We start from the raw sequence: 54,986 nt of genomic DNA, 5'->3' as shown, positions 1-54,986 counted from the left end.
ACCGGATTGCACTCGGTTCGGCGCCGGGATCTGCCGGTGGTACGTGGACTGAGCAAAATCACCGGCACCCTCGACGAGTTGCTGACCGACGCGGACTACACCACGGCTGAGCAGCACTACGTCTCGGCGGTGCTCACCGACATCGCCCGTCCCGTCGACGCCATGCGCAAGCTGAGGGAACGGTTCCCGTTCGCGGTACACGTGGAATGGATGCGGCCCGATGGTAACCCGGAATTGCGCTACCGTGAGCGGGTGCACGGCCGCCGCGACACCGAAGTCGCTCACAGCTTCCTCACAGACGTCCGTGGCGCGCCGAGCGGTGGCGAAATGGCATGGCTGGAACGCGCGCTCTCCGCCGCCGTCGCGGAACGGGAGCCGGAAGCGGCGGTCGCCGCCACGAGCGGGGAATTGTCCGCATGACCGTGCCGTATCCGGGTGTCGGCATGGGCGCGGCGGCATGAGGCTGCACAAGCTGGAGATGACCGCTTTCGGCCCGTTCGCCGAGGCCACGGTCGTCGACTTCGACGTGCTCGGCGCCGACGGGCTGTTTTTGCTCCACGGCCAGACCGGCGCGGGCAAAACGACCGTGCTGGACGCGATCGCGTTCGCGCTCTACGGCCGAGTTCCGGGTGCGCGCGGCGAGAGCAAACGGCTGCACTCCGATCACGCGCCGGAGCAGACGCCGCCGCAGGTCGTGCTCGAGGCGACCCTTGGCGGGCGGCGGCTGCGCGTGACCCGCACTCCTGAATTCGAGCGGCCCAAACGGCGCGGCACCGGCATGCGCACCGAACCCCCCAAGGCGACACTGACCTGGTTGGACGGCCGCGGCGAAAACCTCTCCCGGATCGGCGATATCGGTGACGAAATTCTTCGCCTGCTCGGCATGAGCGCCGACCAGTTCTTCCAGGTGGTGTTGCTGCCACAGGGCGATTTCGCCCGATTTCTGCGGGCGGAGAACGAAGACCGGGAGAAGCTGCTCGAAAAGCTCTTCGACACCAGGCGTTTCGGTACCGCCGAGCAGTGGCTGGCGGATAAACGCCGTGCCGCGGAAGTCGAATTGGACGCGCGTAAGCAGGGCATCGATCGGCTGATCACCCAGATCGGTATGGCGGCCGGGGCCGCAGTGGCGGAGTCGGTCGACACGCTGGAAGCCGTCGGGTGGTCGCAGGATCTGCTGTCCACCGCGCGCGCCGATCTGACCACGTCCGCCAGGGAAACCGAACACTGCCACCAGGATTCGGCACGGGCGCGCGCGAGAGCCGAGGAACAGCGCCGGCTGCACGAGCTGCACCGCCGCATGGCCGCGGCCCGTCGGCAGCTCGACGACTACGCTGCGAGAGCCGACCAGCGCGCCGCCTTGCGGACAGAACTCGAGCTCGCGCGCCGCGCCGAACCGGTCGCTGCCGCGATCGGCGAGGCGCGCTCGTCGGTGCTGGCTTTGCGCCGCAAGTCTAGCGAAAATCGCAGCGCGGCACAGCAATTGGCGGCGCGACTGCTCGAGCCGGCGGGCGGCGATCTCAGTGGCATCGAGCTGGTCCGATCCGCAGGTGCCGCGAGCGAGGGTGTGCCGGAGGTACGGGAGGACGCCGACCTCGACGTGGCCATCCGGCGTTGGAGTGGGCAGATCGGCGCGTTGGACGAAGTGCGCACCGATGCCGCGACCGCCACCCGTCTCAGCGGCGAGCTGAACGCGCTGCGCGACGAGGACGCGGCGCTGGCCACGAGGATCGCAAAGCTCACCGAACTGCGCGACGCGCTTCCGGCCGCGCTCGCCACCGCCGAGGACAGGCTGCGCGAGGCGGCCGAAGCGGTCGCGGCACTGCCGGGGTTCACCGCGGAAACCGAACGACTGCGGACCGCCGCGACGGCAGCCGTCGAACTGGCCACTCGCCGAACGGCACTCGACCACGCCAGGGTCGAGTTGGAGACCGCCCGCACGGCCCACCTCGATGCCAAGGAGCTTGTGCTCGACCTGCGCGAGCGCAGGCTGACCGGCATGGCCGCCGAACTTGCCGGCGAGTTGGTCGACGGCCGACCGTGCGCGGTCTGCGGGTCAGCCGACCATCCCGTGCCGGCCCAGCCCACCGGCACCGCGGTGTCCAAGCTCGAAGAGGACGCCGCCGTGGCGGCCGAGCGCTCGGCGGAAGACACCCGCGACCGGGTGCTTACCCACATCACCGGGCTCGAACGGGAAATCGAAGCGCTTATCGCGCGCGGCGGCGACACCGACCGTGTCGAGCTCGCCGCCGCGCTGCGCGCCGCCACCGACCGCTACGAGGACACCGCCGAGCTTGCGGCGCGCACCGACGACCGCACTGCCGAACTGACGAGGCTGCGCGGCGAAGAAGCTCGCCTGCACAACGAGCTGCGCGAGTCCACCGCCCGCCGCAGTGCCGTCGCCGCCACCATCGCCTCCGCCGACATGCGCCTCGCCGAACTCATCGACCGCCTGCGCACAGCGGCGGGCTCCGACGAGACCATCGACCGCCGTCGTGCCAGGCTCATTGCCCTCGTCGCGGACGCCACCGCTCTGCGCGATGCCCGGGTAGCGGCGGCGGCGGCCCGTGACCAGGTGTCGATTATCGCCAACCGGGTCGAGAATCTTGCCTGCGCAGCAGGATTCGTACCAGAAGTGCCGATCGGTGGTCTGAGGCCCGGTAGCGGCGCCTGCGCGGCAGCGGCACATCGTTCGGCCGCCGCGGACGCGACGGCGGGCAGTGTGCTCCGGTCCGGCGAAGCCATTGCCTTGCCCGCGGAATCGTCCGCCGCTGACAGCGATGCCGCGGCTGCCGACGTCGGCACTGCTTCCGCCGCCGACGGCGCTGCCGCGCCCGACGACGACGCTGCTGACGCCGAAGTCGACTCGGTACGCGATCCCCGCGAGGTTTCGGTCCGCGCCGCGACCAGTGCTCCGCGCGATGACGTCGCGGTGCTGACCGCCTATGCGAAGGTCGTCACCGCTGCCTCCCGTACCCCAGAGCGGCAGGCCGAGCTCGAGGCGGAACTCGTGGCAGCCGACCGTGCCCGTGCCCATGCGGAAGCGGTTCTGGCGGAGCCGGAGATCCAGGCGGCGGCGGCGCTGGAGCCGGGCGACCTTGCCGAACTCGACGCGCAGGTCGCTGCCGCGCAGGACAGGTTGAACGCCGCGGTCGCTACCCACGCCGAAGCGAGCAAGCGGGTGAGCCTGCTCGAGGATCTCGGCGGCCAGCTCTGGGCCGCCGTCGACCGAATCGCCCCTGCACAGCAGGCCTATGCGGAACTGGCCGGTCTCGCGGAGGTCGTCGCAGGGCGGGGCGAGAACAATCGGCGCATGTCGCTGCGCTCCTATGTCCTTGCCGCCCGCCTGGAAGAGGTGGCGCAGGCCGGGTCGCTGCGGCTGCGCAGAATGTCCGGTGGCCGCTATGAATTCGTCCACTCCGACAAAGCGGGGCCGCGCGGTCGTCGAGGCGGGCTCGGGCTCGACATCCGCGACGACTACACCGGCGTCGTCCGACCGACCAAGACACTCTCCGGCGGTGAAACATTCATGGCCTCGCTGTCGTTGGCGCTCGGCCTGGCCGACACCGTCGCGGCCGAATCCGGCGGCCTCGTACTGGACACCCTCTTCATCGACGAGGGGTTCGGCGGTCTCGACGCGGACACCCTCGATGCCGTGATGGGTGTGCTCGACGAACTCCGTGCCGGTGGGCGGGTAGTCGGTGTGGTCAGCCACGTGGACGAGATGCGCCAGCGCATCCCCAGCCGCCTACACGTCCTGCGCGGCCGCACCGGCTCCCACCTGGAAGCCACCGTTACCTGACGAGCGAGCGGCTTGTCGGCGATCGTCCGGATGGGTCACTGCGGATATGGTGACGAGATTCTCCAGGCCCGCGAAACCCTTCGGGTTGACAGTGAAAAGAGGCAGACGATTGGTCGATGCGATCGCCGCGATCAGCAGATCAATGCGGCGAGGCTTGGGACTACGCACGGCGGCCAGCACGGCAGCGACAATGTGCCCGTAGCGGCGTGCGGCCCAGGTATCAAACGGGAGCGGCTCGAACAGCGCCTCGGCGTTCTGCAGCCGTTCGATGCGTCGGGCACGTTCCCCGGAATCATCGGTGTAGTGCGGTCCTGCCGCGAGTTCGGCCATCGTCACCGAGCTGATCAGTATCTCGGGAGGCAGTTCGCCCGAGTCGAGATCATCGAGAAGAATCACGACGTTGGTGTCGACCAAGCCGCGCTCCAGGGAGAGCGTCACTTGCCGTTCTCCACCGCGAATTCGCCTCGGCGGTGTGCGCGATCGTATGGATCGTAGAGCGCGTCATCGACGTACCGGTCGGCATCGTCGCGGCAAGTCTTCCCAACGGACGACAATCCGGCGAAGGCGGCGAATACTTCGTCGCGTGGCACTGCTGTCCGCCGCCTCGCATTACGGTGCGGAATCAGATCCGCGATCGGCGTTCCGTCGACGGTAATGGTGTACGAGCGCCCGGCCCCGACCTCGCGCAGCACGCGGCTCGCGTGATTGCGAAGTTCGCGTTGCGGAATCTCGGGGAGTTCGGCAGGAGCGGTCATGTTTCCAGGCTAGCCGCAGGGCGAGGGCTGGGCTACGCAATTACTACGGGCTGGCTACAGGCGTCGTAACATGCTTGGCTGTCCGGCGGCCGAACGTTCGATCTTCTTGCGGATCGGTGGCGCCCGACAGCGGATGCGCACTGGCGGATCGTGCATCCTCACGCCTCGTGGCCGAGCAGCCAGCGCTTCACGTCGAGGCCCCAGCGGAACCCGCCGAGTGCTCCGCCGATGCGGAGGACCCGGTGGCACGGCACGAACAGCGCGGCGGCATTGCGGGCACACGCATTGGCCGCTGCGCGGGTGGCCTCGGGGCGGCCGGCGCGGGCGGCGAATTCGGTGTAGGTGAGCGGGCTACCCGGCTGGGCTGTGCGCAGCACGGCCCAGGCGTGCACCAGGAACTGTCCGGATTGCTGGCGAACGGGAATCGGATCGATCGCGGTGAGGTCGCCTTCGTGGTATGCGGTGACCGCGCTGGTCACCTCGCCCAGTGACTCCCGTTGCCGCAGCGCGGCCGGGCGCAGCGTGGGATGGACCAGGCCGCGTAGGTTCTCCGCGTCGGCGGTCCATCCGGAGGCGAGAACGGCTCCGTCCGTATCGACGAGTGTGGTGAACGGTCCGATCGGGGTGGCGACGACGGCGAAGTCGGCGGTGCGGTTGCGTGTTTCGCCAATGCCGGAGCGAATTGTGGTGGGGGCGTTCATGTTTTGACACTGCCTTTCGTCGTGGCGCGCGGGGAATTTCTCGGTTGCGTGGCACGTTCCGCCAACGCTGCTTTCCATAGGTGCATTGATAGATACGACCTCCACGGCGCCCAGCGTGCGGTGTCCTTCAGGTCGATGCCGAGCAAATTCGCGCCCTGGCGGACAACCAGATCGGTGCCGAGGAGGACGTCCGGCTCGGCGAGCAGGCGCATGGTCACATAGTCGGCCGTCCACGGCCCCACGCCATCCAGCGCGAGCAGTTCGCGGCGCAGATCGACGGCGGTGCGACCTTGGTGCAGCACCAGTTCACCCGAGGCGAGCGCCTCGGCCGCGGCGACGATCGACCGGACCCGCCGCGCAGGGCCGGTCAACACCTCAGCGCCGCGTTCGGCGATCACATCCGGGGCTGGGAAAAGCAGGGGGAGCGGCCCGTCCACTCGCTCGCCGAGCGTTTCGACCAGCCGGGTGGTGTGCGTGGCGGCAGCGGACACCGAGATCTGCTGTCCGATCATGGTGCGGAGCAACAGCTCGGCTGCGTCGAGGCAGCCGGGCACCCGAATGCCCGGCGTGAACGAGGGCCGCCGCGCGCCGGAACGGCTGACCTCAGGCATCGCCTCGGCATCCGCTGGCGAACCCGCACCCGCGTCCGGCAGCTGCTCGGTGTGGTTGTCCGACAGCCGTTGGGCGGACGGCCCAGGCTGAGCGGGCCCGACGCCGAGCGCCTCGTCGATGCCGATCGGATCGGCGTCCAGATCCAGCAGATGCCGCAACCGCGCCACCGTCGGTGCCAGGTCGCGCATGTCGTGCAGGGACAACTCTGCCCGCACGTGGTCGCGCTGGAAGCTCAGCCGTGTTGTGGCGTGCCCGTGCGGGGTGCGCAGGTTTCTGGTGTAGGCCCGGTTCTCCCACAGCTCCACGCCGGGGGCGGCGTGCGCCGAGAAAAACCACTCCAGCCAGGCGCGGTCCAGCGGCTCCCGGTAGGGCAGCCGCAGGGTGAGCGATCCGTTGGTGGCGGGCGCCGGGCGTGCCGCGGACCCGTTTCTCGCGCGTTGAGCCTCGGTCCGCATAGTGGTCGGGCTGACCGCGAACACCTCGCGCACCGTGTCGTTGAACTGGCGGATGGAGGCGAACCCGGCAGCGAACGCGATGTCCGACATAGGCATCGCCGTGGTCTGGATCAGCAGCCGCGCGGTGTGCGCACGGTGCGCACGGGCCAGCGCCAACGGTCCGGCGCCCAACTCGGTGGTCAGCACGCGGGTGAGCTGCCGCTGCGAATAGCCCAGCGTGGCGGCCAGCGCGGGCACCCCGCCGCGTTCGATGACGCCGTCGCCGATCAACCGCATCGCCCGCGCGGCCAGATCCGCCCTGGTGTTCCACAACGGCGAGCCGGGCGCCGCGTCCGGCAGGCAGCGGCGGCAAGCGCGGTAGCCCGCCTGCTGCGCTGCGGCGGCGGTCGGCAGGAACGACACGTTGGCGCGCTTCGGCGTAATAGCCGGACACGAAGGACGGCAATAGATTCCGGTGGTGCGCACCGCGGTGAAGAATTGCCCGTCGAAGCGGGAGTCTCGGGTCGACACCGCCCGATAGCAGTGCTCGAAATCCAATGCCGTGATCGTCACGCCAACCACAATGTCAGCCACGGCCGACCTGTGCTAGCGGAAATCAGCCACCATCCCGCGCTGAGGTCCGTGCTTCGCACGACCGCCGTGACACCGCACAACGATCAAGCGGCCAAGTGCTGTGTGAACTACCGACTCGACATGCGGCGACGCGCACTGAAAAATCAGTGCCGTCGGCCGGACTCAGCAGCAGCGATTGGTGGGATTGTTGTCCGCGTCGGCATGGCGCTGCCGCCAGTACTCCCGTTCGGTCGGGATCTCGCAACCTGGATGATTGCGTCGCAGATGATCGACATACCGCTGGTAATCCTGCCCGCCCAGGATCGAGTTGAACCACCAGACGCCGGTGCGAGCGCCGCCGACGCAGGCATGTGCCGCGGCGCGCAGCCGCGTGCCGACCGGTCGCATGGGCCGGCCGGCACGCGGCGCCGTGGCGTCGCTCATCGCGCGTGCGCGTGCGCCGCGCCGGGCGCGCGAACCTTTCCGGCCGCGATCAGCTCGTCCCACTGCTTCTGGACTTCCTTCTCGGCCGAGGTGGCGACGAAACCGCTGGGCGCGAAGATCTTCGACGGCTCCTCTGGAGTTTCGGTGGTCGTGGTCCGGCCGGAGCGCCAGGCACGGAACGCCACCACCGCCCCGACGACCGCGACGATCAGCACCAGCGCCGCGAACAGAACCGACAGCGTGCCTTGGATGAAGGTGTTGCGCACGATCGCGTTCATATCGTCCTGGGTCTTCGCCGTCAGGCACAACTTCCCGGCGTCCTGCGCCGTCTGGCAGATGCTGTGCTGCTTCCAGTATCCGAGTTTCGGATCGTCGGAGAAAATCTTCTGCCAGGACGCGCTCATGGTCACCGCGAGGTCCCAGACCAGCGGAATGGCCGGGATCCATGCCCACTTGGCCAGTCCCTTCTTTACCACGATCACCAGAACCACGGTCAGCGCCATCGCCGCGAGCAGCTGGTTGGCGATGCCGAACAGCGGGAACAGCGTGTTGATGCCGCCCAGCGGGTCGGTGACGCCCATCAGCAGGATCGAACCCCACGCCGCGACCACGACGGCCGAGCACAGCCACGCGCCGACCCGCCAGGACGGGTCACGGAACTTCTTCGCCGCACCGCCGAAGTTGCCCAGCGCGTCCGACAGCATGAAGCGTGCGACACGGGTTCCCGCGTCGATCGTGGTGAGGATGAACAGCGCCTCGAACATGATCGCGAAGTGGTACCAGAACGACTTCATGCTCGCGCCACCGAGGAACTGGTGAAACACCTCGGAGATGCCGATGGCCAGCGTCGGCGCGCCGCCCGTGCGGGAGATGATGCTGGTCTCGCCGACATCGCTCGCGGCTTGGCTCAGTTCGGCCGGCGTCGCGGGTGGACCGCTCAGCCCGAGGCTGTTGGTGTAGGCCGCGGCCTTCTCCGCCGTGCCGCCGGTGAGTCCGAGCGGTGCGTTCATCGCGAAATACAGGTGCTGGTCGATGATCGAGGCGGTGATGATGGCCATGACCGCGACGAACGACTCCATCAGCATGCCGCCGTAGCCGATCATCTTCGCGTGCGATTCCTTCTCCAGCAGCTTCGGCGTGGTGCCGGAGGAGACCAGCGCGTGGAAACCGCTCAGCGCGCCGCAGGCGATGGTGATGAACAGGAACGGGAACAGTGAGCCCGCGAAGGCGGGGCCGGTGCCGGATGCCGCGAAATCCGAGACGGCGGGCGCCTTCAGCACCGGAAGCGTGACCAGGATGCCGACCGCGAGCAGGATGATGGTGCCGACCTTCATAAAGGTGGACAGATAATCACGCGGCGCGAGCAGCAGCCACACCGGAAGCACCGAGGCGACGAAGCCGTAGGCGATCAGCAGCCAGGAGATGGTGACCGGCGAGAGCGTGAACCAGTCGGTGCCCCAGTCCGTTTCCGACACCCAGCCACCGCCGAGGATGGCCAGGATCAGCAGCGCGAACCCGATGGCAGAAACTTCGCCGACCTTGCCCGGTCGCAGGAATCGTAGGTACACACCCATGAACAGCGCGATCGGAATGGTCATGCCGATCGAAAAGACGCCCCACGGGCTATGGGCGAGCGCGTTGACCACCACCAGCGCGAGCACCGCGAGCAGGATCATCATGATCACGAGTACGCCGACGATGGCCGACCAGCCGCCGATCACGCCGAGTTCGTCGCGGGCCATCTGCCCGAGGCTGCGCCCGCGCCGCTTCATCGAGACCCACAGCACCAAGTAGTCCTGCACCGCACCGGCCAGCACAACGCCGACCACGATCCAGATCGTGCCTGGCAGGTAGCCCATCTGCGCGGCGAGTACCGGGCCGACCAGCGGGCCTGCGCCCGCGATGGCGGCGAAATGGTGCCCGTAGAGCACCCGCCGGTCCATCGGCATGTAATCCTTGCCGTTCTCCAGGATCTCGGCGGGCGTGGCCAGGTCGTCACGCGGTTTGGTGATCTTGCGTTCGATGAACCTGGCGTAGAACCGGTACGCGATGATGTAGGTGCTGACCGCGGCGATCACGATCCACACGGCGTTGACCGATTCGCCACGCGAGATGGCGAGCACCGCCCATGCGATGGCGCCGAGTACGGCGATCCCGGCGAAGATCGCTTTCTTGGCCGGAGTGATCGGTGACTTGTCGACCACGCCGACAGGCGGCAGATCGGGATCGGTCCGCAGATATTCGATTGTCGCCATCTATTTACTCTCCTGTAAAACGCGCAGGACCCTGCCGAAACATGTGACAACGTATCCGATCGGTGTGCCCCGTGTGCCGATTCCGCATTCAGGCCGACCGTCGTGAAATATTGTTCATGTGTCGGCCGTCACGCTGATGTAGCCGAAAGTATGCTGCCATGCGGTTCGAGAAGCTCCACATCCGCCCCCGAGGAGGGTTGTGCCGCGTCCTACCCCCGCTGCCCCGGTCCGTCGTCGGACGCTGCTCGGGTCGGCGCTGGCCGCGCCGCTGCTCGCCGGCGCCGGGTGCGGATCTCCCGACGACGCGCTGACTTTCTTCTTCCAGGCCAGGCCGGAGGAGGCGCGGGTGCGGCTGAAGATCATCGACGAGTTCCGGAAACGGCACCCGGACATCAGGATTCGCACCATCATGTCCGGCCCGGGCCCGCTGCAGCAGATGCTCACCTACTGCGCGGGCGGTAAGTGCCCGGACGTGATGATGGCGTGGGAGCTGCTGTATTCCGGCTTGGCCGAGCGTGGCGTACTGCTGGATCTGAACACGCTGCTCGATCGCGATCCCGCCTACGCCGCCGCGCTGCGGGCCGACAGCTATCCGGCGCTGTACGACACCTTCACCTACGCGGGTGGTCAGTACGCCTTGCCCGAACAATGGTCCGGGGTGTTCCTCTATTACAACCGCGAGCTGTTCGCCGACGCGGGGCTCACCCCGCCCGCCCGCTGGCGCGATGCCTGGCCGTTCGACGAATTCCTCGCCGCCGCCCGTGCGTTGACCAGTCACGAGTCCTCCGGGCGGACCAGGTGGGGCTTCGCCGACGCCTGGGTGCCGTACTTCTCGGCGGCCTGCTTCGGCAGGAACAACGGTGCCGAGTGGTTCACGCCGCCGGTGCGTCCGACCAGGACGAACCTCGGTGATCCGAAGTTCGCCGAAGGGTTCCAGTTCTACGCCGATCTCGCGGTGCGCCACCGCGTAGCGCCGAAAGTAGCAGATACGCAGTCGGTTTCGGCGCCGGACCTGTTTCGGCGTGGTCGGGCGGCCATGGTTATGGGTGGGCACTGGCTGTACTCCGAATTCGCCGGGCACGACGATCTCGCCATCGACGTCACGGTGCTGCCGGTCGGCCCGCACGGCGGCCCCGGCGCGATCACCGATGTCGGCAGCACGGGCTTGTCCATCGCGGCGGACAGCCCGCATATCGAACAGGCGTGGGAGTTCGTCAAATTCGCGACCGGACCGGTGGGGCAGGCGATTATCGCTGCGTCCGGCCTGTTCGTGCCGGTACTGAGATCCGCAATGGGCGCGCCGGGTTTCGCCGCCGCACATCGCGAGATCCGCAACCTCGAGGTGTTCACCGATGGCCCGGCCAACTCCCGCCCGCTGCCGGTGACTCCTGCGTGGGGCAAGGTCTCCGCGCTGCTGGAGCGCGGCTCCAACCGGGTCCTGCGCGGCGCCGCCACCGCCGCCTCCTTGAACGGCAGCTTCGCCTCCGACGTCGACGCGCTCCTGGCTGTGCCATGAAGAGAGCACAGTGGTCGCAAACCGTCGGCAAAGTCCTCCGTCAGGCCCCGGCCGGCGCGCCCTCCCATTTGGCCAGGCGGCGGGAACGGGCAGGTTGGGCATTTATCGCGCCCAATATCGGGGCCGTCGCCGTTTTCTTGTTGTTACCGTTGGTTTTCTCGCTCTATCTGAGTTTTCATTCGTGGGACTTGTTCAGCCCCATGCGGTTTGTCGGTGTGGACAACTATCACCGGTTGTTCGGTTCGGACCCGTTGTTTCTCATCGCGTTGCGCAACACGGCCGTTTTCACCGTGCTGACGTTGGTGCCCACCGTGGCGATCGGCCTCGGGGTCGCCACGGTGCTGAATCGAAAGTTGCGCGGTATCGGAATATTTCGGACGATCGCGTTCCTGCCGTTGGTCGCTTCCACCGTGGCGATGGCGGTGGTGTGGCGGTTCATCTTCACCGAGGACGGGCTGCTGAACCTCGCGCTCGGCCGGGTCGGGATCGACGCGGTGCCGTGGCTGATCGATCCGGACTGGGCGCTGGTCTCGCTCAGCCTGGTCACGGTGTGGAAGAGTGTCCCGTTCGCGACGGTTATCCTGCTCGCTGCCATGCAGGGCGTGCCCGAGACGCTCTACGAGGCGGCGCAGATCGACGGCGCCGGAACACTGCGCCGGCTCACCTCGATCACCCTGCCCCTGATCCGAGGGCCACTATCGTTCGTCTTCATCATCACGATCATCAACTCGGTGCAGGCATTCGACCAGGCCTACGCACTGACCGGCGGTAACGGCGGGCCGGAGACGGGCACCTACCTACTCGGGATCATGTTGTTCCAGAACGCGTTCGGCTTCTATGAGGTCGGCTACGCGTCCGCGCTGGCCTGGGTGATTTTCGCGATCCTGTTCCTGCTGACGCTGCTGCAGCTGCGGATGGCCCGGCGGGCGGAGGTCGAACAATGAACGCCTGCGAGGCGGTGCGGCGCGCGCTGCCGGTCCGGCGCGATAGCGCGCTTCTCGCCCGTAGCCGGATAGAGCGGGCGATCATTCGGCGGATGGTGCGTGGCGCCGCGGTGTACGCCGCGCTCGTCGGCGTCGCATGGTGTGCGCTCGCACCGATCCTGTGGGCGGTGTCCGGGTCACTGAAGCAGGACGGCGAGATCGCCGACGCCACGCTGCTTCCGGAGCGTCCGCGGTGGTCGAACTACGGCAAAGTATTCGACCTGTTGCCGCTGGGCCGGATGCTGCTCAACACCACGGTCTATGCACTGTGCGTCACGGCGGGACAGGTCTTCTTCTGCTCTTTGGCTGGATATGCCTTTGCCCGCTTGCGTTTCCGGGGGCGCGACATGCTGTTCCTCGCTTACCTCGCGACGCTGATGGTGCCACTGACCGTGACGGTGATTCCGCAGTTCCTGCTGATGCGCGTATTCGGCTGGGTGGATACTCCGTGGGCGATGATCGTGCCCGGCCTGTTCGGCAGCGCTTTCGGCACCTACCTGATGCGCCAGTTCTTCCGTACGCTACCGGCGGAACTGGAGGAGGCGGCCATCCTGGACGGCTGCTCCACCTGGCAGGTCTACTGGCGGGTCCTGCTGCCGCACACCCGGCCCGCTCTCATGGTGCTCGCCGTGCTCACGTGGATCACCGTGTGGAACGACTTCCTCTGGCCGCTGGTCATGATCCAGCGCAACGATATCGCCACCGCCACACTGGGTCTGGTCCGGCTGCAAGGCCAGTACCACACCCAGTGGCCCATCCTCATGGCCGCCGCGGTCGTCATCCTGCTTCCGCTGCTTGTGATCTATGCGATCGGCCAGCGCGCGTTCATCCGCGGCATCGCCATGTCGGGACTCGGCGGTCGCTAGCAACCCCAGTAGGTGCCGAAGCTCCAGAGGTTGCCCTCCGGGTCACGAACGGTGAAGCCGCGCGAGCCGTAGTCCTCGTCGCGCAGGCCGCGGACCAGCTCGGCGCCCGCGGCCGTGGCCCGGGAGAACAGGGCGTCGGGGTCCTCGCAGACGATGTAGACCGAGTCGTGGCCGGGCGGGCGGGTGCCGAACGCGCTGTCGTCCTTGCCCGCCGAGCCGAACATGATGCCGCCGCCGAGGGGCCAGCGCAGTTCACCGTGTTCGACGATCGACGGGTCGTCCGCACGGGCGTAGAGCGCGGTCTGCTGGAAGCCGAACGCCTCGACGAGGAAGGTGGCCATGGCGCGGGCGTCGCGGAAGATCAGGGTTGGCCAGACGGCGGTTCGGGTGCTGGTTTCAGTAGTCATGTCGCTCATCGTCATCCTGCGGACCCCTCGGAGTCTTGGACGGATGGAATCTCCTCGGCCAGCCATTTCGTCGGGCTGGTCCCGGCCAATTCGGCGAAGTCGCGATCGAGATGAGCCTGGTCGTAGTAGCCGCAGGCAGCGGCAACCTGTGCGATGGTGACGAACGAGGGCGTGTGCTCGAGCATCCGCCGCGTCCGCTCGAACCGGGTGATCCTGGCCGCCAGCTTCGGGCTCAGGCCGAATTCCCGGTTGAAGCGGCGGGTGAGATGCTGCCTGCTCCACCCGATCTCCTCGGCCAGCGGGCCGACCGAGATGCCGCCGCCGGAACGGATCATGGTGCGCCATGCCCAGGTCAGCTCGGGGCCGACGGTGCGGTCCGGGTCGGCGAGTGCCGAGAGGACCCGGTCGCACGCCGCGAAGCGTTCCGGCCACGACGGCGCATGCTGCACACGCTCCCAAAGTTCCAGACCCGCGGGCCCGGCCAGGTCGGCGAATTCGATCGACGTGTCCCACAACGCCGCGGCGGGCATGCCGAACAGGATGCGGCAGCCCAGCGGTGTCAGCTCAACGGCCACGCCTTCCTGGTGTCCGTTGTGCGCGATGAGCGCAGTGCTCGCCTGTAGACCGCTCACCACGCAGCGGTAGTCCTGCGGGGACTGACGCGGATCGGTCTGCTCGACGACATCGATGGTGGGACCGACGGCGACGATGAAAGTCATGTGCCGCGAGGGCAACCCGCGATGCACCGACGCGGCGAACCCGAACATGCGGTAGCCGACGTAGCGGTCGATGAACGCCGCCAGCATAGGTGCCGGACGCGCCGTCACCACTTCTGTGGTCGGCTCCATACCGGTCACGCTACGCCGCACCTCGGCTACCGCAAGATGAACGCGACGAGGAGGTCTGACACGACGGCGATCAGTTCGCGACGTTGACGCGCTTACGAATCGCCGCCTCGTCGGTGGCCAGGTCGAGCAGGTAGGTGGCGAAGTCGTCGCGGGTGTCGTCGATGACGCACACCACGCGGGCAGGTTCTGCGCCGGTGCCGCCCAACGGTGAGATCGAGCACTCCGGCACGTAATGGGGTGTGGCTGCGCGCCGTGATCCGGTTACCGTTGCGCCTTCTAACGATTTCTGGAGGTGCGATGCGGCGGGTGCAATACGAGCGCAGCGGTGGTCCCGAAGTGCTCGAACTCGTCTCGGTTGAGCTGCCGACGCCCGGGCCGGGGGAACTCCTGGTCCGCGTCGACGCGGTCGGGGTGACCCTGCCGGTGGTGCGGAAGGTGCGCGAGCAGCGCGAACCGATCGCGTTGGGTGGCGAGATCGCCGGTGAGGTGGTCGCGGTCGGCGAGGGCGTCGACGGGTACGCCCCTGGATATCGGGTCACCGGCTTGGTGTTCGGGCACGGCTACGCCGACTATGCGCTGCTTTCGGCAGCCATGGCCTCGCCGATTCCGGACGGAGCTTCGGCGGTCGACGCTGTCGCGCTGGTACGTAGCGGCCTGGTCGCGCTCGGTGCGCTCGACGCCGCGTCCCCGAAGGAGGGGGAGTCGGCACTCATCACCGCCGCCGCGAGCGGAGTCGGACACCTCGCGGTCCAGTTGGCGCGGGTGCGCGGCGCCGCGCGGGTAGTCGGTGCGGTGTCGAATCTCGCCAAGGCGGAGTTCGTGCAGAACCTCGGCGCCGACGAGGTGGTCGAGTACAGCCAGGAGTCCTGGGGCGCTCCGACCGACTACGTGTTGGACGCCGTCGGCGGTGACCTGCTCACATCGGCTATCGCGGCCATGGCCCCCGGTGGACGTCTGGTCGCCTACAGCTCCGGCGGCGGAACCATCCGGGCATACGACCTGCTCGTCGGCGCCAAATCGGTGATCGGCTTCCAGATGGCTCGCATCGCTCGGGGGCGGCCCGATGTGTATGAGCAGTGGCGTCAGGAGCTGTGGCAGTACTACGCGTCGAGCCAGTTGCGCCCCGCCGTGCACGCAGAGTTCGCGTTGGAAGACGCGGCCGAGGCGCACGCCGTTATCGAGGGGCGGCGCAACCTCGGCAAGGTTGTTCTGATCCCCGGATAGCGTCGTTTCGTCGGCGGCTCGCGGGCCGGAGCTCTCATGGGCGTGGTCCGTCGGGTTGGTCCGGCGAATGTTGGTCGGCGGGTTCGCGTCGGGTTGGTACGGAGTGGTGGGGGTGTCGCAGCCTGTCGAGTTCGTGTGCCTGTCGTGTCGGGTTGACGCCGCAGATGGTCAGTTGGTGCTGTGGTCGCTTCGCATCGGCAGGTGATCGCTTCGGGTGGGCGCAGGGTGGAGCGGTCCGTGTGCCGCGTAGACTCTGTTCCTCGTGAGTCTCACCCTCGGAATCGTCGGCCTGCCCAACGTCGGAAAGTCGACGCTGTTCAACGCGTTGACCAAGAACGACGTCCTCGCCGCGAACTACCCGTTCGCGACCATCGAGCCGAACGTCGGTGTGGTCCCGCTGCCCGATCCGCGGCTGAACCGGCTGGCCGAGATCTTCGGCTCCGAGCGCATCGTGCCCGCCACCGTGTCGTTCGTCGATATCGCGGGCATTGTGAAGGGTGCTTCCGAGGGCGCGGGCCTCGGTAACAAGTTCCTTGCCAACATCCGTGAGGCCGACGCCATCTGTCAGGTGGTGCGAGTCTTCGCCGACGATGACGTGGTGCACGTCGACGGCCGAGTCGACCCGGCCGCCGACATCGAAGTGATCGAGACCGAGCTCATCCTCGCCGACCTGCAGACCCTGGAGAAGGCGGTCGTGCGGTTGGAGAAGGAAGCGAAGGTCAAGAAGGAACGCAAGCCGGTCGCCGAGGCTGCCAAGGTGGCGCAGGAGATCCTCAACAACGGCACCACCTTGTTCGCCGCGAGTGACAAGGTGGACACCGAACTGCTGAAAGAACTTTCGCTGCTCACCACCAAGCCGTTCCTTTACGTCTTCAACGCCGATGAGTCTGTGCTCACCGACGAGGCGAAGGTCACCGCGCTGACAGCTTCTGTCGCTCCGGCTGATTCGGTGTTTCTCGATGCGAAGGTGGAAGCCGAACTGCTCGAGTTGGACGAGGAGTCGGCTATCGAACTGCTGGAGTCCATCGGCCAAGCCGAGCCTGGTCTGCATGCTCTGGCTCGTGCGGGTTTCCACACCCTCGGCCTGCAGACCTACCTCACGGCGGGCCCGAAAGAGTCGCGCGCCTGGACCATTCACCAGGGTGACACCGCACCCAAGGCGGCCGGCGTCATTCACACCGATTTCGAACGTGGGTTCATCAAGGCCGAAGTCGTGGCCTTCGACGATTTGGTCGCGGCCGGGTCCATGGCTGCCGCCAAGGCTGCGGGCAAGGTGCGGATGGAAGGCAAGGACTACGTCATGGCTGATGGCGACGTCGTCGAATTCCGCTTCAACGTGTAGTCGCGTTTCGGTTCGACCTCAGGGCCTTCTTACGAAGGCGTCGGGACGCCCGAACGTTCAGACGTCGGCGTTCGAGGTTGCTGGTTCGGGCACGTCGCTGCCACTGGACCATGCCCCCGCTCTCTCTGTGGCGGCCTCGAACGCGTGCTGCAGTCGTTCGAACGCAAGGGGGCGTTCGGGGGCGGGTCGCGGAATGCCGAGGTGAATCTCGCGGAGCTCGTCGATGAGGTCGTCGACGAGGTCGGGGGACTCGGCCAGGATGCGAGCGCGCAGGCTCAATGCGTGTGACGTGGCTCGATGATGCATGCCCCAGGTCCCGAGGGCCACCATCACCGGAACCGTCTGAATCCCTGCCTCGGTGAGTGAATACGCCGCCCGCTGCCCCCGCGTCGCATCGTCACGAGACAGCAGGCCCTCCTCGACCAGATTTCGGAGGCGGTTGGCGAGGATGTTCGACGCGATGCCTTCGTCGTTGCGCGTCAGGAGTTCGCGGAAGTGTCGGCGACCGCCGAAAACGATGTCGCGAAGCACGATGAGGCTCCAGGCGTCGCCCAGCACCTCGACCGCCGCATTGATCGCGCACCCTGATCGGGGCTGTTCTCTCGCCATCCGACCTCCAAAGTGATTGCAGATAGAAATCACTCTACGCTAGGGTGTGAGTGATTTCATTTTGCAATCACCTGTCTTGGAGTCATTATGTCCCGTACGCGAGTCCACAACCTCTTCGTCTCCGCGGACGGATATGCCGCCGGTGATCACGTGACGCTCGAAGCGCCGATCGGCGGAGCGGGGGCGCTCTTCGGCAAGTTCGACGGACGTGTCATCCACGGCATTCACGGCATTGATGAACCGGTAACCGTGGACCGCGCCATGTTCAGTATGTGGGGCCAGGGTGTCGGGGCGGAGATCATGGGTCGTCGCAAGTTCGGCCCGCAGGCGGGCGAATGGCCGGACGACGGCTGGACGGGATGGTGGGGAGATGCGCCGCCCTTCCGCACTCCGGTCTTCGTTCTGACTCATTACCCGCACGAAGCACTCGAGTTCGACAACGGCACCAGTTTCCACTTCGTGGATGCCTCGCCGCAGGAGGCGCTTCGCTTGGCGCAAGAGGCAGCCGCCGGGTTGGACGTCCGGATCGGCGGCGGGCCGTCCACCGTGAGTGAGTTCCTCCAGGCCGATCTCATTGATTTTCTGCACGTGTCGATCATTCCGATCGTGCTCGGTACTGGTGTTCGGATCGGGGATCACCTCACTGGCTTGGAAGAGCGATTCAGTGTTGAGTCCATCAGCACGTCCAGCGGTCTGACGCATCAGCTGTGGAACAGAAACCGCAGCGAGTGAGAGCGCGGTGGCTCGGGTCGGTGGCTTTGGTCCCCATGCTCGCGCCGGAGTCCCGGTACGGCTGGGGTGGCCCCGTGACGCCGCCCGATATATAATCAGATATATAACAACGGGAGGGGTGATCATGGCAGTCACCAGCGTCGACCTGGATCCGCAGCTCATCGAGCGTGCCCGAGCGCTCACGGGCGAGCGATCGAACCGAGCCGTCCTCGACCTCGCGTTGCGCCGGCTTATCGCCTCGAAGCAGAAGGGCGCGATGATCGACGGTATCGCAGGACTGACCGACCTCGACAACGAGCTAGGCGCGCCAGTGGTCTCTCCGGGCGAGTCCCAGTCCTCGTGACCGACTACCTGGTCGACAACTCGGTCTGGGCGAGGCTGACCACTGGGGATCCAGGTATCACTGCGCGCCTGCGGCGTATCGAGCGAGCACCGGCCGACCTGTTCGTCACCTGCCCGCCGCAGGTGCTCGAGTTCTGCCACAGCGCCCGGACGCCCGTAGAGCACGCGAACTACCGAGAGCAGATCTCCCTCGGATTCCCGCTCGAGCACGCACCCGAAGAATCGCTTGTGCTCGATATCCAGGCAGCACTGTGGAACGAGGGGCTCGTCCGGGCGGCCGCCTCGCACGGCATCCTCATCGCCGGGTATGCCATCGTGAACGATGCGACCGTGCTTGCCGCGGACCACGACTTCGAGCACATCGCGAGGGTGTCCGACTTGCAGTGCGAATACATCGCGCCTTCGCCGTGACGTTGGTTCGTCGCGGAACGCGGTCGAGTTCCGCTTCAACGTGTGACCTAGCGTAGAAATATGACCGCCGAACGCGAGCTTGCTTCAGGCCAGCACCGAGGCATTCCCGATCAGAAAAATGGTGCCGGTCGATATCCCGGGCTATGTGTGCATGTCGGGCGCGGACGCTCGTAACAGTCCCTTCCATGAGTCTGTGACTGGACGGTACTTCGACCAGGGAATCGGACCGGCTGCTGCGATCCGGAATCTGAGTGGGAGGTCAGACCGTGCGGATGACGGGGGCAGGCTTGATGTCATGGGCGTCGATGAGGGCCCGGATGTCGTCCGGGTCGGAGGTCCAGATGATGCCGCCGAGACGGGCCGCCATGGTGACGACGGTGGCGTCGACGATATCTGCGGTGCCTGCCTTGCCGCAAAGAATGCCTGCCGCTTTGGCGGTTTCGAGATCGACGGGCACGACGTGGCACCCGGCAAGAAACTTGCCGAGCCTGACCTGGCGACGAGAGTCCCGCCATGCCTGGCCGACGACGACGGAGGGGACGTGGATGTCGCGCCCGTCCTCGAGAGCCAGACTGTGGCGCGCCCACATGCGCCGGTCGTCGTTGTCGATGGCGATCAATGTGCCGGCGTCGTACAGGTAGGGGATGTTCACGCGGCCGAAGTCCCGGAGCTGCTGAGATACTCGGCGTCGGCGTCGGCCAGGTCGACGCGGGCGGCGGCGAGTTCCTCCGGCGTGAACGCGCCATGCTCTGCCTGCCACTCCTGGACCACGGCCCGGCCGGCCCGCCACCGCAGCTCCCGTTCGGCTGCCCCGGCGACAAGTCGGGAGAGCGGGATGCCTTCCTCCTCAGCAGCTCCGGCCAGCGCTTCGACCAGCGATTCATCTAGGGTGATAGTAACCTTCTTGGCGGCCATACAATCACCATAGCGCAGTATGGTCAACGTGCGGGTTCAACGGCAGCCGCTGCGCGTAGGTCAGCTCTGTCGCCGCGCCCACACCAACGACGCTCTGCGATGACCGAGCCTTGCGCAGGGTCCACATCAGGTGAGTTCGGACCAGCCTGTCGCCAATTGGATGTGGCTGCCGTGCTCCGCGATGTCCTGCCATCGGGCGTAATCCCCGAATGGCAGGGTGCGCTCGGCCCGGTCGGTGATCGTGGTGTACCAATTGCCTTCGGCCCGGCCGTCGGTGCAGACATTGATCGCAGCCAGGTACCTGTCGCCGATCGTGAATCGCACGACCGCGAGGTGGGCGCGGACTTGGGGATCCCGCCGGGGGGCGACGGGGCTCCACTGCGTGGCGATGCGGAATGTCCGGACACGAGCCGCCAGGTTGGTCCAAGACATCACCTCGTCGATCGACCCCCAGTCGCCGGTGGCGGTGGTTTCCCAGCTGTCACCCCGCCGTGTGGCGATGTAGTGGTAGCGGCCGCCGCCTTTCTCGAACCTGACGATCGAGCTGTCCGATGGCTCTTTCGGTATCGTCGTCGGAGTCGGCGGTATGGGCGGCACCGGAGTCAACAGAGATCTCATCAGTGTGAGGTCGTAGCGGTTGAGGTCCGGATTCGCCAGACACAATCGGGCGACGGTCACCGGTGGGCCGTTGAGTACGGCCGGGGTCGCTTCGTTGGCTTTGATTCCGTCGATACGGACCTTGGCGGCGACCGCCGAGCCCTTGATATCACCCCAGCAGGCGGTGGTGAGCCCACGTGCCCGGAGATGCTGGATCATGGGGAGGTAGCGCTGACTCATCTGTGGGGTCAGCTGTCCCACCCTCTGATCGTCGATGCGCACTTCGACGTGTGCTTTCGCTTTACCCACTGTCGGTACGTTCTCGACCAGGGTGACGAACAACAGCCCGTGCCCGTTGGGAGGTACGTGGTTGCGCAGTACGTCGAAGTGCTCGTTCTCTTTGGTCACCTGCATGATCGCGGACCGGGGAAGCAGTGTGTAGGGCTGCGCTGGTGGTTCGTTCAACGGGATGGCCAGTGTCGGTTCGCCGAGGGCGATCTGCACTCCGGCCCGGAGTTCGGGACCGTCCCAGCCGTCGTATTCATTGGCCCAGATCCTGGCGGCGGTCGTCGGTACGAATCCCGACGCGATGATGCGTCTGATCGGGCCAGCCCACCGGGGGCCGTTGTCGGGATCGAGGTATCCGATCGTCTGGCCCTTGGCTCGCACCGATATCGACCACGGGCCGTGCGGTCCGCCGGGGTCGGGAACGAGTTGCACGTCAGGCGTCAGAACGGAGCCGTCATCCGACATATTCGCCGGGAAGAGGCTGCGGACCGCGGGCAGGTACTGCTTTTCGAGGTTCAGTTCGTAATCGCACCATCTGCGGGCCTCGCCCCACAGACGATAGGACGAGCCCCGGGGATGCTCTATGGAGGCTGCGGGGCCGACTGGAGCTGCCGAGGAAGATTGCCTGGATGGCTTGCTGCCGAACCCGCCGCTCCCTGCGTTTTCTTCATTGGAGTCATCGATGCTCACGCCGAAATCGGTAGCCAATCCGGCCAGCCCGGACTCCCATCCCTGCCCGATCGCTCTGATCTTCCAACCGTTTCCGCGCCGATAGATTTCACCGAATACGAACGCCGATTCGGTGGACGCGTCCCGCGTCGCGTACCGGGCCAGGGGGCGACCGGTCTCGTCGGTGATATCGAGTGCGAGTTCGCCGAGCGCCCCGAAATCGCCCGCTGTGACGCTGCCCGCCAAAGCGATGGCATGCACGTCCGACGGCACGGACGTCAGATCGACGGTAATACGCGCTCGGGCGCCCTGCCCGGTAGTGCTGCCCGAGAAGCGAACTGAGCCATCGGACGATTCCGGCTGGTTGTAGAACACGAAGTCGGCGTCGGAGCGAACCTTGTTATCGGCCCCGAGTAGTAACGCGGACGCGGCCATCTCGAAATTCGGCTCAGCCCAGCCGAGTACGACGGCGATATGCTTCGCATCCTCTGGCAGAGGCGCGTTCTGTCCTTTGGACAGCATCGGGGGAGTCACGAGTCCACCTTCTACGGCTGGTTGGAAACAGTTCGGGAGAATGCCGACCTACGTGCAGACGTTCGCCGGACCGATCGATGACAGCAAGATCAGTGCATTGCAGTGATATTCGATCGCGCAGCGCAGCGTGTTACGGGCGGATTCCCAAGCGGCTATACCGGCAAGGGTGGCATGGTGAAGCGTCGTCATGATTTTGGGCGCAACGTTCCAACGGAGTCCGGACGAATCGAAGCTGCGGAGAACTTCGACCGCTCGGTTCTCTGAGGCGGGTGTCATGTATTGCACAGGCATGCGCGCGAGTGGCGGGAGATCAAGCAGTTCGGCGAGGTCTGTCGCAGACCTCGCCGGGTAGCCGGCCTCCGACAAGGTGACCGTGGTGATGTGCACGAGGCCTCGCTCGATCCGCGCTGCCCATTCATCGGCATCGGGAGGTCGGCCCAGTCGCACTGAAGTCAGTCGGTGCCGGGCTTGCCGAACTCTTCGATCAGCACGGGGTACTGCTCTCGACCGTGTCCGGCTGCGATCGCGCGGTCGGCCATCGCCTTGATCAGCCTGGGCAATTCGGCGTTGATCGCCAATGCCTCACTCTCCTCTATCAGATGTTCCATTGCCCGCGCGTCGGTCTCCAGGGCTGAGACCTCTGCTGGAAAGGAGCCGCGGTCGATCTGTTCGGCATATCCGGGCAGCCATTCGGCCACGCCGGCGGCGATCCGCTGCGCGAACGGCGCATACGTCGCGGCGTCGACGCCGGCGGTCCTGAGCAGGGCGGTGCCCTGGAGCCAGGCGTTGAGAACACTCCACATCATGGCCAGCCCGGCCACGTCGTACAGGGACGCCAGCCCGTGGTCCGCACCGAGGTAGGTGACGGTGCCGAGCGCTGTGAGAGCTTCCTTGTGCACCTCGAAATCCGACTGCGGCCCGCTGTGCAGAATCACCGCCTCGTCGGTTCCGATCGCCGAGGGAATCGCCATGATGGCGCCGTCCAGATAGCGGGCTCCGCGCTGTTGGGCCCATCGGGCGGCCTCCCGCGCCTGGGTGGAATTGCCCGAGGTCAGGTTGATCAATTGCGTACCGTCCAGGTCGATTTCGTTCGCGCCGAAGAGCTCTCGCATCGCCTGGTAGTCGGTGACGCAGATGATCGCCGGCGATCCTGTCGCGAGCGCGGCGCCGACCGTCGGCGCGAGCCGTGCACCCTCGGCCACCAACCGGGCGGCCTTGGCAGTCGTGCGGTTCCAGACGGTGGTGGGATGCCCGGCTTTCAGGAACGCGCGAGCGATTGCTCGGCCCATCAGTCCGAGGCCGATGACTGTCACGGGTGTGTCGGTTTTGTTCATGGCAGTATCGTCAACGTTGATACCGGTGTGAAGGTCAAGTGAGGTTTCGATGCGGATCGGAGAACTGGGTCGTCGGACGGGTGTCAACACCCATCAACTGCGCTACTACGAGGCCCAAGGCCTGCTGGTGGCCGACCGCCGGGCCAATGGCTACCGCGACTATGACGACAACGCCGTGTTGCGGGTGAAGCAGATCCGGCACCTGCTCGGTGCTGGGCTTTCCTCCGAGGACATCGCGTACTTGCTGCCCTGCGCGGTAGGAGAAGCGCCGAAGCTGCCCGGGTGTCCAGAGTTGCTGGCGGCTATGCGATCGCGGCTACGGCGATTGGACGACCAGATCGACAGGCTCGCGCAATCGCGCAACGCTCTCGCCGACTACATCGATGCGGCCGAGCGGAGGGGCAGCGAAAGCTATCCGCCCTTTGATGATTCTGATCTGGCGACCGTCCCCGCTTGAGCTCTCGGGGTGCCGGCCGAGCCGTGCCAACTATCGCTCACTCCAACGTCGGGACCTGGTTTACCGCCGACGAGGCCAGCGGGACGCGATGCTGCCCAAGGGGCCGCTTGTGGTTGTGGCGGCCCCGTGGGCAGCGACGATCACCCGTGTAGGTGCACAGCCGATACGTCCACACCTAGTCCGTTCTCTCCCGGCGGCGAGCCCGCCAACGGCGAGTTGTCGAGGTATCGGATCTCGTAGACCCGTTCGGTGAACTTCCAGCCTTCGGCTGTTCGCCGGTAGCGATCGTGGTAGATCGCGTAGTTCAAATGTGAACTACCGTTTCGCAACCGGCCGAACTCACAGAGGTGGGCGCGGCCGGAGGCGGTGTCGCCGTCGATTTCGATCACGCCGGGATGGGTGTGCTGAACGAAGTAGTCCCAGGCGTCTTGCATTCGCCGCATTCCGGTCTGGAATTCGGCGTGGCCGGCGAGTTCGATATCCGCGTCGGGGATGCGTAGCACCCCATCGTCGGTGAACAGTGCCGCCAGGCGGTCGAAGTCGCGCATCATCACCGCGTCGGTGAATTCGCCGCCGAGCGCTTCGATCTCGACACGGTCGGCGAGTGACCGAAAGTCGTTTGGTGTCAGCATGATCGGCTCCTCAGGAATTGATGAGAGTGGTTTCGGCGCCGGCCCGCCGTAACGGTGCGAGCGCGGCGCTCCATGCGAGGACCTGATCCAGCAGCGTGTTCAGAGCTGTGGTGTGGTGGTCGCCCGGTGTGAAGACGGTGTAGTTCTCGAAATCGGTGAGCACCGAAATCGCGACCTGGTGGCTCACATCGGCCATGCGCAGCGCGCTGCAGACCAGTCGCAGATGCTCCACCGCGCGGACGCCGCCACCCGCGCCGTAGGAGACGAATCCGACCGCCTTGTCGGCCCACTGCGCGAACAAGTGGTCGATGGCGTTCTTCAGCACTCCGGGGGCGGAGTGGTTGTACTCAGGGGTCACCATCACGAACCCGTCGAACGGGGCGATCCGCTCGGCCCAGGCGCGGGTGTGCTCATGTACGGAGGGGCCGAACATCGGCGCGACCGGCTCGTCCAGATGCGGTAGCGGGTGGTCGCGCAGGTCGATCAGTTCGAACTCGGCGTCGCCGCGACGCGATGCCGTGTCCAGAACCCACCGGGCGACCTGCGGACCGTTGCGGTTGGGCCGGGTACTGCCGAGAATGATGCCGATTCTGATCATGTCCGGAACTCCTGCTCTGCTGAAAGTGTCACGGCCTTCCGACGACGCAGCCGGCTGGAATGTCAGGCCGTCTCACAATTCGGGTCGCTGTTTCGTCGATCAGGTGAGGGCCGCATCGACCGAAGGAGCCGACACCATGACCGATCCGAACCTGCGCTCGGTGATCAGCGAACGCCGTCAGCTGATCAATCTCGCCTACCGGCTGCTCGGCTCGCTGGCCGAGGCCGAGGACGTGGTGCAGGAGACCTACGCGCGCTGGTACGCGTTATCCGAGCGGCAGCGGCAGGATGTGGCGGCGCCCGGCGCCTGGCTGACAACGGTCGCCGGCCGCATCTGCCTCGATCTGCTCGGTTCGGCGCGAGCCAGGCGGGAGCGGTACGTGGGCGAATGGATTCCGGAGCCGGTACCCGACCGTTCCGAATGGCTCGGTGGTCCCGCCCCCTGCGATCCCGCCGACCGGGTCACCCTCGACGAGTCGATCAGTATGGCCTTCCTCGTCGTGCTGGATTCCATGACGCCGGCCGAGCGGGTGGCGTTTGTCCTGCACGATGTCTTCCGCTACTCCTTCGCCGAGGTCGCCGACATCGTTGGGCGCACCCCCGCGGCCTGCCGCCAGCTCGCCTCCTGCGCCCGCCGCCGCATCCGTACGTCGCAGGGCCCGTCGAGCACCCAGCGTGCCGAGGTGGTCAGGGACTTCAAAAGAGCCTGGGAGACGAGGGATATCGAGACCCTGATCAATTTGCTCGATCCGCACGCGACCGCGACTGCCGACAGCGGCGGCCTGGCTCCGGCTTTCCGCCACCCGATTACCGGCGGCGAGCAGATCGCCCGCGCCTGGATCGAAATCGCCGCCCTAGGCCCCGAGGTGACGCTGCTCGAGCGCACGGTGAACGGCCAACCCGGCCTGGTGGCGCAGCTCGCCGACACCATCGTGTCGGTCTACGCCTTCGACATCGCCGACGACAGGGTCACTCGCATCTGGGCGATCCGCAATCCGGAGAAACTACGGCCATGGAAAGCGGGCTGAACTGCGGTGATCACGCGACGGCGAGGAAACGAAATACGTTGGGATGCTTGCTGTTCCGCGTGTGTCGGTGTGTGCCGCTAGTCTGCTGGCATGGTCGGACCGGACTCGGCGCTGCGCCGACTGATGCGCGAGGCGGGGAAGCTGCTGCAGCAGTATGGCTTTCACGGCTCGGAGGCAAAGTGGGTGCGAGTCATGCCGGGGGGTGTGGCGTCGGTCGGCCGCACCCGGACACTGCGCACCTGGACAGGCGGGCAGCAGGTACTCGAATTCGGCCTGTGCCTGAGCGCTACACCGACTGCCTGGTGGGAATTTCGGAACTGGCGCAACGCGCAGCTGGGTCTTGCGCTCACGCCGCTCGAGCAGGCGACCGGCCCAGGCCTGATCGACGACCACGGCATGCCGGATGACCTGACCGAGTTGTGGTCCCTGCGGCTCGACCCGACACAACCAGGCCGGCCCGCGCTGCAGGCAGACGTCGACGCCATCCGCGCCGAGCTGCCCCGGCGCGTGCACGCCTACGCCCGCCGGGCGCTCCGGCTGCTGGAACCGGATCGGTACCTCGACGAACTGTTGGCCGACCCGGAACCGCGGATCGCGACCTGGGAGGCGATCGTCGTCCTGCTCGCCGAGCGCGGACCAGGACCGCAATTGGACGACGCATTCATCCAACTCCGGGCGTGCCTCGCGGACCGGGACGAGTCGGCCTACGCGGAGAACATCATCGCGTACGCACGAGCCCGTACCGGCCTGGTTTGAGCAGGTACGGGCACTACCCCACCACTTCTGAAACACGGGCTGGCTCGAGCATCGCGCGGGACACGAGCGAGCGCCGGAATTTATTCGCGAGGCGTGGGCGTCGGCCTGGGCCTGAAAACAGCGGGACCGACTACCCACCTCGAGATCAGCCCCGATCCATCGGGTTTGTGCCGTTCAGCCGCAGTGCACTTTGAATGCCTGCCACTCGTCGTCACCGATGAGGCCGCCCCAGTCGATGCATTCGCCCTTTGCCTCGACCTTCACCGGACCCGCGAACTCGGTGTATTTGGCGTCGTCGACGACTACGGCGCGACTATCCCCTGACCGCCGGAGCCCGGCGCCCATCCGCACGGGTTTCCCCGGCTGGTCCCGGACGGTGACAACGCAATTGTTCTTACCGTTGAAGGTCAGAAAGGCGGTGCCACCGGCGAGGTCGCGCGAATCGATCACGTCATAGCCCTTGCCGCACTGACCACCGTAGGTTGCCGCGGATGCCGTCGCGGGGAGGAATACCGCCATCCCGGCAGTGATTCCGATTACGCTCGCACACACGGCAATTGTCTTCTTGGCGTTGATCACGTAGAAACCTCTTCTTCTTGACGTGCAGTCTCGCGTACGCGGGTAGCGCAAGATCTCCGAACGGCGCTCGACGCTATTGACACACCGTCGAGGGCTTACAAGAAGAAACGCTGTGCACCACATGATGGTTCACTCTGTTTCGAAATTTCCCGTTCCCTCTGGCTGTCCGTGGAAGTCTCGGACGACCGCAACCGACTCGCACCGCCCGAGAGTGATTTCCTCTGCGTCAGTAGTTTGTCGTCGCGATCTGCGATCCCGGCCGACCGGGGCCGTGAATCCGTTGCGTGTTGGCTTGTGTCGGATCGCTGATCGTGAGCTGCTGACGGTCGCGGTGCGGCTCTCTCTGAGCGACGGCATCTCCAAGGGAAAGGCCCATCAGTGGCAACACTCCGCCGCCCGTGACAGTCACGACATCCTCGATCTGCCGAACTTCGCGGACCATGGCCCGTTCGGTGTGCCATGGCGGGACCGTGACGAGGACAACAGATGGTCGCTCTAGCCTCCACCTCCGGAATGCCCGACCGACCCCATCGGCAGCTGAGCCACGAAACCAGCCGCACCAGCCGATGACTGGTAGCGAAGTAGTCACTCGCGCCCGAACGCGGTATCGCCGGCGAACATCGCTTGACCTCAATGCTTGTTGAGGTTATAGCGTTGCGCTCGGAAAGGAGCTCACTGTGACGATATTGGTAACGGGCGCGACGGGAAACACCGGACGGCACGTGGTGGCCGAGCTGCTGCGGAGGGGTCGTGCAGTGCGTGCGCTGACCCGCGATCCACAGCGCGCCGCGAATTTGCTGCCTGCGAATGTGGAATTGGTGGCGGGCACCCACACCGAGCCGGGCACACTCGACGCCGCGCTGGACGGCGTCACCGGGCTGCACATCACCGTGACCGCCGGAGTGGCCGAGACCGGACCAGAGTTGGTCCGCCGGGCGGTGTCCGCCGGCGTCGAGCGGATCACCATCCTGTGGGGCGGGTACGTCGGCCCCGCGGAAACCGCGGTCGCGGACTCGGGTGTGGACTGGACGAGGCTCGAGCCGCAGGAGTTCATGTCCAACGCACTCACCTGGGTCGACTCGATCCGAGCCGAGGCCGTGGTGCGTGAGCCTTTCGACTTCCCCAGTGCGATTGTGCACGAGGCCGATATCGGCGCGGTGGCCGCGACCGCCCTGGTCGAAGACGGGCACGCGGGCCGGGCGTACAACCTCAACGGACCGCAGGCGCTGACCACGAGGGAGCGCGTCGCGATGGTCGCCGCCGCGCTAGGCCGGGACCTCGCGTTCGAACAGATCAGCAATGAGCAGGCCATCGAGCGGCTACAGCAGACAGGGGTGTCGCGGGCCGACGCCGAGTACGTCGTCGGCTGGTACGCCGATCCGCCGGAGTCCGCGCGGACTCCGGATGGCACCGTTGAGCGGATACTCGGTCGGCCCGCCCGCACTTTCGCGGAATGGGTGACGGAACACAAAGATCGTTTCTGAGCGCCGAACGATCTGCTTTGTGGCTGCTCGGCTCGGAGCGAAACCCCGAGCCCGGCACATGCGTACCGCTTGTGATCGGTCGCGCCGTGGGAACTACTTTCCGGCAGAGAAGATTTCCAGCGGCCCGCAACGAACATCGAACCTGTCACGGACGGTGTCCAGGGTGCGGCGATGATGGTCGCGGTGTATCCGGTGCCGCCCGAGCGCGTGCCGCGCAATGTTCGCCGCCCGGCGCGGCAGCGGGTACCAGCGGTCTTGGTCGAGTCCGAAGTCCAGGAGTACCCGAGCTGGTACACCATCGGCGATGAGGCCCGCGTTGTAGTGGGAGAGCGATATCGCCGTAGGGTGGAATGCCGCAGTCGACTTCTTCGCCAGATCCACCATGTCGAGTTCGTATAGCGGGATTTCGCCTACCTTGCCCAGGAACAACAGATGCGTCATGAAGTACGCCATGTACGACTGGATGGTGAGCGTCGCCGACCGCGTATGTATCGACAGGACGGCGCCACCAGGGGAAAGATACGGCTCGTAGGGGTGGTGGTCCTGCAGGATGTAGCCGGTGCAGTTCACGATCCAACTACCCGGCGCGATCGGCTTTGTTGCGCCGCTGCGGAATACCAGCTCGGTCGCACCGTTGCGGTCGACGGCATCCACCACGTAGTCCATCACCACCTGATTCAGGCCGGCGGCAATCCTGTCGTTCTCGAATTCGGACAGGACGGCAAACCTGAAGTTGCTTGCGTGGGGCGTCAGCCATGTTCCGTATCGAGTACGCATCCACGTGTCGACGTCCGTCTCGTTTGTCCCGTCGAAACGCAGCGCGGCCTCTCTGATGATATTTGTTATCGACGTGCCGCTCCACCATCGCCGGGCTCCGGCTGGGAAGCAGCGTTCACGGCTCAAGAACCATGTCCCGGAGCCTGCGACGAGGTTGACTTCCCGTTCGGGATAGTCCGTGATCAGCGCGTCGGCCGTGTCCATACCGGTCTTACCGCCACCGATGACCCACACCGGGGCGTCGCTTGCCCGCATCTCCGCGCCGCGCATATCCCAGGAATTGGGGGACACGGACCGGACACGTTTGCTTGACACGGTGAGCGGGTCATTGGGCACGATGCGGTGACCGTAGGCCTTGATCAGCCGCTTCGTCTCGATGACCAGATGCCGGCCATCCTCGGAGCTGCATCTGACACGGACGATACCGTCGATCTCCTCGTGGGTGTCGAACGTCCACCCGAAGAACTCCTCGAGGCGTACCTGTTGTCTTATGACGTCGAGGCAGTGCTCGAGATGGTCGAGGACCTCGTTTCCCGTCGCCAGATAGGAGCGGGCCCGATCGAGGGTCCATTTGATGTTGCCCGCGGTGAACAGCCGATGCGGCTGGTGGAGTCGCACGTACGGGTACGCGTCGAGCCACATTCCCCCACCGCGTTTTCGGCTGTCGATCAGGACGAGTTTCTGGTCACGGGACAGGTATTGGCCGGCGACGAACAGTGCATTGATTCCGGTCTGGCCCGCACCGACGACAGCGACGTCGCAACGTACGACTTCGGTGGACATCTCGACCCCCGAATGCAGTGACCGTGTGTCGTCGGACATCTCGATCATGCCCGGGTCGTTGTGCGTCATGTCATTCCTTACTTCGTTGAAATTTGCTGGTCGATGAGGATACGAAGGGCTCGTCGGCGTTGGATGCCCTCTCGACGGCGACGCGGTCGCCGCGAGCCGCGGATTCGCGGTCTTCGAGTACTTCGGCCAGTATCGAGCGGATCCGCTCGGCCAGGCACTCCTCGTCTCGAGTGGACGACATCTCGAGTGGACGACCTCGTCGCGAACAGCGATCGGAGCGAGGCGAACTGGTCGTCACCCGCCAATGTTTCGACGTGGCCTCCAACCGTGAGCGCAGGAATTTCACCTCAGCGCCGGCGTTCGGGTAATCGAACACCAGCGACGCAGGCAGTTGCATACCCGCCGCCTCGGCGAGCCGATTGCGCAGGTCGACACTGCCGAATGAATCGGATCCCAGGTCCTTGAAGGGTCGGGCCCGACGGCCTTGGCAGACGGGTACCCTAGCACCGCTGCGGCGAGTTCTCGCACGAATCCGAGCATCAGACCATTCCGTTGGTCCTCCGGTGCGGCGGCGAGCTGCCCCGCGATCACCAGGACGATGGCGATGTGATGATGTACAGTCCCCGCATGTTCGAGCTCGCCCAAGCTTTGGCTGTCGCGAAGATCCAACAGGATGTCTCCGGGGCACTGCGGCTGCTTCACCCTGACGTGGTGTTGGAGAATCCGGCATTCGGAACCACGGCCCGCGGAGTGGCGGCGGACCGGCTGGCACTGACTCGATTCTTCGCCATTTTTCCGGATTGTCACGTCGATCCGGCAGGCCACGGAGACGACGGCGAGACGCCGGTTTGTTCGGGCACCTCGCGAATCACCATGACCGGCAAGGGTTTCCAGGACATCCCCAGCGGAGACCATGCCGAGGTGCCAGTATTCACAGGATTCTCCTTCGCCGACGACCTATCGCCATTGAACGGTTCTTCTTCGACCTGCCCGTTCTGTGCGCGCAGTTGGGGGTGCCCACCGATGCGGTGCGGCGCGCTCTGTTCGGCGCTACCAGTCCCGGAATCGACACGGAAGGACCCCGGCAATGACGACGGACGCGCGCATCAAGACCGTTGAGACAATCAGGACCGCAGCTCTTTTCGATATCGTTGTGGATCTGAGCCCGCAACTGAACTTCGGCGATCGCGGCCCGCTCGGCCGCCGTGTGCTCTTCGGCGCCGCCGGCGGATCGTTCGAGGGTCCCAGGCTACGCGGCGACGTGGTCGCCGGTGGCGGCGACTGGGCATTGTTCCGACCCGATGGGACGATGATGCTCGATGTCCGGGTGACTCTGCGCACCGATGACGACGAGCTGGTGCACATGACCTACCAAGGCCGCTGTGTGATCCCCCCGCAGATCCAATCCAGGATGGCCGACCCCACGACTCGACACCAGATCGACCCGGCGCAGTACTACTTCCGTACGAATCCGCTGTTCGAAACCGGATCAACCCGCTATGCCTGGCTCAACGACGTCGTCGCCATCGGAACGGGATACATGGTAGACGGCGGTGTCGCCTACCACGTCGAATACGTGCTGTGACGCGCGCACCACCGTGTGTCCGTGCCGAGAAACCTGGGCGCACCCGTCCCATCCTGGTCCTCGAAGTCGCGCAGCAACCAGTGGACGTTATGGCTCGAAGGTAAGACCGAAATGCGCACCCAGCCGATCGAGCGCCTCTGGGTCGCCGAAAACAACTTTCTCCGCAGCGCGGACCGCAGCATGCTCTCGGCAGCGTCCGGATTCCCGCGTCAGTCACCAGAATCATTGCAGGACATGTCATACGAAAATCGACCGCCCGAGTGCATCCGTTTCGACTCGGGCAGCAACACCGATGTCATCGCGCCGGATCAGCGGCGGCGTGGTCTTCCCCGACGCCGCTGTTCTCATTGAGCGGCATCCTCGTCGCGGCTGAGGTGGCTCGTCGTGCTCGACAGAGGGACATCGACGGCCGGATGTCGTTCTGGCTCGCTGAATCTGGAACACTCCATCATCGGAAAGGTTCTTGCTGATGATCCGTCGTTTCACAACCCTCTCGCCCGCCGCGGCGCCGCCAGTGGACGATTTGGTGGCCGGCGCGCTGCCGGACCGGGTGCAGATTGCGCATGAGCGGTTGGCGCACCAGGGTGATCCGGCTCTGCTGGAAGCGTTGTCGGAACGTGAGCTCGCCGCCTCCCGCGAGTTGGCCGAGCTCGTGCGTGACCACGAACGTTATGAGCACCGTGCACGTATCCAGGCGGCCGCCGATGCCGCGGAGCGGGTACGCCGCACGGCGGCCGCCTTGGCCGAACGCGAAGCCGCGGACCTGCTGCGCGCCGCGGAGGCGATCGGGGAGCAGCGACGCAGCAGCAGCCCGCACGCGAAAGTGGCCCGTCTGCACCAGCGCAAGCCGCGTGTGCTGGGGTTGCTCGCCGGTGTCGTGGCGTTCTCGATGCTGTTCTCCGCGGTCACCGTGCAGCAGAACATCGCGCCGACCGGCGGCATAGCCAACCCGATGTGGTGGTTGTCCTACGGCTTGGAAGCCTTGATCAGCGCGGTACTTGTCGCGCTGATGCTGTCCACCGGCGATACCGCCGAGTGGGGTGTGATCGACAGACTGTGGCAGATCTACACCGTCGAGGGCGTTCTGCTGACAGCGAGCATCGCGCTGAATACCTTCCCCTACATCAAGGTAGGCGACGCGACCGGTATCGGGATCCACGCGATCGCGCCGATCATGATCGGCGTCGCGCTCGTCACCCACCGGCTCGTCGCCGAGCGGTACGGACGTGCGATCGAGCAGGCGACTGCTGCCGTGCCCGACCATGAAGACCTGCAGGCCCGGCTCGCGGCGCTCACCCAGGTCGGCGGCGCCGGGAACCAGATCCTGCCGGGCATCCTCACCGCGCAGCCCACGGCCGCTGGCCGCGCTTCGGAGCACTCCGCTGGTGCTACAGAGCAACCGGCCGACGCTGAGGAGGTCTCCGCGGCGCGGGCTCTCCCGGTGTGGCATCGTGCCGATACCGTCGAGCGCGAACGGAGCACTCCAGCTGCCACCGCGGAGCACCCCACCGCCGGGACGCAGATCGCGGCGTCCACCGCAGATCCCGCTGCCGCGATGTCCGAGCAGATGATCACCGAGCTGGTGCTGGCCACAACGCCGACCCCAGCGGCCGAGCCGACCTTCGGAGGGGCCCCGGGCGGCCGGGAAGCGTCTGCCGAGGCCGACGCGGGTGAGGCTCATCTGGACGCGAGGCTGGAGGCGGCGTTGCGGCAGACGCTCGCCCACATACAGATCAGCGGGCAGTCGCCGCCTGTGCCGCCGGCGGAGCGCTCCGATTCGGTCGAGCACGAGTGGAGCGCCCCTGCTTCCGCAGCGGCGGAAGACAAACATGTCACGCGCGCGGAGACCGCCGAGGCACACCCCGAATCGATCGCGCGCGCCATGGGAGAGCCGATCTCCGCGCGCCCGGACGACGACCGCGCACTGATCGCGCGCGAAACCGATCGCGCGCCGCGCGCCGTCCAGAACGCACCGATCGCGGCCGAAGACACGTCACCGATCGCCCGCGAAACCGGAGACACCACCCCTGCCGCGACGGCGCCACACGCGGCCGACGAGCCGGAATCAGCGCAAGCGACCGCGCATCCGATCGCCGATCACAAATCGTCTGAGCGAGGAATCGATCGCGCGCGGATCGCCGCGCACGACTTGGACTACATCGGCGATGATCAGGTACCGATCACGGATGACGAGCCTGCTGTGCCCTCCGCGGTCTCTCCCGTCTGGCTCACCAACCGCTCGGCGATCGCGCGCGGAAGCGCTGTGCGCCGCGTATGAACGAGACAGCCGTGCGGAGTTCGTTCGCGCACTTAGGCGGGAGTCCGAACTCGACGAACCATTGGCGCTCCGAGACTGATGCTTGCGTCGTTCGCGCCGAATCAGCCCCGGCGGCCCGGTGGCGGGCTGCTGCGCTTGGAGTCAGGACTCGAAGCGTCTGCGACAGCCCGCGCGCATTCGGCCGCGCGTAGACTCCTTTGGTGAAACAACTAACGATCGGCGTCGTAGCAACCTCTCGCAAAGAGGACGAGCATCGGCTGGCGATCCACCCGGCGCACTTCAACCGGATCGACCCGGGGCTTCGCGGCGGTGTTTTCCTCGAACGCGGCTACGGGGACCGGTTCGGTTACTCCGATGAGCGGCTGGCGTCGCTGGTTGCCGGGCACCGTACGCGCGAGGAGTTGTTCGCCGAGTGCGACGTGCTGCTGTTGCCGAAGCCGCTGGCTGAGGACCTCGAGAACCTGCGCCCCGGGCAGGTCGTGTGGGGGTGGCCGCACTGCGTACAGGACGCGCGAATGACCCAGCTGGCAGTCGATCGCGGCCTGACCCTGATCGCCTGGGAGGCGATGAACCACTGGACGAAGGAGGGCAACTTCAGCCTCCACGTCTTCCACAAGAACAACGAGCTGGCCGGCTACTGCTCGGTCCTGCACGCCCTGCAGCTGCGGGGGACCACCGGGGACTACGGTCGACGGTTGCGAGCGGCCGTTATCAGCTTCGGTTCCACCGCCCGCGGCGCTGTCCGCGCGCTCTCGGCGCTCGGGATCAGTGACGTGACGGTGCTGACGCAGCGCAGCGTCTCGGCGGTTGCCTCGCCGTTCGCGTCGGTGCGGATGCGGCAGTTCGAGCGCGACCCACGGAACCCGAGCCGAACCCTGGCCCTGAAGGCGCCGGAACCGGGGCCGCTGGCGGAGATGTTGGCCCAATACGACGTGGTCGTCAACTGCATTCTGCAGGACACCGAGGAGCCGCTGCTGTTCGTGCTGGACGAGGATCTACACCTGTTCCCTCGCGGAACACTGTTCATCGATGTCTCGTGTGACGAGGGAATGGGCTTCGAGTGGGCTCGTCCGACATCGTTCGCGGACCCGATGTTCACCGTCGGCGATGACCTGTACTACTACGGCGTCGACCACAGCCCCTCCTACTTGTGGAACTCCGCCACCTGGGAGAATTCCGAGGCGCTGCTGGATTACCTGCCGATCGTGATGGCCGGTCCCGACGCCTGGGACGGCAGTGCGACGGTCCGGCGTGCGATCGAGATCCGTGCGGGCCACGTCCAAAACCCACGGATCCTCTCGTTCCAGGGCCGTGCCGCTGCCTACCCGTACGCAGTCGCCTGATCGGACGCTTAGGACTGCGGTCACCAGGCGCGCCGACCGCCATCATGCGTGCTTCTACCGCCAATGCCTTCGCAGTACTCATGGTTATCGACGTGGGCGAAGTCCGACGGCGGTGCGAACTTATATTCGGCTTCAGGTCAGTAGGTCGACGGATTGCCGGGCAGCGCCGGGTTTGCCTGCAGTGCGGGTAGAACGTAACGCCGCACATAGCGCAGGACTGCCGCGTTGTCGTCGGGATCGATCGTCTCGCCCGGCACCGTGCCCACGCTGATCAGGAACCGAGCCACCCACTCGGAGACCTCGGCGAGGTCATGGCCGGGGTGGATCTCACCGCGGGCCGCTGCGGTTTCGACGTAGGGTCGCCAGAAGGCGGCGAGATCAGGCACGAGGCCGGAGACACCGGCGCCCGCGCACGCCGCGAACTCCTCCGGTTCGGAGATGCGGAGCCGCATGAGCAGCGCGCCGGGGTCGTCGTAGGCGCCGCGCCCGATGCGGACCCCTGCGGCGACTTGCTCGGCGAACGTGCCGATGGTGTCGAGTTCGGCCCTCGCGTCGTTCCAGAATGTGTCGGTCAGCCGCACGATCGCCGCACCCAGCAGTGACACCTTGTCCGGGAAATGCCGGTACAGCCATGCGCGCGAGACGCCCGCCTCCTCGGCGACCTCGATGACGGTGGTGGCGCGGATTCCCTTGTTTGCCAGTAGCTTCTGGGCGGCGTCGAGTAGTCGATCCACCACTGTGGCTGTTGGTGCCTCGGTCACGCGCCTCGCTTTCGGTAGAGCGCCGGAACCACCGGGTTTCGCGAAAACCGTAGCAAAGAGTGGACAGATCTGAGAATCTGACTACTGGTAGACAGAATATGCAATCTGTCTACACCTGGCGTGAAGGGATTGAGGATGTATCAACCGCGGACAGCGGTCATCGGGGCCGGCATCAGCGGTTTGACCGCGGGCAAGATGCTCAACGACTACGGCGTGCCGTATGTGTGCTTCGAATCGTCCGACCGGATCGGCGGTAACTGGGCATTCGGTAACCCGAATGGGCGCAGCAGCGCCTACCGTTCGCTGCACATCGACACCTCCAAGCATCAGTTGTCTTTCCGCGACTTCCCGATGCCAGAGGACTATCCGGACTTCCCGCACCATTCGCAGATAAAGCAGTACCTCGACGACTATTGCGCGGCGTTCGATCTCACGAGGGCCATCGAATTCCAGAACAGTGTCGAGCACGCCCGCCGCCTTTCCGGCGGCGGATGGGAACTGGAGACCGAGCGCGGCGAGGTCCGGCGCTTCGACCTGCTGGTGGTTGCCAACGGCCACCACTGGGATCCGCGCTATCCCGACTTCCCGGGTGAGTTCACCGGCGAGACGCTCCACGCGCACCACTACATCGATCCTCGGACTCCGCTGGACTTCACCGACCAGCGAATCCTCGTCGTGGGACTCGGTAACAGCGCCGCCGATATCGCGGTCGAACTCTCGTCGAAGGCGCTCGGTACCAAGCTGACGCTATCGACCCGGTCCGGCGCCTGGATCGTGCCGAAGTACATCGCGGGTCGCCCGGCCGACAAGTACTACCGCACAAGTCCCTACATTCCGTTCTCCTGGCAGCGCAAGATCGGGCAATGGGGTCAACCACTCGCCGCGGGCCGGCCGGAGATGTACGGGCTCCCTACGCCCAACCACAAGTTTTTCGAGGCGCATCCGACGCAATCGGTGGAACTGCCGCTACGGCTCGGCTCGGGCGACGTGGTCCCCAAGCCCGATATTGCCCGGCTGGACGGAAAAACCGTGCACTTCGCAGACGGGACCTCCGACGACTTCGACGTCATCGTCTACGCCACCGGATACAACATCAGCTTCCCATTCTTCGATCCCGACTTCGTCAGCGCTCCGAACAACCGAATCGACTTGTATAAGCGGATGTTCGCACCCGGTATCGATGATCTGGTCTTCGCCGGCTTCGCTCAGGCGACGCCGACGCTGTTCCCGTTCGTGGAATGTCAGGCTCGCCTCATCGGGGCCTACGCCGTGGGCCGGTACCGGTTGCCGTCACCGGACGAAATGCACCGCGTCATAGTCGCAGACCAGCAGCGCTACACCGGGCACATGCTGGATCGGCCCCGGCACACGCAACAGGTCGACTACTTCCTCTATGAACACGACATGCGGGTTCGTGAGATACCGGCCGGGGCCCGCCGTGCCCGCACCCAAGGTCCACCGCGGTGGGCGCGGGTGGCTGAAGCGCTCGACGTGCCGACGGGGGTTCGGAAGTGAACACGAGTTATCGGCAGGTGAGCTTCGATTCGAACGGAGTCATCTGTGACGCGTGGAGTTTCATTTCAGACCAGCCGAGCCTTTTCGATCGGTCCACGGGCCGGCCGGTGGTGGTCATGGCCCACGGTTTCGGCGGCACAAAGGATTCCGGGCTCGAAGCCTTCGCGCAGCGCTTCTCCGATGCCGGACTGGCGGTCTTCGCCTTCGACTACCGCGGCTTCGGCACCTCGGCGGGGGAGCCGCGGCAGAAGGTGTCGATGTCCGGACAGATCGAGGACTATCGTGCCGCCGTCTCAGCGGCCGCTCGGCAGCCGGGAGTCGACCCGAATCGCATCGTGCTGTGGGGTATTTCCCAATCCGGCGGGCATGCCATGATGGTCGCCACCGACCGCGTGGATGTATGCGCGGTCATCGCCGTTGTCCCGCTCGTCAACGGTTTGGCGGCTGGGCGATACGCGCTGACGCAGGTCGGTGTGGGTGCTGTCGCGAGGTCGACGGTCGCGAGTGTGCGCAGTGCGCTTGCCGGTCGTGCTGGCCGACCTCGGACCTTGATGCCGCTGGTCGGTCTGCCGGGTGAACGCGCCGCGCTGACGGCCGACGGTTACTACGAGAGCTACCTCTCGCTGGCCGGTCCGTCCTGGCGCAACGAGGTCGATGCTTCCGTCGGCGTCGAACTCGGCAGTTACCGCGCCGACCGGTGGGTGGACCGTATCGGCGCACCGGTACTGGTCCAGATCGCCGACTTCGATCGCGCGGCGCCACCGCGGGCGGCGGCAAAGGCGGCGTTCAAGGCGCGCGCCGAAGTCCGCCATTATCCGTGTGACCACTTCGATGTTTTCGACGGTAAAGAATTCTTCGAACCGGCCGTGGAGCACCAACTGCATTTCCTGCGGAGAAAACTGCTCGGCGGTGCGGCGGTAGAGGACACGGTTCGAGTGGACGGGGAGTCGGCATGACCGCCCATGTCCGGTGGTCCGTGGATGGGTGCGGCGGGCATCGCTCTGGCCGCCGTGCGCAGCCTGGTAGCCGTGGGCTGCGAGTGATCCTCGCCGACATCGACGCGGTCGCGGATAGGCAGTAACAGATCACGCGCCTATCGGTGAACTCGCTCGAGGGCTGGAGCGGGATCAACCTCATCGGTCGCGGCACCGAGTATGGCGAGAAAGGTCTGATTTGTCCGTGGCGCAATGATTTTCGATATTCTGACTGCACCGGTTCCTGGGACGAGAGGGAGCTCATGACGATTCCCGTTGGTGCACCCGGCTGGTACGAGGCGTGGTCACCTGAGCAACGTCGAGCCACCCTCTCCCTCGCGCAGTCCAAGCTGCGCTGGTTGGTGTTCTGGTTCGGTGCGGCGGTGGTCGGGGTGGTGCTGGCCGTCGGCTTGGCCACTACCGACAACCCGATGATGCCCGACCCGTCGTTACTCGCTCCGCCTGCGCCCATGGTGATCGCGCTTGTCTCTTTGGGTTTCGACATCGTCGCACTGCTACTGAATTGGTCAGGCTGGCGTCGGGTGTGCGCGGTGTTCGCGGGTAGCGTGCCGGCGGCCACACTGCAAGGGATACGAGCACGGACGGCGCTGCCGGTTCTGCTCGCACAACTTGTTGGCATGTTCGCGGGGGTATGGGTGGCCATGTACCCCTGGTTGACGTTCACCGAGGAAGGGACCGAGTCGAATACACCCGCGGTGGTGGCATCCGCCGCGGTGGTGGCGATTCTCCTTCTGGCCTGCGGCTTGGCGCCGTCATGGTTGCGGGTCGAGCTCTACCGAGTGCGGTCGACCGCCTGAGTCCGCTACACGAGCCCCATGTCAGCGCAGATCCGGTGGGCGCGGCCAAGGGTTGTCCTCGATGTGCTCGACTGACTGGTTGAATCGCGCTATGAGCCTGCTCAATTGATCGATGTCCGCGTCGGCCCAGTCGGCAACAACCGAGCCGATGCCCTGGCGGCTCTGTACTCGATCGGCGGCCAGCAGTTCCAGACCCTTGGCGCTGGCGCGGATCTTGCGGGCGATGCCGCCGTCGGGGTCGGGCACTCGGTCGACCAGTCCTTGTTTGAGCATTGCCCCGACCTGGCGGTTGATCGTGGAGATGTCGAGCTGAAACGCCTCGGACAGCTCGCGCAGGCTCAGCGGGGCGTCGAGCTCGAGCCGGGTCAGGATCAGATTGGCCGAGCGGTCCAGCTGGAAGCCGGGGCGGCGCAGCAGGGCGGCGGGGAAGTGTCTGGCCAGCAGCGACAGCTCGAAGGCGAGGCGAGTGAGCGGTGTGCTGTCGGCGGGACCGGAATCGGACATGTCGACACTATGTCGCGTGCCTCACGTCAATATCAAATTGTGCACGATACATGCCGTATGTGCCATACACATGTGACTGTTGTCGCCGACGCGTCCTCGACCGTGTCCGGTTCGGCGACCGGCGTCGTCCCACGCCGGCCTTGTTCACGTTCCACTAGTTGGTCCCTGAGGGCTCACGTCCTGCGTGGCCGCCACTACCGTCGGTGCTGCTTCCGCTCTATGGCGCGTCGGCGACCGCGTCGGTGTACCGGTGGGCAAGGGTGCGGATGTGGGCGACGAGTTCCGGCGGACTGTCCACGCGGAAGTCCATCATCAGCATGGATAGGTAGATGGCGACGGTTTCCAGCGCGTCCGCGCCGGTGTAGAGGACGCAGGTGTCGGCATCCGCTGCTTCGACGACACCGACCGCCGGATTGATGCGGGCGATCACGGTCTCGGCCGGAGCCAGCACGGTGACCCGCGCCTGCACCCGCCAGCCGGCGGTGGCGATGTGGCGCATGACGAAGGCGACCAGATCGTCGTTCGGAAGCGAGCGTGCGGCGAAGCGGCGGCAGCCCGGCGCGGCCTGGGGAATCCGAGCGACGGGAATCGCACGCCAGGAATGGCTTTCGAGGCTGTAGGCGACCAGGTACCAGCGGCGCTGCCAGTTGATGAGGCGATAAGGCTCGACCTCCGATACGGGCTGGCTCGCGGCGGCCTCCTCGATGCGGACAGTGGCGCCGTCGCGGATGGCGTCCGCCAGGGCGGTGAGCACCCCGGCGGGCACCGGGGCGTCGGGTTCGCGGGAACCGGTGGTCGCCGGGCCGATCGCCGTGGCGTCGCGTAGCGCGGTCACCTTGCGCTGCAAGCGTTTCGGCAGAATTTTGTCCAGTTTGGCCAGCGCTCTGGTGGCGTGGTCCGCAATGTCCGCGATGCCGGTGGAACCATCCTCGGCCAACCCGACCGCTACCGCGACGGCCACCGCTTCGTCGTCGTCCAGCAGCAGGGGTGGCATGGTCGTGCCGCGGCCGAGCCGGTAGCCGCCGATCGCGCCGCGCTCCGCGTGCACCGGGTAGCCCAGCTCGCGCAGCCGCTGGATGTCATAGCGCAGTGTGCGGTCGGTGACGCCGAGTCGAGCGGCAAGGTCGCGTCCGGTGTGCGCGCGATCCTGGAGCAGCGCGAGCAAACGAAGGACACGTGTGGTGGATGCTGCCACTTTGCCTCCAAAATTAGGAACGAAATTAGCCTAATTGGCCCATAGGCTCGTGTCAGCACCAAGGAAACAACGCGAAAGGCCTTGATATGAACGCCACAGCCACCACCGCCGTCGCCACACTGCGGCCCGTCTGGCGGGACGTCCTCGCCTCCTCCTACCGCGCGCTCGAAACAGTCGTCGCGGGTGTCGGAGACGATCAGTGGCAGCTGCCCACCCCGTGCTCGGAATGGGATGTGACGCAGGTTGTTCAGCACGCCGCGGGCGATCAGCTCGCGTACGCCGAATGCCTCGGCATAGGCGATGGTCCGGCCGACAACCCGTTCGCGCCGTCGGGTGACGTCGACGGCTCTCCGTCGGACCTCGTGCGCGAAGCGATCGAACAGGTCTCCGCCGCCTGGGCAACGGTCGCCGACGACTCCGAAACCGTGCCGACTCCGCTGCCGCACGGCGCGCTCGCCACGCCGGTCGCCGCGGTCATGTGTGCGCTGGATGCCGCCGTGCACGCCTGGGATATCGCGATCGCCACGCGCCAGCCCTCGCCCCTGACCGACGACCTCGCCGCCCACTTGCTCACCGCGGCCCGCACCGTCCACCCAGCCCCCGGCAGCGGTGAGCAAGCCGAAATGGTCGAGCCCCTGCGCCAATGGGGCGCCTATGCCCCGATCGTCGAAGGCCCGGCCGACGACACAGCCATCGCCGCGCTCCTGCGTTACTTGGGCCGCGACCCACTCGCCTGATCGTGACGCTGGGCCGCGACCCGCGCGGCGGCTGACTGCTTTGTCTGGATTGCGACCTGGGTGTTCGACCGTGCTGATCGGGTTGCGATTCGCACGGTAGGACCGTGCTCCCTGGGTCTCGGTTCGCACGCCTTACCGCGCTGCTGAGCCGCGAACCCGCGCCTGACTGTGTGCATGGTCGTGGTTTACGCGTCTATGTGCACTGCCGGGTCGCGAACCCGGCGCGGGGCCCCTGGGCGACGATTCCGCGGGCATGGTCGCGGTACCTGAGGACGCGTCGACTCAGCGCGCGGTGACGAATCCTTGGGTGACCATCCAGTCCCGCGCCACCTCGGCGGGCTCGCGTCCGTCGACGTCTACCTGCCGGTTGAGTTCGGTGATGGCTTCGTTGGTGAGGCGCCGCGAGATCGGCGCCATGACGGTGGCTACCTCCGGATGCGCGTCGGCGAACGCCTTGCGTATCACCAGTGCCGCGTTGTATTTCGGAAAGAAGCCGCGATCATCTTGCAGCAGAATGAGATTCAAAGCGAGAATCCGGCCGTCGGTGGCGGCGACGGAACCGAAGTGGCACTGCTTGCCGTCGGCGGTGGCCTGGTACACCACAGCGTCCTGGACGATCTGCTTGCGCACCTTGCCGGGGTCGATCGCGTACTCGCGGGTCAGGCCGGGGAAACCGTCCTGCCGGACGTTGAATTCGGTGCCCACGCAGAGGGTGGCCGCGGCGGGGTCGGAGTCGACCAGCCTGACGTAGTCCGACAGCGTGCGCACGCCGGTCTCCTGCGCGGTCCGGGAGCTCATGGCCAGCGCGTAGGTATTGTTCATCGGCGCCATGCCCGCCCACACCATGCCGTGCGCGGCGAGGTCGGCGGCGCGGACCGCCTCGAACTGGCCGATCTCGTCGGGTATCGGCGTCTCGTTGCCGAGGTAGTTGACCCAGCCGGTGCCGGTGTAGTCGTAGACGACGTCGATCTGCCCATGCAGCTGGGCGTCCCGCATGCTGTTGGAACCTTGGATATTCGTCAGGTCACGCACGTCCGCGCCCGCCGCCGATAGGGCGAACTCGATGAGATATCCGAGGATGTTCTGCTCGGTGAAGTCCTTGGAACCGACGATGACGCGCACGTCCGCGAGTTCGGGCACCGGCTGAATGCTGCCCGGGCCGACCCGCAGCGGCACCGCACCGCCGGATTGCAACCCGCAGGCGCCGACCAGTGCCAGACCGAGCGCGAGCGCGAAGGTGCGCCAGGCCCGGCTCATCTAAGCCCCCTCGGTCCGAGAAACTCTTCGGCGAGCGCGCCGAGCCAGTCGACCAGCAGCGCCAGCGATACCGCAAGCACCGCCCCGACCACCAGGGTGACGTTGTCGCGCAGCTTGTAGCCGGTATCGATCAGGATGCCGAGACCACCCGCGCTCACCAGGAACGACAGCGTCGCGGTGCCGACCGCGAGCACCAGCGAGGTGCGCAATCCGGCCAGGATATAGGGCACGGCGAGTGGGAATTCGATGCGGCGCAGCACCGTGGCCGCCGACATCCCCTGCCCGCGCCCCGCATCGATCAGGGTCCGGTCCACCTGCTGGTAGCCCAGGATCGTGTTGCGCAGCACCGGAAGCAGTGAATAGAACGCGATCGGCGCGACACCGATCCAGAAGCCGGTCGTACGGGTGGCGAGGTAACACAGCACGATCAGGCCGATGGCGGGCGCGGCCGCACCGATATTGGCGATGCCGACGAAAAGTGGCGCGAAACGGCGAAATCCCGGCCTCGTGAGCAGGGTGCCGAGTGGGACCGCCACCGCGATGACGATCAGCATCACGGTCGCGGTGATCAACACGTGCTGCCACGTGACGGTCGCGACATCGGCGCCGTTGAGGCTGGCCTGCTGGGTAGTGGTGAGGTCGCGGGCGAACGCCCACACCAGCACGCCCGCGGTGAGCACAAGAACGAGTACGGGTTGGACGAACAACCGGATGCGCTCGGCCCGGCGCTGGGCGGCGGGTGTCGTCGTGGCGGCGGTGGACGTCATGGTGTGCCGTCCGTTGCGACGCGGTCCGCTCCGTATTCCGCGCGCAGGGCCGACAGGTGTGCGACGAGGGTGTCGATCGTGATCAGCCCGACGTACTCGCCGCGTGTTCCGGTCACCACCGCGGTCGCGGTCTGTTCGGCGAGCAGCGCTTCGAGAGCATCCTGCAGGGTTGACATCGGCGACAACGTCGCGCCGATCGGCGATCCGATGTCGCGCAACGAGTTCGCGTGTGCCAGCTGCTGGGATGACACCCAGCGCCGTGGGCGGTGGTGGCCGTCGAGCACCAGCGCCCACGGCCAGTCCCGGTTGGCGAGCGTGCTGCGCAGATCGTCGACAGGGTCTTGCTCGGCGGCGGTGGCGCACTGGCCGAGTTCGACCTCTCGGACGCGGGTCAGCGTGAGCTGCTTGAGCGAGGCGTCCGCGCCGACGAAACCGGCGACCGTCTCGCCGGCGGGGTCGGCCAGGATCGCGGCAGGCGTGTCGTACTGCAGAATCCGGGACTGGTTGCCCAGCACCGCTATTCGATCGCCGAGCTTGACCGCCTCGGTGAAATCGTGTGTCACGAACACGATGGTCTTGCCCAGTTCGCCTTGGAGGCGCAGCAACTCGTCCTGCAGTAGGCCCCGGGTGATCGGGTCGACAGCGCCGAACGGCTCGTCCATCAGCAGCACCGGCGGATCGGCCGCCAGCGCCCGTGCTACCCCGACACGCTGCTGTTGGCCCCCGGACAGCTGGCGCGGGTAGCGTCCGCGATAGGTGTCCGGGTCGAGGCCGACCAGCTCGAGCATTTCGTCGACCCGTGCCCCGATCCGCTTGCGGTCCCAGCCGATCAGACCGGGAACGGTCGCCACGTTCTTCGCCACGGTCAAGTGCGGGAAGAGCCCGGCTTGCTGGATCGAATAGCCGATGCCACGCCGCAGCCGGTCGGGATTCATCGACGATGCGTCGCGTCCGCCGATCGTTATGGTGCCCGAGGTGGGCTCGATCAGCCGGTTGATCATCCGCATGGTGGTCGTCTTGCCGCAGCCGGAAGGCCCGACCAGGACCACGATCTCACCCGCCGGAATGGTCAGCGAGACTCGGTCCACGGCTGGGTCGCGTTGGCCAGGATAGTGTTTGGTGACCGAGTCGAGCACGATCTCGACGCCGGACACAGCCGATACGGCGGCGCCGGTGTGGGTTTCGGTGTCAGTCACGGATTCCCCTCGAGGTGGTGAGCCGTCCGACCAGGACGTAGGTCCCGTCTAGAACGAGTGCCAGCAAGACGATGAGGCTCGTTCCGACCAAGGCCTGCGGCATCGCGTTCGGGCTGCCGAGCCGTGCGAGACCGGAGAAGATCAGGTTGCCGAGACCGGGGCCCTTGGCGTACGCGGCGATCGCGAGGATGCCCATGATCATCTGCGTGCTCACCCGCATGCCGGCCAGGATCGCGGGCCAGGCGAGCGGCAGCTCGATGCTGGTGAGCATGCGGAGCCGACTCATCCCGACGCCGCGTGCCGCATCGGTGACGGCGGGGTCCACCGAGGCCAGTCCGAGGATGGTGTTGCGCATGATCGGAAGCAACGCGTAGACCACGAGTGCGGTGATGGTCGGCGCGACGCCGAGGCCGAGGAACGGGATCAGCAGGCCGAGTAGCGCGAACGACGGAACGGTGAGAACCGCGCTGGCCACCGCGGTGGCTATCGAGGAACCGAGCGGGCTGCGGTAGACCAGAATTCCGATCAGCACCGACACGGCCGTGGCCAGCAGGACCGATTGCACCACCGCCGAGACATGCAGAGAGGAGTCGACGAGTAGCTGGTGTCGTCGGTGCACCACGAATGTCCACAGCGTGTCCAGGGCCGGACCTTCCCCTCGCCTGGTTTCCTCGGAGACTATCGCGATTTCCGCGCGGCCGGACGGGATCCCAGCTCGCAGTGGTTGCCCCGCAAGACGGTGATCGAAACCATTCGGTCTGGCGCGGAACCATCGACGCTGTTCTATCGTCGAACTTCATAAGACCCGAAAGTCGGCGATGTGAGACGAATTCGAGGAAGCGATGTCTCGAGAGCAGCTCGGCCCGCGCCGAACACGTCGGTGGATCGTGCTCGGCCTGGTGCTGTTCGCCCTCGTCGCCTCCGGGATCGCAGGAGTCCGCTGGTGGGAGGACCGATCGAACGGCCAGGCCATTGTCGGCGAGCGCCGCACCGAGTTCCCGGCCCTCGATCGCGCGGCGCTCGATCCGAAACAGGCCAGGATCGTCGCGGTGGCCGAGCGCGAGTTCGGCAGTCCGGGCGCGGGAACGAAATACGCCGAGGGGATCGACGAGGCGTGGTGCGCCGACTTCGTCAGCTGGGTGCTGCGCGAGGCGGGCACTCCGCTGGTCAATCCCCATTCGGGCTCATGGCGGATCCCGGGCGTGTACACGCTGCAGGAGTACTACGAAGGCGCAGACCGGTTCGCCCCGATCGGGTCCGGCTACCACCCGCGCACCGGTGACGTGCTGCTGTACCGGCAATCCAGTCCGTTCGGCCAGCACACGAACATCGTGCTGCGTGCTGATGGCGGCGAGGTGACCACAATAGGCGGCAACGAATTCGGCGACGTCCGCATCCACCGATTCACCCTGGCCGATGTGCCCGGTGTGGTGGGGTTCGGGCGACTGTGACAAGCCTTGCTCCGCAAAGGCGGATCCCCCCGGTACGCACGTGAAATCGCCTGGCGCATAGTCCTACGATGTGTTCGGCGGCGCCCGGCAGCGCCGTCGCCGATCCCCGCCCTGCTTCCCCCTCATCGGCAGGACGGGGATTTCGGCCTCAGGGCGTCCCGAATCCGGCGCCATGTCAGGCGCAACCGTATGTGTCGGTCCGCAGCCCGCGCCGGGCCGAGCGAAGGCGAGGCAGCCGCATATCGGATACAGCCGGGCGAAGTCCCCCCGTAGCCCGCGCCGGGCCGAGCGAAGGCGAGGCAGCCGCATATCGGGTGCAGCCCGGCGAAGTCCGCCCGTAGCCTGCGCCGGGCCGAGCGAAGGCGAGGCAGCCGCAAATCTGTCGCGTACCGTGTCGGTTGTCCATCGAGAGGTGAGGGGTTTCGGAACTACTGATGCAGCCGACCGACGAATCGAGTAGTGAGCCGGCCTGGATCGACTATGCCGAGTTCGGCGAGCGTTTCGTGAGGCATGCCGTGGCCGCCGCCCGAATCGAGGCCGCGGTGTCCGGTATGACAGGCCGTGGCATGACGATCGGTCCGGTCTCGATCGGTCCGGCCGGACTCGCCGGTTTCGTCGCCGAGGGCAAGGTGGGCACACCGGTCGTCCTGCACAGTGGACCGCATCTGACGTTCGAGGTCACCATTCCGGTGTCGCTCGTGGTGAAGGTGCTGCTCGGCGGCAAGAAGCTGCGGCTGGAGGCCAGGGTCGAGATCGATCTGACGTTGCACGCCCACACCGCCGATCCGCTGCTCATCGTCATCGACATTCCGCCGATCACCCAGCGCGATATCAGCTTTGTGCTGCGCGCGCAGGCGGTGGAGTCGGCCTGGGAGTGGCTGCTCGACCCGATCGCGGGCGTGGTGCAGCGCGAGGTCGCGTCCCGGGTGAACGCCATGCTTGCCGATCCGCAGACGCGTCGCGGCCTGGTGTTCGACGTCGAAGCCATGGTCGACGGAACCCGCTCGCAGCATCGGGACAAGGCCGAATTCGACTGGATCGGCTACGACGAGTTCGGCGACCGGTTCTTCTCGCGCGTCGTGACGCGGGACCGCGTGTTCGAGGTGGTGGAGCGGCTTGCGGGGCGGCCCATCGAGGTCGGTCCGTTGTCGACCGGGCCGCGCAACGCCGCGACGGTGACGGTCCGCGGATCCGTCCGGGTGCCGCGGCTGGTGGACAGATCGGCGAAACCGGTGGCGTTCGATCTGACGCTTCCGGTGTGTCTGGACATCACCGTCGACGTACTGAAGGCCAACCATTACCGCGCCGACGTCGAGGTGCGGTTGGTGCTGACCGCACGGGCCGCCGACCCGCTGCTGCTCGTGATCGACGTGCCGCCGCCGGACCTCGGCGACATTCGGATCGATTTCACGGCGCATGGCATCCGCGCGGCGACCCTCGGTGCGCTCGCGGGTATCAAGAAGCAGATCGTGGCGCAGGTGGCCAGGGTGGTCAGCAACGAACTCGCCGATCCTACGGGCCGGACCATCGACGTCGCCGCGCGCATCGACGGTGTGGCCTAGCAGCTGTGGCGAATGTGAACTGTGTGTCCTGTGGGTCTAGCGGTTCCAATGTGAATATGGTGAAATGAGTCCACGTTCGAGGCTCCCGGCGCGCATTGGATAGGGGAAGGTGCGCCGGGCACGCTGCCATCCATGTCGGGTTGCGCGAAGGAGTCCACGATGCGTTCCAATTCGGTGTCCCGGCGTGAGCTTTTCGCTTTCGCGGCCGCGGCGGCCGCGGTCGGCGTGACCGCGGCAGCAACCCCGGCTTCCGCCACCAGAACCTCGCTCGGCACCCTGATCGATTACGCGGGCGGGGTTCCCTCCGCCGCGGCGATCAAGGACGCCGGCCACCTCGGTGTGATCCGCTACGTCTCCGATCGCAGGCCTGGCGCCGAGTGGATGGCGGGCAAGCCGCTGCACGCCAGGGAGGTCGAGCAGTTGAACGCGGCGGGCCTGAAGATCGTCTCCTGCTACCAGTTCGGCAAGGGGCCGACCGCCGACTGGCGCGGCGGACTGGAGGCGGGGAAGCGGCACGCGGCGCGCGGGCTCGAGCTGCACCGTGCGGCGGGCGGCCCGGACGGCGCGCCGATCTACGCGTCCATCGATGACAACCCGTCGCCGGTCGACTTCGCCACCATGATCGCGCCATACCTCCTGGGTTGGCAGTCGGTGATCGGCCGGGAGAACACCGGCGTCTACGCGAACGCGCCGACCATCGGGCTTGCCACCGCGGCGGGTCTGTGTTCTTGGTACTGGCAGCATGACTGGGGCACGCCGACGGGTTTCGTGCACCCTGCGGCGCACCTGCATCAGTTCGAAATCGACGAACGATCCATCGACGGGGTAGCCATCGACCTGAACAACGTGCTCGCCGCCGAGTACGGACAGTGGTGAGCGGCCCGGCCGACTGAGCGGCTGGGCCGGGTGGTTGATCGGTCAGGTCTGGCAGTGGCTCGCCGGTGTGACGCGCAGGTCGGGCTCGTCGTCCGGCACAACCCGCAGCATCGGACGACTGTCCGGCGCCTCGTGGTCACCGAGCCACGAGAACAGCGACCACCGGGACAGGCCGGAGAACGCCGAACCGAGGCTGGTGAACGAAAACGACGAGATAGCCGACCCGAGCGATCCGACAGAACCGATCGACAGGATCGAGCCGACGCTGCCGACGGACAGGATCGAGTAGGCCGAGCCGATCGACAGGATCGAACCCTCCGAGCGGATCGACAGTATCGAGCGGTGCGAACGCCTGCTCCGGATCGAGTGACCCGGCCGTGTCGAACGATCGATGGTCGCCATAGTTAGCGGTCTACCACAGTCTGGAAGACTCATGCGACATCGCGGCAGGTCCTTTCGAGAGTGTCACGGAGCCTGCAAGCCACCGAAAATACGGGCACCGCGCGGTTGCCGCCACCTCGGCAAACCCTCTGTTTCTCGGGAGAGAAGGCGAGGCCAGGCATTCCCCCGTTCGCCGCGCCACAGGCGCGTCCGACAAAGCGCTCACCTGCTAGCTAGCCGCAACCACTCGGCCCGACTCCCGTTTCCGAGCGCAGCGAGACCGACCATTGCCCGTTCGCGGCCCCGCGAGCCAGAAGGGGGCCACGAACACGCCGCGCCCGCGCGACCGAAAACACAGAAATTACACGACGAAGAAACCGAGCGTCGGCAGGAATGAGCAGGTCCGCGGGTCGGCGTCGTCGGCCTTGGTGGTCAGTGAGCCGCCGATGACCGCGACGACGCGGCCTGAGCCGGTGTCGGCGATCGCGGACAGCGTAGCCGGGCCGCCCGGGTTGATCCTGGCCTCATCGGTCAGCGGCAGGGCGCCGCCCTGGCGGGTGTCCAGGTTCAGCCACTGCACCGTCATGGGCGGGTTCTGTACCGGCGTCGGCGACTTGGTGCCGAGTGCAGTGAACACGAATCCGGTCTGACCGGCCGCCGGTCCCGGTGGCGGCAGGGTGGCGGGGCCGGGCACGGCCAGCGCGGTGCCGACCGAGTCGGCACTCGGACCGATGCAGCCCTTGCCGATGGTGGGGTACAGGAACTGCGCGATCGTCGGGCCGTCCTGTGGTACCTCGGGGCCGCCGCCGCCGCTACCGTCGAGGAAGGTGATGATCCGCTCGAGCGTCGACTTGATCTGCGGCGGCAGATTCAGCGTGGCGAGCAGCCTGCGCGCCTGGTCGAGAATCGCCGACTGCGGGCCGGCGATATCGGCGGGACCGGCGATGGACCCCACGATGGCGGGGGCGAGTGCGGCCAGCACATCCACCGGAACGCCCTCGGGGACCATCGGAACGCTGTTCGTAGTCGCCGCGGATGCGGGCGCGGGGGCCGCGACTGCTGTCGTCGGCGCGGCGAGCGTGGCACTCGCCGCGATGGCGAGTGCGGACAATGCGATCCGCGATCCTCGGGTGCGAAGCACTGGTCTAGCCGTCCTTACCTCGGGTACATCTGGGTCCGATTGCTAAAAGCCATCGTTTCGGGGTCACTCTAGGGACATCACGGCTGTGTGTACAGCTGGGCGCCGGAAAGGTGCTGTGGACGATCAGTGTTAGCAGAACGTAGCGCGCCGAGGTGTTGCTGGTGTGAAAGTTGATGCAAATGTTATCAATGGCTCGCGGGTGGAATGGACGATGTGCGCTGCGGTTAATCTAATCCTGCCGTCCGCCCTGTCGCCGGACCCCCGGAACTCCGGGCGTGCCGAACCGACGTACCGCACCCTAGCCGAAAGCCAGCGCTTTGAATCGTCACCTTCGATGGGCTGTGTCGGTGCTCGGACTTTCCGTGCTGGCGCGGTTGCTCTGGATGTTGCTGTCCGAGAATGGAATGAACCTCGTCGACCTGCACGTCTACGTCGGTGGGTCGGCCGCGCTGCTGACCGATCACCTCTACGACTTCACCTATGCGGAGAAGACCCCGGACTTCCCGCTGCCGTTCACCTACCCGCCGTTCGCGGCGCTGGTGTTCTTTCCGCTGCACTATCTGCCGTTCACCGTGGTAGCGGTGGCGTGGCTGCTGGCCATCGCCGCAGCGCTGTATGCGGTGGTGCGCATCAGTTTCGAGCTGATGCTGGGCACGGAGGCGTTGCGCGCGCCGCGGTGGCAGGCCGCGACGGTCGCCTGGACCGCGGTGGGGATGTGGCTGGAACCGGTGCGGACCACGATCGACTACGGCCAGGTCAACGTGTTCCTGGCACTCGGAGGAATGCTCGCGGTGCGCAGTTCGCGATGGTGGGTCTCCGGCGGTCTGGTCGGCATCGTCGCCGGGATCAAGCTGACACCCGCGATCACCGGGCTGTATTTCGTCGCGCGGCGGCGCTGGACGACCGTCCTCGCGTCGGCGCTCGTTTTCGGTGCGACAGTGGGACTGAGCTTCTTGATCGCGCCCAACGAAGCGCGGCAGTACTTCGGCACGCTACTCGGGGACGCCGACCGGATCGGGCCGGTGGGTTCGGTGTGGAACCAGTCACTGCGCGGCGCACTGAGCCGGATCCTCGGTGCCGACGTCGAATCCGGACCGTGGTGGATCGCGGCGGTGGTGGTTGTCGCGGTCCTGGCTTTTCTGGCGTGGCGTGCGCTCGGAACCGACGACCGGCTCGGCACGCTGATCGTGGTGCAGCTGTTCGGGCTGATGGTCTCGCCCATCTCGTGGTCGCACCACTGGGTGTGGCTGCTGCCGATGGTGCTGTGGTTGGTCTACGGGCCGCTGCGTACCGCGCCCGGCGCGCGGATCATGGCTGGGTACTGGTTGGTGACCATGCTCGTCGGCGTGCCGTGGGTGCTGTCGTTCTTCCAGGATTCGATCTGGACGATCTCCCGGCCTGGCGCGCTCGCCTGGCTGGGCGCCGTCGACGTGCTCGGTGTCGTGGTGTTCTATCTGTGGGTGATTCGGTCGGGGCGCCAGCGTGTGCGGTCAGGCCCGGAGGAGCGGGCGCGCGTGACTGCGGAGGGCGCCACACGCGGCGTACAGGCATAGCCGAATGCGGTCAGCCGACATGAGCTTCAGAGGCCGCGAACACGCCGCGCCGTAGGCGCGGCCGAACAACACAGCTCAGCCGGATCGCGCCGCAAGGCGATCTATCTCGCGAGCCAGCGCGATGTCCAGGGCGGTGAGCCCGCCGGCCGAGTGGGTGGACAGCGTGAAGGTGACCTTGCGCCAACGGATATCGATGTCCGGGTGATGGTTCGCCTCCTCGGCGACCTCGGCGACCTGCCGCACCAGTTCGATGCCCGCCGGAAAAGTGGGCGCCTCGACGGTGCGGGTCAGGCTGTCTCCCGATCGAGCCCAGCCCGTCAGCTCGGTGAGCGCGTCGGCGATTTCGATGTCGGAGAGCAGTGTCTGCTGCGCCATATCTCCTTACTACCCGCTTCCGGCCGCATCGGAAAGGGCGGCGGGATGCGGTCAGGCGGCACGGGCCTGCTTGAGTGCCTTCTTCAGGTCTTTACCGCGGATACCAGCGGCTTCACACTTCTTCATACGCATGATGACGACCGGGCACTTCAAGCAGCGCGTCTTCTTGCGACAGCACTTCTTCTTCGGTTTCAGACTCGAAACCTTCTTGGCTTTGACCTTGCCCACGGCGGTTAGCTTACCCTAAGTACAAAGCCTGAAACGTTGCGGCAACCGGGCTGCCGGTAGGGTGGAGCTGGCCGCAATGCCCGGTGAGTCTCGATTCTCCACCTGTTTGCAGGGGTCGGCCGGCACCAACACCTAACAGCAGGAGGATTCAGCGTGTCGTCTGCGCGCGATTTTCGCAACGTCGCCATCGTGGCCCACGTCGACCACGGCAAGACGACCCTGGTCGACGCCATGTTGCGCCAGTCGGGCGCCTTCGCCGAGCGGGCCGAGCCCGTCGATCGTGTGATGGACTCCGGCGACCTGGAACGCGAGAAGGGCATCACCATTCTCGCCAAGAACACGGCGGTACACCGTCACCACCCGGACGGCTCGGTCACCGTGATCAACGTGATCGACACCCCGGGCCACGCCGACTTCGGTGGTGAGGTGGAGCGCGGCCTGTCCATGGTCGACGGCGTCGTGCTCCTCGTCGACGCGTCCGAAGGGCCGCTGCCGCAGACCCGGTTCGTCTTGCGTAAGGCACTGGCCGCGTCGTTGCCGGTGATCCTGGTCGTGAACAAGACCGACCGTCCCGATGCCCGCATCGAGGAGGTCGTCGAAGAAAGCCATGACCTGCTCCTCGACTTGGCCTCCGATCTGGACGACGCCGCCGCCGAGGCCGCCGAGCTCGCGCTCGACCTGCCGGTGCTATACGCGTCCGGCCGCGAGGGCAAGGCGTCCAAGGAGCGCCCCGAGAACGGCAACGCGCCGGACGCGGAGAACCTCGACGCGCTGTTCGAGGTGCTGCTGGAGAACATTCCGGCGCCGAAGGGCGATCCGGCCGCGCCGCTGCAGGCGCACGTCACCAACCTGGACGCCTCTGCGTTCCTCGGCCGCCTCGCGCTGGTCCGCATTCACAACGGCGAGCTGCGCAAAGGCCAGAATGTCGCCTGGATGCACGCAGACGGCGTCAAGCAGGTGAAGATCACCGAGCTGCTGCAGACCATCGGCGTGGAGCGCCAGCCGGGCGAGATCGCCGTGGCGGGCGACATCGTCGCCATCGCGGGCATCCCCGACATCATGATCGGTGACACTCTCGCGGACATCGACGAGCCCGTCGCACTGCCGCGCATCACGGTCGACGAGCCCGCCATCTCGGTCACCATCGGCACCAACACCTCGCCGTTGGTCGGCAGGGTGCAGGGCCACAAGCTGACCGCACGCATGGTGAAGGCGCGGCTGGACCAGGAACTGGTCGGCAACGTGTCGCTGCGCGTGCTCGACATCGGGCGACCGGATGCCTGGGAGGTGCAGGGCCGTGGTGAGCTGGCGCTGGCCATCCTGGTCGAGACCATGCGCCGCGAGGGCTTCGAGCTGACTGTCGGCAAGCCGCAGGTGGTCACCAAGCAGGTCGACGGCAAGGTGCACGAGCCGTATGAAGAGCTGACCATCGACTGCCCCGACGAGTACCTCGGCGCCGTCACCCAACTGCTCGCCGCGCGCAAGGGCAAGATGGTGCAGATGAGCAACCACGCCGCGGGCTGGGTGCGGATGGAGTTCATCGTCCCCTCGCGCGGTCTGATCGGCTTTCGCACCGACTTCCTCACCGAGACCCGAGGCACGGGCATCGCCAACGCGGTCTCGCACGGCTACGCGCCGTGGGCCGGTGAGATCCGGGCCAGGCACACCGGCTCGCTGGTTTCCGACCGCGCGGGCTCGGTGACCCCGTTCGCGATGATCCAGCTGTCCGACCGCGGCCAGTTCTTCGTCGAGCCGGGCGCGGACACCTACGAGGGCATGGTCGTCGGGATCAACCCGCGTGCCGAGGATCTCGACATCAACGTCACCCGCGAGAAGAAGCTGACCAACATGCGAAGCTCCACTGCCGACGTGATGGAGACCCTGGCCAAGCCGCTGCAGCTGGATCTGGAGGGCGCGATGGAGTTCTGCGCCGCCGACGAATGTGTGGAGGTCACCCCGGAGGTGATCCGGGTGCGCAAGGTGATCCTCGGTCAGAACGAGCGTGCGCGGGAAACGTCTCGGCGCAAGGCGAGAGATCGCGCGGCGCTGTAATTGTTTGTCGCATAAGGGAATCCGGCGTCACTGTGCGGCGCCGGATTTTTTCTGCCCGGATCACGGATGGTGGCCGGGCGGGGATCACGAGGATCGAAGGTTGGTGGGGCCTGGTCTCGGGGGTCTCGAATCGATCGTATGGGTT

The 54,986-nt window shown here is 66.4% G+C and carries 59 protein-coding genes (1 of these 59 only partly in view); 28 read left to right on the top strand and 31 right to left on the bottom strand.

Translation table 11 applies throughout. The features are described from left to right. Positions 1 to 420 carry the 3' end of an exonuclease SbcCD subunit D gene (locus AB0H00_RS13355; protein ID WP_357265325.1) on the top strand. Its footprint begins 759 nt before the window's first position, so the window shows 420 of its 1,179 coding nt (coding positions 760-1,179); the start codon falls outside the window, past its left edge; it ends in the stop codon at positions 418 to 420. Positions 421 to 457: 37 nt separating this feature from the next. Then, complete coding sequence (locus AB0H00_RS13350; protein ID WP_357265323.1) at positions 458 to 3,799, top strand: AAA family ATPase; 3,342 nt, start codon at positions 458 to 460, stop codon at positions 3,797 to 3,799. On the opposite strand, the gene AB0H00_RS13345 is transcribed toward AB0H00_RS13350, so the two are convergent. From AB0H00_RS13345 to AB0H00_RS13320, 6 genes are all read right to left on the bottom strand, one after another. Continuing rightward, positions 3,746 to 4,237, bottom strand: a complete 492-nt coding sequence (locus AB0H00_RS13345) for a type II toxin-antitoxin system VapC family toxin (RefSeq protein WP_357265321.1) — start codon at positions 4,235 to 4,237, stop codon at positions 3,746 to 3,748. The genes AB0H00_RS13350 and AB0H00_RS13345 overlap by 54 nt on opposite strands. Further along, positions 4,234 to 4,554 carry a type II toxin-antitoxin system prevent-host-death family antitoxin gene (locus AB0H00_RS13340; RefSeq protein WP_357265319.1) on the bottom strand — a complete coding sequence of 107 codons (321 nt, stop codon included), beginning with the start codon at positions 4,552 to 4,554 and terminating at the stop codon, positions 4,234 to 4,236. Before AB0H00_RS13340 ends, AB0H00_RS13345 begins: the two co-directional genes overlap by 4 nt. Before the next feature lie 158 nt (positions 4,555 to 4,712). After that, positions 4,713 to 5,255, bottom strand: coding sequence for a methylated-DNA--[protein]-cysteine S-methyltransferase (locus AB0H00_RS13335; protein WP_357265317.1), 543 nt, complete (start codon positions 5,253 to 5,255; stop codon positions 4,713 to 4,715). Continuing rightward, positions 5,252 to 6,883 carry an Ada metal-binding domain-containing protein gene (locus tag AB0H00_RS13330; RefSeq protein WP_357265556.1) on the bottom strand — a complete coding sequence of 544 codons (1,632 nt, stop codon included), beginning with the start codon at positions 6,881 to 6,883 and terminating at the stop codon, positions 5,252 to 5,254. The genes AB0H00_RS13335 and AB0H00_RS13330 overlap by 4 nt, the downstream gene beginning before the upstream one ends. 174 nt (positions 6,884 to 7,057) lie before the next feature. Continuing rightward, positions 7,058 to 7,282, bottom strand: coding sequence for a YbdD/YjiX family protein (locus AB0H00_RS13325; RefSeq protein WP_357265555.1), 225 nt, complete (start codon positions 7,280 to 7,282; stop codon positions 7,058 to 7,060). 32 nt (positions 7,283 to 7,314) lie between these two features. Continuing rightward, positions 7,315 to 9,573: a carbon starvation CstA family protein gene (locus AB0H00_RS13320; RefSeq protein ID WP_357265315.1), complete on the bottom strand. Its 2,259-nt coding sequence runs from the start codon at positions 9,571 to 9,573 to the stop codon at positions 7,315 to 7,317. A gap of 199 nt (positions 9,574 to 9,772) precedes the next feature. Between AB0H00_RS13320 and AB0H00_RS13315 the strand changes: the two genes are divergently transcribed. From AB0H00_RS13315 to AB0H00_RS13305, 3 genes are all read left to right on the top strand, one after another. Next, on the top strand, positions 9,773 to 11,089 hold the full coding sequence (locus tag AB0H00_RS13315; protein WP_357265313.1) for a sugar ABC transporter substrate-binding protein: 1,317 nt from the start codon (positions 9,773 to 9,775) through the stop codon (positions 11,087 to 11,089). A gap of 68 nt (positions 11,090 to 11,157) precedes the next feature. Next, positions 11,158 to 12,033, top strand: a complete 876-nt coding sequence (locus tag AB0H00_RS13310) for a sugar ABC transporter permease (RefSeq protein ID WP_357265553.1) — start codon at positions 11,158 to 11,160, stop codon at positions 12,031 to 12,033. Positions 12,034 to 12,125: 92 nt separating this feature from the next. Beyond that, a complete protein-coding gene (locus AB0H00_RS13305; RefSeq protein ID WP_357265551.1) occupies positions 12,126 to 12,938 on the top strand; it encodes a carbohydrate ABC transporter permease in 813 nt (270 codons plus the stop codon). Here the strand turns inward: AB0H00_RS13305 and AB0H00_RS13300 are convergent. The 3 genes from AB0H00_RS13300 to AB0H00_RS13290 form a co-directional block, all read right to left on the bottom strand. Next, complete coding sequence (locus tag AB0H00_RS13300; protein ID WP_357265311.1) at positions 12,935 to 13,345, bottom strand: VOC family protein; 411 nt, start codon at positions 13,343 to 13,345, stop codon at positions 12,935 to 12,937. The two genes, AB0H00_RS13305 and AB0H00_RS13300, sit on opposite strands and share 4 nt — an antisense overlap. An 11-nt stretch (positions 13,346 to 13,356) precedes the next feature. Next, complete coding sequence (locus tag AB0H00_RS13295) at positions 13,357 to 14,193, bottom strand: helix-turn-helix domain-containing protein (protein ID WP_357265309.1); 837 nt, start codon at positions 14,191 to 14,193, stop codon at positions 13,357 to 13,359. 70 nt (positions 14,194 to 14,263) lie between these two features. Next, positions 14,264 to 14,422, bottom strand: coding sequence for a hypothetical protein (locus AB0H00_RS13290; protein WP_357265307.1), 159 nt, complete (start codon positions 14,420 to 14,422; stop codon positions 14,264 to 14,266). 68 nt (positions 14,423 to 14,490) lie between these two features. Here AB0H00_RS13290 and AB0H00_RS13285 point away from each other — a divergent pair, with 68 nt between their 5' ends. Next, positions 14,491 to 15,417: a zinc-binding dehydrogenase gene (locus AB0H00_RS13285; RefSeq protein WP_357265305.1), complete on the top strand. Its 927-nt coding sequence runs from the start codon at positions 14,491 to 14,493 to the stop codon at positions 15,415 to 15,417. 262 nt (positions 15,418 to 15,679) lie between these two features. Further along, positions 15,680 to 16,759, top strand: a complete 1,080-nt coding sequence (gene ychF, locus AB0H00_RS13280; protein WP_357265303.1) for a redox-regulated ATPase YchF — start codon at positions 15,680 to 15,682, stop codon at positions 16,757 to 16,759. A 57-nt stretch (positions 16,760 to 16,816) separates the two neighbouring features. Here the strand turns inward: ychF and AB0H00_RS13275 are convergent, their stop codons facing one another. Beyond that, on the bottom strand, positions 16,817 to 17,368 hold the full coding sequence (locus AB0H00_RS13275) for a helix-turn-helix domain-containing protein (protein ID WP_357265301.1): 552 nt from the start codon (positions 17,366 to 17,368) through the stop codon (positions 16,817 to 16,819). An 87-nt stretch (positions 17,369 to 17,455) separates the two neighbouring features. Between AB0H00_RS13275 and AB0H00_RS13270 the strand changes: the two genes are divergently transcribed. The 3 genes from AB0H00_RS13270 to AB0H00_RS13260 all read left to right on the top strand — a co-directional run bounded on the left by AB0H00_RS13270 (position 17,456) and on the right by AB0H00_RS13260 (position 18,853). Next, positions 17,456 to 18,100 carry a dihydrofolate reductase family protein gene (locus AB0H00_RS13270; RefSeq protein WP_357265299.1) on the top strand — a complete coding sequence of 215 codons (645 nt, stop codon included), beginning with the start codon at positions 17,456 to 17,458 and terminating at the stop codon, positions 18,098 to 18,100. 124 nt (positions 18,101 to 18,224) lie between these two features. Then, positions 18,225 to 18,443, top strand: coding sequence for a type II toxin-antitoxin system VapB family antitoxin (locus AB0H00_RS13265; protein WP_327110033.1), 219 nt, complete (start codon positions 18,225 to 18,227; stop codon positions 18,441 to 18,443). Then, complete coding sequence (locus tag AB0H00_RS13260; RefSeq protein WP_357265297.1) at positions 18,440 to 18,853, top strand: PIN domain-containing protein; 414 nt, start codon at positions 18,440 to 18,442, stop codon at positions 18,851 to 18,853. The genes AB0H00_RS13265 and AB0H00_RS13260 overlap by 4 nt, the downstream gene beginning before the upstream one ends. A 259-nt stretch (positions 18,854 to 19,112) precedes the next feature. Here AB0H00_RS13260 and AB0H00_RS13255 read toward each other — a convergent pair whose 3' ends face one another. The 5 genes from AB0H00_RS13255 to AB0H00_RS13235 form a co-directional block, all read right to left on the bottom strand. After that, complete coding sequence (locus tag AB0H00_RS13255) at positions 19,113 to 19,505, bottom strand: hypothetical protein (RefSeq protein WP_357265295.1); 393 nt, start codon at positions 19,503 to 19,505, stop codon at positions 19,113 to 19,115. Next, positions 19,502 to 19,768, bottom strand: coding sequence for a hypothetical protein (locus AB0H00_RS13250; protein WP_357265293.1), 267 nt, complete (start codon positions 19,766 to 19,768; stop codon positions 19,502 to 19,504). Before AB0H00_RS13250 ends, AB0H00_RS13255 begins: the two co-directional genes overlap by 4 nt. Positions 19,769 to 19,894: 126 nt before the next feature. Next, complete coding sequence (locus tag AB0H00_RS13245) at positions 19,895 to 21,856, bottom strand: TerD family protein (protein WP_357265291.1); 1,962 nt, start codon at positions 21,854 to 21,856, stop codon at positions 19,895 to 19,897. 48 nt (positions 21,857 to 21,904) lie between these two features. Then, positions 21,905 to 22,243 (bottom strand): hypothetical protein, encoded by a 339-nt coding sequence (locus AB0H00_RS13240; RefSeq protein WP_357265289.1) that lies wholly within the window; start codon positions 22,241 to 22,243, stop codon positions 21,905 to 21,907. 65 nt (positions 22,244 to 22,308) lie between these two features. Continuing rightward, positions 22,309 to 23,190 (bottom strand): NAD(P)-binding domain-containing protein, encoded by an 882-nt coding sequence (locus tag AB0H00_RS13235; RefSeq protein ID WP_357265287.1) that lies wholly within the window; start codon positions 23,188 to 23,190, stop codon positions 22,309 to 22,311. A gap of 49 nt (positions 23,191 to 23,239) precedes the next feature. Between AB0H00_RS13235 and AB0H00_RS13230 the strand changes: the two genes are divergently transcribed. Continuing rightward, the gene (locus AB0H00_RS13230; RefSeq protein WP_357265286.1) at positions 23,240 to 23,647 is read left to right on the top strand and encodes a MerR family transcriptional regulator; all 408 of its coding nucleotides are present in this window, start codon (positions 23,240 to 23,242) and stop codon (positions 23,645 to 23,647) included. Between the two features lie 140 nt (positions 23,648 to 23,787). Here AB0H00_RS13230 and AB0H00_RS13225 read toward each other — a convergent pair whose 3' ends face one another. Together AB0H00_RS13225 and AB0H00_RS13220 are read right to left on the bottom strand one after the other, a co-directional pair. Beyond that, on the bottom strand, positions 23,788 to 24,279 hold the full coding sequence (locus AB0H00_RS13225; protein WP_357265284.1) for a nuclear transport factor 2 family protein: 492 nt from the start codon (positions 24,277 to 24,279) through the stop codon (positions 23,788 to 23,790). Positions 24,280 to 24,289: 10 nt separating this feature from the next. Next, entirely contained in the window at positions 24,290 to 24,877 is a 588-nt protein-coding gene (locus AB0H00_RS13220; RefSeq protein WP_357265282.1) for an NAD(P)H-dependent oxidoreductase, read from the bottom strand. A 136-nt stretch (positions 24,878 to 25,013) separates the two neighbouring features. Here AB0H00_RS13220 and sigJ point away from each other — a divergent pair, with 136 nt between their 5' ends. Beyond that, on the top strand, positions 25,014 to 25,904 hold the full coding sequence (gene sigJ / locus AB0H00_RS13215) for an RNA polymerase sigma factor SigJ (RefSeq protein ID WP_357265280.1): 891 nt from the start codon (positions 25,014 to 25,016) through the stop codon (positions 25,902 to 25,904). Between the two features lie 90 nt (positions 25,905 to 25,994). After that, positions 25,995 to 26,660 carry a hypothetical protein gene (locus tag AB0H00_RS13210; protein WP_357265278.1) on the top strand — a complete coding sequence of 222 codons (666 nt, stop codon included), beginning with the start codon at positions 25,995 to 25,997 and terminating at the stop codon, positions 26,658 to 26,660. A 174-nt stretch (positions 26,661 to 26,834) separates the two neighbouring features. Here AB0H00_RS13210 and AB0H00_RS13205 read toward each other — a convergent pair whose 3' ends face one another. Next, positions 26,835 to 27,239 (bottom strand): spore-associated protein A, encoded by a 405-nt coding sequence (locus tag AB0H00_RS13205; RefSeq protein WP_357265276.1) that lies wholly within the window; start codon positions 27,237 to 27,239, stop codon positions 26,835 to 26,837. Between the two features lie 292 nt (positions 27,240 to 27,531). Between AB0H00_RS13205 and AB0H00_RS13200 the strand changes: the two genes are divergently transcribed. After that, a complete protein-coding gene (locus AB0H00_RS13200) occupies positions 27,532 to 27,738 on the top strand; it encodes a hypothetical protein (protein ID WP_357265274.1) in 207 nt (68 codons plus the stop codon). Positions 27,739 to 27,916: 178 nt separating this feature from the next. Further along, a complete protein-coding gene (locus AB0H00_RS13195) occupies positions 27,917 to 28,723 on the top strand; it encodes an NmrA family NAD(P)-binding protein (protein WP_357265272.1) in 807 nt (268 codons plus the stop codon). A 93-nt stretch (positions 28,724 to 28,816) separates the two neighbouring features. Here AB0H00_RS13195 and AB0H00_RS13190 read toward each other — a convergent pair whose 3' ends face one another. Together AB0H00_RS13190 and AB0H00_RS13185 are read right to left on the bottom strand one after the other, a co-directional pair. Beyond that, positions 28,817 to 30,352, bottom strand: a complete 1,536-nt coding sequence (locus AB0H00_RS13190) for a potassium transporter (protein WP_357265270.1) — start codon at positions 30,350 to 30,352, stop codon at positions 28,817 to 28,819. 1 nt (position 30,353) lies between these two features. Next, positions 30,354 to 31,022, bottom strand: coding sequence for a phosphopantetheine-binding protein (locus AB0H00_RS13185; protein ID WP_357265268.1), 669 nt, complete (start codon positions 31,020 to 31,022; stop codon positions 30,354 to 30,356). On the opposite strand from AB0H00_RS13185, the gene AB0H00_RS13180 reads away from it, so the two are divergent. The 4 genes from AB0H00_RS13180 to AB0H00_RS13165 all read left to right on the top strand — a co-directional run bounded on the left by AB0H00_RS13180 (position 30,920) and on the right by AB0H00_RS13165 (position 35,498). Further along, on the top strand, positions 30,920 to 31,411 hold the full coding sequence (locus AB0H00_RS13180) for a nuclear transport factor 2 family protein (RefSeq protein WP_357265266.1): 492 nt from the start codon (positions 30,920 to 30,922) through the stop codon (positions 31,409 to 31,411). The two genes, AB0H00_RS13185 and AB0H00_RS13180, sit on opposite strands and share 103 nt — an antisense overlap. Further along, positions 31,380 to 31,877, top strand: a complete 498-nt coding sequence (locus tag AB0H00_RS13175) for a DUF3237 domain-containing protein (RefSeq protein ID WP_357265264.1) — start codon at positions 31,380 to 31,382, stop codon at positions 31,875 to 31,877. The genes AB0H00_RS13180 and AB0H00_RS13175 overlap by 32 nt, the downstream gene beginning before the upstream one ends. Before the next feature lie 469 nt (positions 31,878 to 32,346). Beyond that, positions 32,347 to 34,155 (top strand): hypothetical protein, encoded by a 1,809-nt coding sequence (locus tag AB0H00_RS13170; protein ID WP_357265262.1) that lies wholly within the window; start codon positions 32,347 to 32,349, stop codon positions 34,153 to 34,155. A 200-nt stretch (positions 34,156 to 34,355) separates the two neighbouring features. Next, positions 34,356 to 35,498 (top strand): N(5)-(carboxyethyl)ornithine synthase, encoded by a 1,143-nt coding sequence (locus tag AB0H00_RS13165; RefSeq protein WP_357265260.1) that lies wholly within the window; start codon positions 34,356 to 34,358, stop codon positions 35,496 to 35,498. A gap of 137 nt (positions 35,499 to 35,635) precedes the next feature. On the opposite strand, the gene AB0H00_RS13160 is transcribed toward AB0H00_RS13165, so the two are convergent. After that, positions 35,636 to 36,259 (bottom strand): TetR/AcrR family transcriptional regulator, encoded by a 624-nt coding sequence (locus AB0H00_RS13160; protein WP_357265258.1) that lies wholly within the window; start codon positions 36,257 to 36,259, stop codon positions 35,636 to 35,638. Between the two features lie 135 nt (positions 36,260 to 36,394). On the opposite strand from AB0H00_RS13160, the gene AB0H00_RS13155 reads away from it, so the two are divergent. The 3 genes from AB0H00_RS13155 to AB0H00_RS13145 all read left to right on the top strand — a co-directional run bounded on the left by AB0H00_RS13155 (position 36,395) and on the right by AB0H00_RS13145 (position 39,566). Further along, positions 36,395 to 37,774: an NAD(P)-binding domain-containing protein gene (locus AB0H00_RS13155; protein ID WP_357265256.1), complete on the top strand. Its 1,380-nt coding sequence runs from the start codon at positions 36,395 to 36,397 to the stop codon at positions 37,772 to 37,774. Next, positions 37,771 to 38,730, top strand: a complete 960-nt coding sequence (locus AB0H00_RS13150; protein WP_357265254.1) for an alpha/beta fold hydrolase — start codon at positions 37,771 to 37,773, stop codon at positions 38,728 to 38,730. Before AB0H00_RS13155 ends, AB0H00_RS13150 begins: the two co-directional genes overlap by 4 nt. Before the next feature lie 281 nt (positions 38,731 to 39,011). Continuing rightward, on the top strand, positions 39,012 to 39,566 hold the full coding sequence (locus AB0H00_RS13145) for a hypothetical protein (protein WP_357265252.1): 555 nt from the start codon (positions 39,012 to 39,014) through the stop codon (positions 39,564 to 39,566). 21 nt (positions 39,567 to 39,587) lie between these two features. On the opposite strand, the gene AB0H00_RS13140 is transcribed toward AB0H00_RS13145, so the two are convergent. Together AB0H00_RS13140 and AB0H00_RS13135 are read right to left on the bottom strand one after the other, a co-directional pair. After that, on the bottom strand, positions 39,588 to 40,070 hold the full coding sequence (locus tag AB0H00_RS13140; RefSeq protein WP_357265250.1) for a MarR family winged helix-turn-helix transcriptional regulator: 483 nt from the start codon (positions 40,068 to 40,070) through the stop codon (positions 39,588 to 39,590). A gap of 217 nt (positions 40,071 to 40,287) precedes the next feature. Next, complete coding sequence (locus AB0H00_RS13135) at positions 40,288 to 41,265, bottom strand: WYL domain-containing protein (RefSeq protein ID WP_357265248.1); 978 nt, start codon at positions 41,263 to 41,265, stop codon at positions 40,288 to 40,290. 86 nt (positions 41,266 to 41,351) lie between these two features. Between AB0H00_RS13135 and AB0H00_RS13130 the strand changes: the two genes are divergently transcribed. Continuing rightward, complete coding sequence (locus tag AB0H00_RS13130; RefSeq protein WP_357265246.1) at positions 41,352 to 42,002, top strand: TIGR03086 family metal-binding protein; 651 nt, start codon at positions 41,352 to 41,354, stop codon at positions 42,000 to 42,002. Between the two features lie 282 nt (positions 42,003 to 42,284). Here AB0H00_RS13130 and AB0H00_RS13125 read toward each other — a convergent pair whose 3' ends face one another. The 4 genes from AB0H00_RS13125 to AB0H00_RS13110 are packed head-to-tail and all read right to left on the bottom strand — an operon-like array spanning position 42,285 to position 45,865. Then, on the bottom strand, positions 42,285 to 43,259 hold the full coding sequence (locus AB0H00_RS13125) for a glycine betaine ABC transporter substrate-binding protein (protein ID WP_357265244.1): 975 nt from the start codon (positions 43,257 to 43,259) through the stop codon (positions 42,285 to 42,287). Next, on the bottom strand, positions 43,256 to 44,026 hold the full coding sequence (locus AB0H00_RS13120) for an ABC transporter permease (RefSeq protein ID WP_357265242.1): 771 nt from the start codon (positions 44,024 to 44,026) through the stop codon (positions 43,256 to 43,258). Before AB0H00_RS13120 ends, AB0H00_RS13125 begins: the two co-directional genes overlap by 4 nt. Then, positions 44,023 to 45,222, bottom strand: a complete 1,200-nt coding sequence (locus AB0H00_RS13115; RefSeq protein ID WP_357265240.1) for an ATP-binding cassette domain-containing protein — start codon at positions 45,220 to 45,222, stop codon at positions 44,023 to 44,025. The genes AB0H00_RS13120 and AB0H00_RS13115 overlap by 4 nt, the downstream gene beginning before the upstream one ends. Then, on the bottom strand, positions 45,215 to 45,865 hold the full coding sequence (locus AB0H00_RS13110; protein WP_357265549.1) for an ABC transporter permease: 651 nt from the start codon (positions 45,863 to 45,865) through the stop codon (positions 45,215 to 45,217). The genes AB0H00_RS13115 and AB0H00_RS13110 overlap by 8 nt, the downstream gene beginning before the upstream one ends. Before the next feature lie 199 nt (positions 45,866 to 46,064). Between AB0H00_RS13110 and AB0H00_RS13105 the strand changes: the two genes are divergently transcribed. The 3 genes from AB0H00_RS13105 to AB0H00_RS13095 all read left to right on the top strand — a co-directional run bounded on the left by AB0H00_RS13105 (position 46,065) and on the right by AB0H00_RS13095 (position 49,111). Continuing rightward, positions 46,065 to 46,673, top strand: a complete 609-nt coding sequence (locus AB0H00_RS13105) for a CHAP domain-containing protein (protein ID WP_357265239.1) — start codon at positions 46,065 to 46,067, stop codon at positions 46,671 to 46,673. A gap of 434 nt (positions 46,674 to 47,107) precedes the next feature. After that, positions 47,108 to 48,235: a hypothetical protein gene (locus tag AB0H00_RS13100; protein ID WP_357265237.1), complete on the top strand. Its 1,128-nt coding sequence runs from the start codon at positions 47,108 to 47,110 to the stop codon at positions 48,233 to 48,235. 159 nt (positions 48,236 to 48,394) lie between these two features. Continuing rightward, positions 48,395 to 49,111, top strand: a complete 717-nt coding sequence (locus AB0H00_RS13095) for a DUF1906 domain-containing protein (RefSeq protein ID WP_357265235.1) — start codon at positions 48,395 to 48,397, stop codon at positions 49,109 to 49,111. A 42-nt stretch (positions 49,112 to 49,153) separates the two neighbouring features. Here the strand turns inward: AB0H00_RS13095 and AB0H00_RS13090 are convergent, their stop codons facing one another. Continuing rightward, entirely contained in the window at positions 49,154 to 49,513 is a 360-nt protein-coding gene (locus AB0H00_RS13090) for a hypothetical protein (RefSeq protein WP_357265233.1), read from the bottom strand. A gap of 340 nt (positions 49,514 to 49,853) precedes the next feature. Continuing rightward, positions 49,854 to 50,633 (bottom strand): hypothetical protein, encoded by a 780-nt coding sequence (locus AB0H00_RS13085; protein ID WP_357265231.1) that lies wholly within the window; start codon positions 50,631 to 50,633, stop codon positions 49,854 to 49,856. A gap of 317 nt (positions 50,634 to 50,950) precedes the next feature. On the opposite strand from AB0H00_RS13085, the gene AB0H00_RS13080 reads away from it, so the two are divergent. Beyond that, positions 50,951 to 52,186: a mannosyltransferase gene (locus AB0H00_RS13080; protein ID WP_357265229.1), complete on the top strand. Its 1,236-nt coding sequence runs from the start codon at positions 50,951 to 50,953 to the stop codon at positions 52,184 to 52,186. A gap of 75 nt (positions 52,187 to 52,261) precedes the next feature. On the opposite strand, the gene AB0H00_RS13075 is transcribed toward AB0H00_RS13080, so the two are convergent. Together AB0H00_RS13075 and AB0H00_RS13070 are read right to left on the bottom strand one after the other, a co-directional pair. Next, complete coding sequence (locus AB0H00_RS13075; RefSeq protein WP_357265227.1) at positions 52,262 to 52,561, bottom strand: 4a-hydroxytetrahydrobiopterin dehydratase; 300 nt, start codon at positions 52,559 to 52,561, stop codon at positions 52,262 to 52,264. Between the two features lie 51 nt (positions 52,562 to 52,612). After that, a complete protein-coding gene (locus AB0H00_RS13070) occupies positions 52,613 to 52,789 on the bottom strand; it encodes a hypothetical protein (protein ID WP_357265225.1) in 177 nt (58 codons plus the stop codon). A 153-nt stretch (positions 52,790 to 52,942) separates the two neighbouring features. On the opposite strand from AB0H00_RS13070, the gene typA reads away from it, so the two are divergent. Further along, on the top strand, positions 52,943 to 54,841 hold the full coding sequence (gene typA / locus AB0H00_RS13065; protein WP_357265223.1) for a translational GTPase TypA: 1,899 nt from the start codon (positions 52,943 to 52,945) through the stop codon (positions 54,839 to 54,841). Positions 54,842 to 54,986 lie beyond the last annotated feature (145 nt).

The sequence above is a fragment of the Nocardia sp. NPDC023852 genome (genome assembly GCF_040639505.1).
Classification (GTDB): Bacteria; Actinomycetota; Actinomycetes; order Mycobacteriales; family Mycobacteriaceae; genus Nocardia.
This window is presented reverse-complemented; position numbering and strand designations above follow the sequence as displayed.

Bases quoted from the DNA above. Each gene is read 5' to 3' on its own strand.
- AB0H00_RS13350 (WP_357265323.1), top strand. From the start codon at position 458: ATGAGGCTGCACAAGCTGGAGATGACCGCTTTCGGCCCGTTCGCCGAG.
- AB0H00_RS13340 (WP_357265319.1), bottom strand. From the start codon at position 4,554: ATGACCGCTCCTGCCGAACTCCCCGAGATTCCGCAACGCGAACTTCGC.
- AB0H00_RS13335 (WP_357265317.1), bottom strand. From the start codon at position 5,255: ATGAACGCCCCCACCACAATTCGCTCCGGCATTGGCGAAACACGCAAC.
- AB0H00_RS13325 (WP_357265555.1), bottom strand. From the start codon at position 7,282: ATGCGACCGGTCGGCACGCGGCTGCGCGCCGCGGCACATGCCTGCGTC.
- AB0H00_RS13320 (WP_357265315.1), bottom strand. From the start codon at position 9,573: ATGGCGACAATCGAATATCTGCGGACCGATCCCGATCTGCCGCCTGTC.
- AB0H00_RS13305 (WP_357265551.1), top strand. From the start codon at position 12,126: ATGGTGCGTGGCGCCGCGGTGTACGCCGCGCTCGTCGGCGTCGCATGG.
- AB0H00_RS13300 (WP_357265311.1), bottom strand. From the start codon at position 13,345: ATGACTACTGAAACCAGCACCCGAACCGCCGTCTGGCCAACCCTGATC.
- AB0H00_RS13295 (WP_357265309.1), bottom strand. From the start codon at position 14,193: ATGGAGCCGACCACAGAAGTGGTGACGGCGCGTCCGGCACCTATGCTG.
- AB0H00_RS13285 (WP_357265305.1), top strand. From the start codon at position 14,491: ATGCGGCGGGTGCAATACGAGCGCAGCGGTGGTCCCGAAGTGCTCGAA.
- AB0H00_RS13275 (WP_357265301.1), bottom strand. From the start codon at position 17,368: ATGGCGAGAGAACAGCCCCGATCAGGGTGCGCGATCAATGCGGCGGTC.
- AB0H00_RS13270 (WP_357265299.1), top strand. From the start codon at position 17,456: ATGTCCCGTACGCGAGTCCACAACCTCTTCGTCTCCGCGGACGGATAT.
- AB0H00_RS13265 (WP_327110033.1), top strand. From the start codon at position 18,225: ATGGCAGTCACCAGCGTCGACCTGGATCCGCAGCTCATCGAGCGTGCC.
- AB0H00_RS13250 (WP_357265293.1), bottom strand. From the start codon at position 19,768: ATGGCCGCCAAGAAGGTTACTATCACCCTAGATGAATCGCTGGTCGAA.
- AB0H00_RS13235 (WP_357265287.1), bottom strand. From the start codon at position 23,190: ATGAACAAAACCGACACACCCGTGACAGTCATCGGCCTCGGACTGATG.
- AB0H00_RS13230 (WP_357265286.1), top strand. From the start codon at position 23,240: ATGCGGATCGGAGAACTGGGTCGTCGGACGGGTGTCAACACCCATCAA.
- AB0H00_RS13225 (WP_357265284.1), bottom strand. From the start codon at position 24,279: ATGCTGACACCAAACGACTTTCGGTCACTCGCCGACCGTGTCGAGATC.
- AB0H00_RS13220 (WP_357265282.1), bottom strand. From the start codon at position 24,877: ATGATCAGAATCGGCATCATTCTCGGCAGTACCCGGCCCAACCGCAAC.
- sigJ (WP_357265280.1), top strand. From the start codon at position 25,014: ATGACCGATCCGAACCTGCGCTCGGTGATCAGCGAACGCCGTCAGCTG.
- AB0H00_RS13210 (WP_357265278.1), top strand. From the start codon at position 25,995: ATGGTCGGACCGGACTCGGCGCTGCGCCGACTGATGCGCGAGGCGGGG.
- AB0H00_RS13190 (WP_357265270.1), bottom strand. From the start codon at position 30,352: ATGACGCACAACGACCCGGGCATGATCGAGATGTCCGACGACACACGG.
- AB0H00_RS13180 (WP_357265266.1), top strand. From the start codon at position 30,920: ATGTTCGAGCTCGCCCAAGCTTTGGCTGTCGCGAAGATCCAACAGGAT.
- AB0H00_RS13185 (WP_357265268.1), bottom strand. From the start codon at position 31,022: ATGCCGGATTCTCCAACACCACGTCAGGGTGAAGCAGCCGCAGTGCCC.
- AB0H00_RS13175 (WP_357265264.1), top strand. From the start codon at position 31,380: ATGACGACGGACGCGCGCATCAAGACCGTTGAGACAATCAGGACCGCA.
- AB0H00_RS13170 (WP_357265262.1), top strand. From the start codon at position 32,347: ATGATCCGTCGTTTCACAACCCTCTCGCCCGCCGCGGCGCCGCCAGTG.
- AB0H00_RS13155 (WP_357265256.1), top strand. From the start codon at position 36,395: ATGTATCAACCGCGGACAGCGGTCATCGGGGCCGGCATCAGCGGTTTG.
- AB0H00_RS13145 (WP_357265252.1), top strand. From the start codon at position 39,012: ATGACGATTCCCGTTGGTGCACCCGGCTGGTACGAGGCGTGGTCACCT.
- AB0H00_RS13140 (WP_357265250.1), bottom strand. From the start codon at position 40,070: ATGTCCGATTCCGGTCCCGCCGACAGCACACCGCTCACTCGCCTCGCC.
- AB0H00_RS13130 (WP_357265246.1), top strand. From the start codon at position 41,352: ATGAACGCCACAGCCACCACCGCCGTCGCCACACTGCGGCCCGTCTGG.
- AB0H00_RS13125 (WP_357265244.1), bottom strand. From the start codon at position 43,259: ATGAGCCGGGCCTGGCGCACCTTCGCGCTCGCGCTCGGTCTGGCACTG.
- AB0H00_RS13120 (WP_357265242.1), bottom strand. From the start codon at position 44,026: ATGACGTCCACCGCCGCCACGACGACACCCGCCGCCCAGCGCCGGGCC.
- AB0H00_RS13105 (WP_357265239.1), top strand. From the start codon at position 46,065: ATGTCTCGAGAGCAGCTCGGCCCGCGCCGAACACGTCGGTGGATCGTG.
- AB0H00_RS13100 (WP_357265237.1), top strand. From the start codon at position 47,108: ATGCAGCCGACCGACGAATCGAGTAGTGAGCCGGCCTGGATCGACTAT.
- AB0H00_RS13095 (WP_357265235.1), top strand. From the start codon at position 48,395: ATGCGTTCCAATTCGGTGTCCCGGCGTGAGCTTTTCGCTTTCGCGGCC.
- AB0H00_RS13090 (WP_357265233.1), bottom strand. From the start codon at position 49,513: ATGGCGACCATCGATCGTTCGACACGGCCGGGTCACTCGATCCGGAGC.
- AB0H00_RS13075 (WP_357265227.1), bottom strand. From the start codon at position 52,561: ATGGCGCAGCAGACACTGCTCTCCGACATCGAAATCGCCGACGCGCTC.